Here is a 55,917-nt window from a genome sequence, read left to right on the forward strand (position 1 = left end):
GCATCGGTCTGGGCAAAGATGTGCTCAAGGAAGTTAAGGTCATTTGCTTTGGTGCTCAGTTGATTGAGCACAGTGTTGCGCAAATCTTTATTGGCCTGCGGTGACAAAGATGGCTCTAATGCGGCCAATGCTTTGAAAGCCTCGTCAAAATGTTGAGACTGGCTAAGGGCAATGATCTGGGTGCGCCTGAGCTTGTTCCCCATTTCTGTGCCGCGCAACTCTTGCGCATAGGCCTCAACCAGCGTTGCCATTTCATACGGCAAGGGCTCATCTTTTGCGAGCTTGCTTTTGACCAACTCGACCAAGGCCTCCGGTGATTGTTCGGTATTCGTCTCTATCACTTCTTCTAGAAGGCGGGATGCGGATTCCCCAGCATCCATTGCGATTTCTGCCTGCGCCATGATCGCTTCTGGTGTGGGTGGCTCAGGAATACGTTCGACACTACGCATGGCGCTGGCGGCTGCATCGGCATCACCGTAAGTAAGCAGCTTGGCACTGAGCGCAGGTGCAACAATCTGACGTAAGTGTTTTGGCAGATTGTTCACAGCACGCAGGGCCGCGTCTGTGTCAATCAGGGTTCCGGTGGGGATGTCTTGCAGGCTTAGCGTTGCCCAAAGCGCTACATCAGAATCGCAGTCCGTATAAGGGGCAAGGGGATTGAAACTTGGTGCTTTGCCATATTCTAGAATGTGCCCGACGGTGAGGAGCTCTGGATGAGCAGAGGCCACTTCTGGATCAAGCTGTAGAGAACTGAGCGCTTCGGCACCAAAACCGAAATAGAGATAGAGTTTCGCCAAATCCTCTGCCGCTCCCGAGTTTAGGTGATCCCTCGAATCCATCAAGGCATCCCGTTTCGGGCCCAATTGTGCGGAAAAGCTTTGGTCATCTCCCCAGTCCTCGAGGGCTAGAAAACCGTCGGCTGGACAGGAGACCCCGCGAGCGGTGATCTCTCCTACTGAATCTCCGAAACGGATTGGCAAATCCATGCTGCTGGTGATGCGCATGTTCAATGAGGGCGATTTGATCGCTTCGGGGAGTTCGCGTGGCTCCAGTGTGTTACGACGGGTATTGTTTTCTTGTGAGACTGGCGAAACTTCGGGTACCTGCATGCTGCTTTCAAGCAATCCCGAACTTGCAGCTGTTGCGACTCTTTCGGTTAAGTCTTCGCGGACTTGATTCAGGATGGCTGTTCTGTCTGAAGGCGTGTCTTCTCTATCTGAATTTACATTGGTTCTTTCCGTGGAAGGGCTTTCCACAAGGTCAATGAAGGGTGAGGTTCGGCCGATCCAAGGTAAAGAACTCTCGGTGCGAAAGGTTTTTTTGGCTGTAGTTCTGTCCGGGGGCGCAGGCGTACCCGTGCCCTCGGCAATTACTTGGCCGGCCAAAGGTGTGCCGCGTTCTGCAATGTCGATCACGAGCAATCCACTATTGCGAAAAGCGGCGGCATCACAGTCGCAGGCAATCTGCAATTTTAATACGCCGCCATCACCTGCAACAGTTGCAATGCGAGATTGGGAAATCCGACTAAATACACTGGACGTGTCAAAGCCTTCAGAAGCCTGAGGTAGTATTATGCGGATCTCGCGCTCTGTTCGTTCTGCACGCCAATTCTGACCGGTTTCCAATGGCATGGTCAGACGCGTGAATCTGGGGTGGTCCCCGGACCGAACTGGAACTTGTTGCGCTTGTGCACCCCCTGAAATGAGGGCGAAAAGCACTGCGGCAGAGTAGAAATACTTCATGCGGCGTTCTGTTTGAGCGCCTTGAGCGCTTCTTCCAGGTCGCCATAGCTTGGCCGACAATGTGAGGGTGTGTTCTGGCGGCCGACCTCAATACAAATATTGGTGGCATGATTGTGGAGGTTGGCGACCAGTACTTCGCGAATAAGCAGGTAGAAATTCGCTTCATCCTTGATGACTTCGCCAACTTTGGCCGCAAACGGGCCAACAAATCCATAGGCAAGGAAGACACCTAGAAAGGTACCTACGAGGGCACCGCCGATCAACTTCCCCAAAACTTCTGGTGGCTGGTCGATGGAGGCCATCGTCTTGATCACGCCCAACACCGCAGCGACGATTCCCAAAGCGGGTAGACCGTCGGCGATGACCTGAAGCGCATGGCTGGAATGCAATGCATGCTCGCGGTTGGCATCCATACGTTTGTCTAGAATTTCCTCGACCTGATGAGGATCGTCATAGTTCATGGAAGCAGAGCGCATAGTATCGCAAATCAATGCAATTGCTTCCTTGTCTTTGAGAATGCGAGGATATCTGCTGAAGATATCGGAATCTTCAGGTGCTTCGATATGCTCCTCGACCGCGACAGGGTTTTGGCGTGCGAGGCGGATCAACTCAAACAGCAAACATAATAGATCCTGATAGTCGGAGTGCTTCCATTTTGGTCCTTTAAAAACCTTACCGACATCCTGAAGGGTGTGTTTGACCGAAGGTCCGTCATTGGCAATAAAGAACGCACCCAATGCAGCCCCGCAAATCATCATCATTTCAAATGGCAGTGCCTTGATGATAATTCCGAATTTGCCGCCGGCCAAAAAATAGCCACCAAAAACCATGACGAGGATCGTAATAATACCGAGTAAGCCGAACATGTAAGTCCCCAATTAGCTGTGAGTCTCAGTGTCGCAGGAGATGGTTAAAGAAGCCTCATCATGAGTTATGTTTTCGGGACATTAGCATTGCGGCCCGCAAGAATAACGCTGATGGAATAAGCAGCCTCGGGTGACAGCCCTGCCATGACGTTCGCAGCCGCATCAGGTCGCATTCGACCTAGGAAACCTGCAGCAAAGGCAGGTTCCATTTGCTCGAACAAAGCCGCGGCGTCTTTTGGTTTCATGCTTTCATAGACGGTAGTGAGGCGCAGGATGTCTTTCTCAGAGGCTTGGTCTGCCAAAGATAGAGTTTCCCGCAACGCGCGCTCGGTTTCTGCAAGGGATGCCATGCGCTTCTCGATCTCTTCGTCCGCGACAGACAAGGCACGCATGCGCATTTCAAGCTTTTTTTCCCGTTTCGCAACCTGAGCTTCCCGTTCTGTCAAAGCAGTGATGAGGCCGGATATTTCTCCTCGATCAATCGGCGTATTGGAATCGGGTGCTTGAAGAACTGGATCTACAGCGAGTTGGGAATCACTCTTTGTGAGAGTGCCGCTTTCGACGTTGCCCGTCGGTGCGGGTTCTGTCGGCAGTTGCCCGCTCTGGGCCAGTGCTGCACTGGTGCTCATAGCCAAACGGATAGTGGCAGAGCCAAGAAGCAGCCCTGCGATAACAAGAATTGATCCGTGACCTGTTGGTGCGACGATTTTTTTTATCCAAGCGAATTTCATGCCGTTTCTCCTGCATTAGCTGGTTGAACGCGCCGCGCAAACATGGGCGCTGTTGGTTTGGCAGGCGTCTGTACACTGGGTGGTGCCGGAGCTGGAGGCGGGGGTGCCGCAGAGGCAGCAGTTTCCGGCGCTTCCGGGATGTCGTGCAATGACGCCATCTGAAGCTCTAGCCGGCGCGACATATCTTCCGCGCGTTTAGTCAAATTCGTCAAAGTTTCGGCCGATGCTGATGCTGTTTGTTGCGCAGCCGCTAGCGTGCGGTTCAGGTCATCCACTTGGGCAGAGAGAACTGCCACTGCTCCACCAACGCCTTTTTCAAGATCGTTGAACCTGTTCAGCCGCCGACCAAGGACAAAGCAATAGACTCCTGCGCCAATCGCGCCTGCAGCCAAAAATATATCTGCGATAAATTCCATCACATACTCCTTTAAGTCAGTACAAATTCCATGATGAGAAGGTCGTTAACGAGGTCCTGACCCGTGACGACCTTCACCCGGCGCAACATCTGGGCCCTCAGGCGGGTGAGGGCGGCCTGATCCTCCAGATCGGCCACTTCCAGAGCGCGCAGATAGCTGTTGAGAACGTCAACGACCCTGGGCAGGACAAGGGTTACGTCAGCCTCGTAGCTTTTTGGCACCTCAAGCTGAGCGCGAAAGCGCAGCAGCCGTGATTCTGGCACGGCATCGATCGAGATCACCATGGGCTCAACTGCCACAAAGGCGATATCGCCGAATGGATCCTTGACCTCCTCTTTTTGGATTTCGGCTTTTTCTTTGTCTCCACTGCCGAGAATCATCCCCGACCATGTGGCATAAAAGCCGCCGCCGCCGCCTGCCAAAGCAAGTACTAAGCCAAGGATCAAAGGCATCTTTGACTTTTTGGGCGGGTCTTCTTCCTGCGTGGTTTCTTCTGTCGCCATGATGTGTCCGTCCTTTGTTCTGCTATCTGGTATAGACGCGATTGCACTAACGGGTTGTTAAGCCCAATCGGTCATTTCTGTTTAGGAAGCCGGGCAGAACGTCCGGCGCGACGGAGGCGATTGTGCAGCAGTATCTGAATGTCTGGATGAAGCTTGGGCTCAAGCGGCAACTCATTGTAATCGCGGCAACTGGCGCGATGTTTTTTGCGATACTGGCAATGGCCCGTATGACAACTGCGCCCAGTATGACGCTGCTATATGCCGGTCTGGAGAGCAGCGCGGCGGGGGATGTGGTCCGCTCGCTTGAGCAGCGTGGTGTCGCCTTTGATGTGCGCGGAGGGTCGATTTTTGTTGATAGCAAAGAGCGTGACCAACTTCGTTTGACCTTGGCCAGCGAGGGGCTGCCAGCGAATGGTAACCGAGGCTACGAGCTTCTTGACCAGCTGACAGGATTCGGCACGACCAGCCAGATGTTCGACGCAGCTTACTGGCGCGCCAAAGAAGGAGAGCTGGCTCGAACAATCGTCGCGAATCCCGCGATTGCGCTGGCCCGTGTTCACATCGCGAGTACAGGATCGAATCCGTTCCAGCGTGGCGTGACCCCAAAAGCCTCTGTGTCGCTTACGCCCAATGGGGGCGGGATTTCTCCTGCGCAGGCAAAAGCAGTGCGGTACCTTGTGGCCTCGGCTGTTGCAGGCCTCGCTCCGGAAGATGTTGCGGTCATAGATGCAAATGGATCGCTTATCGGTGCGACCGAAGAAACGGCACCAACTGTTGGTGGTGACGATAAGGCCAAAGTACTGCGCGATAGGGTCCAGCGACTGCTTGAAGCACGGGTGGGATTCGGGAATGCAGTGGTAGAGGTGAGCGTGGATACCGTGACCGAAAGGGAACAAATCCGCGAGCGGAGCTTTGACCCCGATGGCCGTGTGGCCATCAGCAGCGACACAGAAGAGCGCACCAATACAGCCAAGGGGACGGGTGGAGGCGACGTCACGGTTGCCAGCAATTTGCCGGACCAGGATGGCGCGGGCGGAGGCGATTCGTCCTCTTCTCAAAACAGCGAAACCCGTGAGCGGGTCAATTACGAAGTTTCCGAGACAGAAAGGGAGATCATCCGCGCGCCCGGTGCGATCAAGCGGCTTTCGGTTGCCGTGTTGGTGAATGAAACAACCGAAGTCAACGATGCCGGAGAGACCATTTCGCAGGCTCGCGATCCTCTTGAGATGGAGGCACTGCGCGAACTGGTGTCTTCTGCCGTTGGCTTTGACGAAGATCGTGGCGATATCATCACGATCAAATCAATGGCGTTGCAAAGCGTGGCACCCTCGGGGACCATCGCGAACGGGTCTTTGATGGACCAGTTTGACGTCGATTTTTTGTCAGCAATCCAGATGCTTGTCCTCGCTGTTGTGACCTTGGTCCTTGGGCTGTTTGTGATTCGCCCCGTCCTGACCCGACAGATCCCGGCAGAGGTTCCTGCACTTGATGCACCTTCACCTGCACCCGGTGCCCCCGCGGCTCTCTCGGGTGAAGTGACGCAGCAGGACGGTACCACATTGCCTGCGTTGATGGATGCCGAAGATATGGGCACCAATGGCGCGCGTGATGTCCTGCCTGCGACAGATGAAGCGTCAGCACTCTCCGCTGATCCGGTTGACCGTTTGCGTAACATGATCGGTGAACGTCAGGAGGAGACTGTGGAAATTTTGCGAGGCTGGCTTGAGGACAAAGAGGAAAAAGTATGACCTCAATTTCCCACCGATACGCAGATTTCAGTCTCTATGATCCCGAAGGCCCACCAGCCGAGCCTGTATCACGTGAACGGGCAGAGGATCAAAAATTGCGGGCCTTTGAGGAGGGCTATCAGGCGGGCTGGACGGATGCTGAAACAAATTTTGCTTCCGAGAACAGGAATATCGGGGAGGAGATGCTGCACTCCCTGCGGGATTTATCTTTTACCTATCAAGAGGCTCTATCGCGTCTCAATCGCGGGCTAAAGCCGATGTTCAATCACTTGATGGATACGCTTCTTCCCCAGACAGCAAGCGCGGCATTGCGGGCGCATGTGATCGAGCAACTCGTTGAACTTGCCGCTACCCAGACCAGCGCCGAGATCACGCTGCGGGTGTCCGAAGCCAGTTTGCCTATGTTCGAAGATCTCCTCGAAGGGGTTGAGCTTAAGCTGCCCGTGGTGCTGACCGGCGACACAAGCCTTACGGCCAATCAGCTTTTTATATCGCTCGAAACAGTCGAGCGGGAGGTGAACCTTGATGCGGTTTGCCAAGAGATAAAGACCGCGATGGCAGCATTTAATTTCCATAACCAAACGGAGCGCCCAGATGCCTGATCAAACGACTCTCGCCAAAGATACGTCTAACCCTTTCACTTCGGTTCCGATCGAAGTCACCGTTTGCGTTGGCAAAGCACGTCCTTTGGTGCGTGATCTGGTGATGTTGGGCGAGAATGCCGTTCTTACCCTCGATCGCCGTGTCGATGACCCTGTTGAGCTCTACGTTGGGGATAGGCTTATTGCGCGCGGTATGCTGGAGGAGGCCGAAGAGGATAACTCGGGCCAGCTTTTGGTGCGGCTTACCGAGGTCGTTGATATGCAGCAGGGGATCTGATGCAGCGGCTGTACTGGATCGGTTTTTGGGTCTTTGCCCTGTGGTTTTGGCCTCAAGGGGCGATGGCGCAGGATGTCACAGTCTCGTTAGGTGATGACGGCTCGATTTCTGCCCGCACAATTCAGCTTTTTGCGGTGGTCACTGTGTTGAGCCTGGCCCCCGGCCTTGCCATTATGGTGACCTGTTTTCCGTTCCTCGTTACGGTCCTGTCGATCCTTCGGCAGGCGATCGGGTTGCAGCAATCACCGCCAAGTATGCTCATCGTCAGCCTTGCACTTTTCCTCACCTATTTCATCATGGAGCCGGTTTTTACGGCGGCGTGGACCAATGGGATTGGCCCGCTCACCCGTGAGGAAATAGACATAGAACAGGCCTTTTCCCTCACATTAGAGCCGTTCCGCGGATTTATGGCGGGGCGTCTGGACCCGCAAACATTTTTCGCCCTCGCAGAGCTACGGCCCGATACAATCACTGCTGCACCGACGGCTGACGCGCCACTATCGGTGTTGGTTCCAAGCTTTATGCTGTCCGAGATTTCCCGCGCGTTTCAGATCGGCTTTCTGGTCTATCTGCCCTTTTTGATTATTGATCTGGTTGTCGCGGCCATTCTCATGTCGATGGGGATGATGATGGTGCCACCTGCAGTTGTCTCTATGCCATTCAAACTGGCCTTTTTTGTCGTGGCCGACGGTTGGTCTTTGATCGCGGGTAGTTTGGTGCGCAGCTACTTTTAACGAAATATATCTCTAACAAGAGATTAATGCGCTCTATTAAGTTGGGGCGCATTAATCCTTTTCGCCGTTTCATTCGCTATGACTGTTCTGGATGTCAGGGGTGGCAGCGGGAACGGGATCGGGAATATGGACGGCAAATTCAGACAATTTATTCATGTGCACACAGGTGGATTCGGTGCAGGCCTTCGCTTTTCCTCCCGCTTTGTGGATGTGTTGGTGGCACCTTTCATACTCGAGCTGGCGGTGTTCTACGCCTACCTTGCCGCACGGGTGGTCACGCTGTTTATGCCACTTGCCTTGGAGCTCGTTGGACGTAAGGCCGCTCCCCAATTAGCAAGCTTAGCCCGGATGGATGGGCAAACCCCGTTTCAGGCCGCAGCCGCACGGATCAATTTGGGCTATCTTATGATCTGCGGTGGGGGCGGGGTTGTCTTATTGGCATTGGCTCCGTTCGCGAACATTGTTTTCAACGGTCTTGATCCGGCATTTAACGATATTCTGTTGTGGTTGGTCATTGGCCAATCGGCTCCGGTATTGTTCGGAGCAACAGGTCTTCTGATGCATGCGGTTGACAGAGCCGCTTTTTACGATGTGCTGCAGGGCATGACAGCACTTTTATTTGTCGGGTCCATTGTCTGGTTGGATGTGAACAAGGGAGGCCAAGTGGCGCAAACATTTGCGGCGGCCCAATTAACCCAGGCCGCGCTGTGTGCGTTGTTGTTGACCCAATGTGGTGTCTGGCCAGGGCTGACAGCCTTGTTCAAAAAGCAGATTAAGCTCTTTTAAACGTTAAGGGTTAGCGCACAACGAATTCGGCATGAAGTGCGCCGGCGGCTTTGATACTTTTCAGGATGTCGATCATATCACGGGGGGAAACGCCCAGCGCATTAAGTCCGGCAATAAGCTCTGACAAAGATGCACCTGCGGGAATTTCTGCAAGGCCAATACCTGGCTCTTCTTCAACGGCCGCGCGGGTGCGAGGTACAACAACTGTCTGGCCCTCGGCAAAAGGATTTGGCTGTATGACAAGTGGCTCTTCCTGAATTCGTAGGGTCAAATTACCTTGACTGACCGCAACGCGAGAGATGCGCACATCTTCACCCATCACAATGGTGCCAGAGCGTTGATCGACCACTACCCGGGCTTTGCGTTCGGGTTCAACTTCGATGTTTTCAATTCGGCCAAGTGCATGCGCGACTGATTGCATACGCGTGGCATCAATATCCAAAACGACCGTCCCACTGTCCAGCATTAGGGCAACGCCACGGCCAAAGTCGCGATTGATTGCCTGCTCGATCCGACCTGCGGTTGTGAAATCGGCTTCCCGTAGTGCAAGGCGGAGATCTGAAAGAGAGCTAAGTTGAAATTCGATTTCGCGTTCTATTCGCGCACCAGAGGGGATGGTGCCGGAGGTAGGAACCCCTTGGGTCACTTGTGCCCCATCCCCTTCGGCAGTTGCTCCACCAGCGATAATTGTGCCTTGGGCGACCGCATAAATCTCGCCGTCGGCGGCGTTCAGCGGGGTCATGATCAATGTGCCGCCTAAAAGGCTACTCGCGTCTCCGATTGCAGATACTGTGACGTCAATCTGTCCGCCTGCTCGCGCGAAGGGCGGTAACGTGGCAGTAACCAAAACCGCCGCCACGTTTTTCGGTCGAAATTGCTCGCCTGTGACGTTGACCCCCAAACGCTCGAGAATATTGGTCATGATGTCTTCGGTGAAAGGTGCGTTGCGCAACCCGTCACCGGAACCATCAAGGCCAACGACAAGCCCGTAACCAACCAGATCGTTTCCACGAACCCCGTCAAAATCGACAAGATCCTTGATCCGGACAGGGGTTGCCTGAGCTGGCGCGGCCAAAGCTGAAATGAGAGCCAAACAAAGGCAAAGATGCGCAAGGAGTCTCACAGGTAGTTCACCAGCGAGAGTTGCGACATGCGAGATGTAATGGCGTAAAGGCTTTCCAATTGAAATTGCACTTGCTCCAATTCTGTGGCGGATTGATATGTGTCTACCGAGAGTAAATTATTACGAGCGATCTCAAGGGCTGTTCGTTCGGCACCATTTCGAACCGATAGTGTTTCGATCCTCGCTTGGGCCGAACCGACGGTGGCCTGAAGATCAACAATCGCTCCAGAAGTACTCACAACATTGGTAGTAACACGGTCCAGAAGTTCATCTTGTTGGGGGGCTGTCAGGCCAAGGGCCGGGTCGTCGGCCAATGCGGCGAGAGCAAGATCTCGTAGCGTGTCTCTAAAGGCAGGGTCATCGCCGCGCAATGGTAGCTCAATATTTTCCGTCTCTGAGAGCGGCATCGGGGCCAAGGCTGTATCCGACCCGAGATAACCTGTAGTGCCAAAGCCCGCCGGATCATCAAACCATGCTTGGGCTGCATTGATCATGTCATCAACGCTTCCCGCACCGGCCATCACAGTGCTGAGGTCGGAAAGGATGCTTTGCGCTGATGCGAGGGGGGCGGTATCAGTCGCCATACCGGAGAAAAGACTACGACCGCCCAAGCTTGTATTCAGAGCGCCGATAACGCTCTCCAAGGTGTTATGTGCTTCGGATACCGTGGAGGCCGTCCCCAGTGAGCTTGTGCTGCTGTTCAACATTGTATCACGAAAATTCGTACTGAGTTCGTTGATATAGCTGAGCGTATTTTGCATCCCTTCGGCAAATTGCCCGGTCTCGCGTGTGGCCTGGTCATACCCGTCAAGTTTGGTCAAGCTTCGTTCAAGATCGCTGGTGTAGCTTGCATTTTTCCCAACGACCTCGCGCATGTTTGCCGTCTGGCCGGTAGAAAGCTCAAGCGTAAGTCGCTCAATATCCTGTTTGATGGTTGCATTGCGGGATTGCATTGCGAATGAACGCGACAAATCTCCAAGAGAATTATAATTCATTTCTACAACCTCGTCAGTGTATCTAGCATTTCTTCAGCCGCCTGAATGACCCGCGCATTGGCCGCGTAGGCCTGTTCAAGAATGAGCAGGTTTTGCAACTCTTGGTCCGTGTCTACGCCGTCAGAGAGTTGAAGCTGTGTCAGCTCGTTAAGGCGGGCAGCCGCAAAGGAAAGGTTCTGCTCGTTGGTGCTGCGGGTCGCAGCGATGCTGCCATTAAAGGCACCCATCAGGTCAGCCATCGAACCTTGGTTAGAGCCTAGCGAACTCGAGCTGGGCACACGTGCACTTTCAAGCGCACCAAGCATGTCGCCCAATAGGGTTCCATCACCGGACGGACCGGATGTCACAGCCCCAACGCCGTCTCGTAGACGCCAGACTTCGCCGCCGGCATCAGGGTCCACTGCTGTATTTAACGTCAGCCGCCTACTCAGGCCGACTTCGTCGGTGGGATCGAATGCGGCACCCGCATCTGTGAATAGGCCCGCATCACCAGTCGCACGGGTCGCATCAATGGACGGATCTTCAAAGCGTTCAACCAGATCGCGGGCGATGGTATCAAGCTGGCTCTGTGCTTCGACGCCATAAGTATCACGCACGGCAAAATGGGCTTCAAGGCTCCCGCCGCCCAGCGCGCTGGTGCGGAGTTCTTGCCCGTTCAGTGTTAATCCGGAGAGCGTGCCAGCATCGAGCGTTTGGAACTCTGTTACTATGTTCTGACGTTCAAACCCGATGGTCACAGCCGTGTCATCAAGCAGAATAGCGCCGCCTTCAGAGTATATTGTGATAGCACCATTGTCGCGTGCTAACACGTTGATGGGAACAATCGCTCCAATGGTATCAAGCACAACCTGCCTTTGATCCAGTAAAGCAGGGCTGCTTCTGTTGGTTGCTGTCGCAGATGCGATTTGCTCATTGAGGTCTTCAATCTGCTGCAATGCTGTGTTGAGTGTGGACACGTCGTCAGCGATGCTTGCATCGGCGTCCGTACGCAGATCCTGAATCTCGCGGGCAGCCGAATTTAGTCCCTCAACCAGTCGGTTCGCGTCACTCACTGCAATGCTCAACCGTTCTGTTGCGTCGGGTCTGCTCGCGGCGCTAATCAGGCTTTGTTCAAAAGCTGCCAGGCGTCCGCCGATACTATCCTCATCCCCCGCAATTCCGATGGCATCTTCAATTTTTGTGAAGAAATCGACGACCGTTTGACTGTTTTGTTGGGCAGAGTCTGCGGCACGCCGGTCGGCGACGACCCCTTCGTTCATATGGCGGGTAATGCCGTTCACCTGCACGCCGCCTGTCGCGCCATAGCTTAACGAAGACAGGCTGATTTCCCGCCGCCCGTAAGATGGTGTCAGGGCGTTGGAGATGTTGTTCGACACAAGCTCTGATCCGAGTGCTGTTGCGCGCAGCCCCGATATTGCTGCGCTCATGGCTCCGGTGATCGACATGGTGTTCCCCTTCGGTCAATGCGGAAGGCGCACCGCTGCGCCTTCCGGTTTCAATGGATCAACGTTTGATGTTTGTCGTTTCCTGCAACATTTCGTCGACGGTCTGGATGACTTTGGCGTTTGACGAATAGGCGCGCTGGGTTTGGATCATCGAGGTCAGCTCGTTGGCAACATCGGTGGTCGATTCTTCGCGGGCATAGGAGACGATATCACCTGTCGGCCCGTCACCGGCATCCCACAAAAAGAACGATCCGCTATCAACAGAGGGCTGGAAGGTTTGGGAATCCAGTGACACCATACCATTCGGATTGGGCAGTACGACCAGTGGCACCTGATAGATCGTACGCGTTACGCCAGTATCGAATGTTGCGTGGACAAGGCCGTTGCCGTCCACATCAACGCTGGTCATATTGCCAACCGAAAAACCGTCTTTGGTAATGGAAACGGGCGCAAAGGTATCGGCCAGCTGGGTCATTGCATCACTTTGACCCACGACGCCAATCTGGATTTCCAGAGGTCCGCCAGCAACATTGACGATAAGGTCACCGGTTGTCGCATCGTATGCCCCACCTGAAACTGTGGTGACACTGGCCAATGTGCCTCCGGACGTCCGGTCGTCCGCAAAGGTTAGCACGTACTCACCAATAGTCACAGAAGGGTCGATTGAATCGGTGATGGTCATCGTCCATTCATTCGACGCCGGATCACCGGCATTAGGAATAGTTGGTGTGAAACTGATCCCGATGCTTTCGGAAATGCCCAGATTGTCAAAATACTCTACTGAAAGTTCTTGAACCTCACCCGAAGCGCCCTCCACGGTGCCGGTTGCAGGTAGGTTTACGCCCAGCGTGACCCGCGTTGTCGGTTCACCAGTGAGCTGGTTCACGTTGATCTGGATCGGCTCAAGTTCGGTGGACATATCGCGGGAATTGCTCGGGATGCTGCCGTCAGGGTTTGCAGGCCAGCCTAACAATACAATGCCGGTCGAGGTTGTCAGATAACCGTCTTCATTTGTGTTAAACGACCCTGTGGATGTCAGCAGCATTTGCGGATCGCCGTTGGCAGTGGCGAGATCCGTCAGCTTTGCAACAGGCAGGAAACCGTTACCGCGCACGGCAAGGTCGGTCGAATTAGATGAGCTGGCCAGCGATCCGGCCAAGTTGATATCACGCTCTGTCGAGGCGCGAACCCCACCCGCAGTGTAGTTTTCACCATTGCCCGAAATAACGACCGATTCAAAATCGGTCTGAACCCTTTTGTACCCGTAGGTTGAAGAGTTTGCGATGTTGTCCGAGATGCTTGCCAGTTTAGTAGCATTGGCCTGAAGCCCTGCCACACCTGCGTTCAAGGAAGATGAGATTGTCATTAGACACGCCTTTCTGCTCTGCCGTTTCCTGATCGTACCCAAGGCATAGCGCGGAACGATTTAATGCCGGACTAACAGATAAAATGCGTCCTATTTCTCGCTCTCTATGAAATCTCTCTCAACAGTACGATTTCGAGTCGGTCATTGCGCAAGGCCATCGGGTCTTTCACAACCAGCTCGCGATCGGCATGACCTGTCACGCGCTGGATCCTCTCGGGCTTGATTCCCTGACCTTCCATCAACAGGCGCATTTGTGTTGCGCGGCGTTGCGACAGGTCCCAAACGGAATTCTCACGGATCACCAGCGGTTGCGCGCGCACATGCGCCCCAATGGCGACCTCGTTCGTGACCGTCTTGCTGATCTGTGAGATTAACACCGCAATGTCCTGCAACAGCGGGGCAGGGGTGCTGCTGTTGCCGATAAAAATTTGCTCATCCTCGCGGGAGTAAACCTCGATCACGAGCCCCTCATCGGTAATCCGTGTGTTAATATGTTCGAGCAAGTTTTCCATCACATCGGATTCGCCGCCGTGCCCTTGCAACTCAGCATTAAGGCTTTCGAATAGGGCATCTTGCGTGGCTCGTTCTTCTGCGGAAGGATCGTCGCCCGATTGGCCGCTCGCCTTATCTTCGGCAGCGGGGCGGTCAGCAGATGCACCGGTGCCGTCCTGCGGCATGGTCATCTCGGAAAAGATACTGTCGCCGGAAAGTGACCCGTTACCGCCACCCGAAACGCGTACAATCGGAATAGTCGGCGAGAAATAATCCGCCAGCCCTTTTCGTTGTTGTTCAGTTGTCGCGTTCAGCAGCCACATCAACATAAAAAAGGCCATCATCGCAGTCACGAAATCCGCATATGCGACTTTCCAGGCACCGCCATGGTGACCGCCGCCTGCGACGACCTTTTTACGTTTAATGATGACTGGCGCGCCGTTTGATTGCGCACTCATATTCACCACCTCAATTTCACCCGACATCAGCAATAGCGTGAAAGCCGTTATGAAATTATGAATGGTTCCTTTGATGGTTAGCGGCAGGTAAAATCAGAACAGCTTGCACGTGAACGCAGCGTGTTACCACTTGCGCCGCTTTGCCAAGGCGATCTGCTTTTGTCGCTCGCGAAAGCGGTTCTTGTCGTCTTCTGTCGTCTCGTCCACGCAGTGATGGCAGCTGACTCCGGCTTCATAGCCTTCACGTTCTTTATCGACGGGCAGAATCGGACGGCGGCACCCGTGACAAAGTAAATGTGGCCCGGGCTTGAGGCCGTGCTCAACGCTCACCCGGTTGTCGAACACAAAGCATGATCCGTTCCACGTGCTTTGCGCGGCGGGCACGTCTTCGAGGTATTTCAAAATCCCACCCTTAAGGTGATAGACGTCTTCGACGCCCTGTCCCAACAGGTAATTGGTCGATTTTTCGCAACGGATGCCGCCGGTGCAAAACATGGCGATTTTCTTGTTGTGAAAGCGGTGCTTGTTCGCTTCCCACCACGCGGGAAACTCGCCAAAGCTGGCGGTTTGGGGGTCAATCGCCCCCTCGAAGGTGCCTATCGCAACCTCGTAATCATTACGCGTGTCGATCACGGCGACATCGTCGCGTGCAATCAGTTCGTTCCATTCCTGCGCCGCTACGTAATGACCGGTGCCGGCCATCGGATCCACATCCGGTTGCCCCATGGTCACGATTTCACGTTTGAGCTTTACCTTCATCCGGCCGAATGGGGGCGTGTCACTGTGTGAAATTTTATGCTCGAGATCCGCACAGCCGGGCAGGGCGCGCAGATGCGACAGCACGGCATCCACTGCCGCTTGCGATGGTCCCGAAATGGTCCCGTTCACCCCTTCACGCGCCAATAGGAGCGTGCCGGTGATCGACTGCGCAAGGCACAGCTCCAGCAAGGCTGGCTTGAGCGCTTCAGGATTGTCGAAGCGTGCGAAGTGGTACAGGGCGGCGATGGTATACATGGGTAGCCAAATAGGCCCGCAAGGGGCTGTTGCGCAAGCCCCGCGTGGGTTAAAATGAGGTCGAACAGGTTTTTCCAATGAATGAGGCCCGCCATGCATGCGCTTTTGGTGATCGACGTACAGAATGATTTTTGCGATGGCGGTGCGCTCGCCGTGCCCGAAGGCAGCAGTATCGTCGCGGGGATCAACGCTATTATGGGGCAGTTTGATGCTGTTATACTGACACAGGACTGGCATCCGGCAGGCCATTCCTCCTTTGCGTCCAGTCACGCGGGTAAATCCCCGTTCGATGTGACCGACATGCCTTATGGCTCACAGGTGCTTTGGCCCGATCACTGCGTCATCGGCACGGACGGGGCCGCGCTTCACCCGCTGCTAGAAAGCGATCGCGCCGATATGATTATCCGCAAAGGGTTCAACCCTGCGATCGACAGCTATTCTGCTTTCTTCGAGAACGACCATAAAACGCCTACAGGGCTGGAAGGGTATTTGCGGACCCGTGGCATCTCCGACCTGACGGTTGTGGGTCTCGCACTGGATTTTTGTGTGAACTACTCTGCCGTGGATGCGGCGCGTCTGGGGTTCAAAGTATCGGTCAAGACCGACCTGTGCCGTTCGATCAACCTTAATGGATCACTGGCCCAAGCGCACAGCGAAATGAGCAGTGCTGGCGTCACTTTGGACTAACGGCTTGCCCCCTTGCGCCGCATAGGCCACAAAACATTGGCCTAACGGAGCTTGCATCATGGTCGATATCGCCACCCGCGTCTGGAACCACAAATGGAAGATCGACCCCATCGTGCGGTCGCTCATTGATACGGATTTCTACAAGCTGTTGATGTGTCAAAGCATCTTTCACAACAAACCGGACACGCAGGTCACATTCAGCCTGATCAACCGCTCCAAGGACGTGCCACTGGCCAAGCTTATCGATGAAGGTGAGCTGCGCGAGCAACTGGATCACATTCGCACCCTCAGCCTCAGCCGCGGCGAAAGCACATGGCTGCGCGGCAATACATTCTACGGCAAGCGCCAGATGTTCCGCTCTGACTTTATGGAGTGGTTCGAGAACCTGCGCCTGCCCCCTTATCACCTCGAGCGTAAGGGCGATCAATACGAGCTGACGTTCGAGGGCAAATGGCACGAGGTTATGCTGTGGGAAATTCCCGCCCTTGCAGTGCTGATGGAGCTGCGCAGCCGCAGCGTGCTCGACAAAATGGAGAAGTTCGAGCTGCAAGTGCTCTATGCCCGTGCGATGACCCGTGTATGGGAAAAAGTCAAAGCGCTGCGCGATATACCGGACCTGTCGATCGCCGATTTCGGCACCCGCCGCCGCCATAGCTTTTTGTGGCAGGATTGGTGTGTGCAAGCCATGAACGAAGGGCTGGGGGCAAAATTCACCGGTACTTCCAATTGTAAGATCGCCATGAAGCGGGAACTGGAAGCAATCGGCACCAATGCCCACGAGCTGCCCATGGTCTATGCCGCGTTGGCCAAGACGGATGAAGAGCTTTTTCAAGCGCCCTACAGCGTGCTGGAGGATTGGCACGCCGAGCATGAGGGCAATCTGCGCATCATTCTGCCCGATACCTACGGCTCTCAAGGGTTTCTGGACAATGCGCCCGACTGGCTTGCCGGTTGGACGGGCATCCGCATCGACAGCGGTGATCCGGCCACCGCAGCGCAACAGGCAATTGACTGGTGGAAGGCGCGCGGCGAAGATCCTCGTAAAAAGCGCCTGATCTTTAGCGATGGCCTCGACGTGGCAAAAATTCAGGAACTGCATGCCCAGTTCGCTGGCAAAACGGCAATCTCATTTGGTTGGGGTACGCTGTTGACTAATGATTTCCGCGAGCTGGTCCCCGAGGATGCGCTGGCCCCCTTCAGCCTTGTTTGCAAAGCGGTCAGCGCGAATGGTAACCCAACTGTCAAACTGTCGGACAATCCCAACAAGGCGATGGGCCCCACAGACGAGATCGAGCGCTACAAGCGGGTCTTCGGTGTGGGTGAACAGACGGTACAGGACGTTATTGTGTGACGGCTAGCCCGCGTTGCTCCGCTTGCGGGTGAGGATATTGGCACGGACAAAGGCCGCGATGAAAATTGCTGTGAGGATCAGAATGATCGTAGGGGCCGGCGCGCTGTCGATGTAGAAGCTCGCATAAACGCCCAGCACACCCGCGAACATTGTCACGGCAACGGCAATGGGAAGCATCCGCTTGAATTGCTGCGTTGCCAGAAACGCAATCGCCCCCGGCGCAATCAATAGTCCGATAGACAAAATGATCCCCACGGCGGATAGGGTCGCCACAATCGTGAGCGAGATCATCGCCAGTAGGCCGTAATGCAGCCAACCCACGCGCAACCCTACTGCCTGCGCCTGCACAGGGTCAAAAGCGTGCAGCATCAGGTCGCGCTGTTTGGCAATCAGAATGATACTTACGAAAAGCGTAACCAGCCCCGCAGTCCAAAGATCGGCCTGCCCGACGCCCAACATGTTCCCGAACAGGATGTGGTCCAAATGCACTGCGGTCGAGACTTTAGTGTACATAACGATCCCGAAACCGAACATGCCGGAAAAGACGATGCCCATAACGGTATCCTGCTTTACCCGGCTGTTATCAGATAAAAACCCGGTCATGAGCGCACAGAACATGCCGGCACAAAATGCGCCGATTATCAACGGAATGCCAAAGATATAGGCACCCACCACGCCGGGCAGTACCGCATGGCTGATAGCATCACCCATCAACGACCACCCTTTGAGCACCATATAACATGACAGTAGGCTGGTCGGTACAGCGATCATCATCATGATGAAAAAGGCATTCTGCATGAATGGGAACTGAAACGGCTGGAGTAAGGTCTCGATCATGGCAGCAAGGCCTCACGTGCTTTGCGCCTTGCGGTCAGATACCCGTGCTTGGGGGCAAAAACAAAAGCCACAAGGAAGATAAGTGTCTGAAGGCTCACGATGATGCCACCGGTCGCACCGTCCAGAAAAAAGCTCAGATAAGCCCCGACAAAGGATGTGAGCGCACCGATGGACACACTCATCACCAATAACCGCGGAAAGCGGTCGGTGATTAGATAGGCTGTAGCGCCGGGTGTCACGACCATGGCAATCACCAAAAACGCCCCGACTGTCTGTAGCGCCGCCACGCAAGAGGCCGACAGCAACATGAAAAATATCACCTTCAACAATTCGGGTTTCAACCCGATGGATCGCGCGTGGCTTTCGTCAAAGAACGTCACCATCAGATCTTTCCACTTGGCCAGCAAAATCGCCAGCGTGACAAAGCCGATGATCGCCAGCTGCAGCGTGTCCGAGGGCGTGATGGCAAGGATATTCCCCATCGTGATCGTCTGGACACTGACCGATGTCGGGGACAGCGACACCATGAACAGACCCAGCCCGAAGAACGAGGTGAAAATCAGCCCGATGATTGTGTCTTCCTTCAGCCCTGACCGCTGGTTGAGAAACAACATCGCCCCTGCAGCAAGCCCGCCTGCGACAAAGGCACCCAAAGCAAACGGCAGCCCCAGCATATAGGCTCCGGCGACGCCGGGCACGATCGAGTGGCTCAGCGCGTCACCAATCAGCGACCAGCCTTTCAGCATCAGATAGGCGGACAAAAAGGCACAGACCCCGCCAACCAGCGCGCTCACCCACATCGCGTTAAACATATACCCGTAAGAAAACGGCAGCAGCAGAGTTTCCATCACGAAATCTCTTCCTTTTTGGCCGCGGCTTTGGTGGTCTCGTCGGCGTAGACAACAAAGGGCCGCTCGTCGTCGGTAATCACGCGTACCGAACGGGCATCATCATCGTCATGCAGGTCAGAGCCGCTAAGGACAAAGTGGCGCAGCACACCACCAAAGGCGATTTCGAGATTGTCGTGGGTAAATGTCTCTTCGGTGGTGCCATAGGCCAGTACGGTTTCTTTTACCAAGACCGTGCGGTCACAAAACTCGGGAACAGAGCCTAGGTTGTGGGTTGAAACCAGCATCACCCGCCCCTCATCGCGCATCTCGCGTAGGAGCGCGATGATCTGGTCTTCGGTCTGGACATCCACGCCGGTGAACGGCTCGTCGAGCAGGATCACCTGCCCCTCCTGAGCAAGCGCACGTGCGAGAAACACCCGCTTGCGCTGCCCGCCCGACAGCTCGCCAATCTGGCGGTGCCGGAAATCGGACATATTCACCCGCGCCAAAGCATCCGCGACCGCCGCATGATCAGCCGCTTTGGGGTGACGGAAGAACCCCATATGGCCGTAACGGCCCATCATCACAACGTCTTCGACCAATACCGGAAAGGACCAATCAACCTCTTCGGACTGCGGGACATAGGCAACGATATTGCGCTTTAGCGCCTCTTTGACGGGCATCCCGAGCACGGAAATCTCACCCTTTGCCGCAGGCACAAAACCCATAATTGCCTTGAATAGGGTCGATTTACCCGCGCCATTCACACCGACCAAAGCGGTAATCGTACCGGCAGGGATCTCGAACGAGGCATCTCGCAATGCGGTATGCCCGTTTCGGTAGGTGACAGTCACATCATGCGCGCGGATGCCTTCACTCATTGGGTGAGACCCTCAACGATGGTTTCCGATGTTACCCGCAGTAGGTCCAGATAGGTCGGCACCGGCCCGTCCGCTTGTGTGATGCTGTCCACATACAATACGCCGCCATAATGGGCGCCGGTCTCCCGCGCGACCTGTTGGGCGGGAGACTGCGAGACAGTGGATTCGCAAAACACTGCTGGGATTTTCTCACTGCGGACCGTGTCGATCACCTTGCGCACTTGCTGGGGCGTTCCCTGCTGGTCGGCGTTGATCGGCCACAGATACAGTTCTTTCATACCGAAATCGCGGATCAGATAGCTGAATGCGCCTTCGCAGGTCGCAAGCCACCGCTGATCTTCGGGCAAGGCGCGCACGGCGTCACGCAATGGTGCAATTGCCGCTGTAATCTCGGCCTTGTACCGCTCGGCATTGGCGGCATAGACCTCGGCGTTGTCGGGGTCGTGCTCTGCAAATGCGTCGCGGATATTATCCACGTAAACCAGCGCATTATCCAACCCCATCCATGCGTGGGGGTTCGGCTTGCCGTCATATTCGCCCTCGGTAATGCTCATCGGTTCAATCCCGTCCGTGAGCGTAGCCGCAGGCACATCGCGCAGGTTCGACAGGAATTGCTCGAACCAAAGCTCAAGGTTCAGGCCGTTCCATAATATCAGATCTGCGTCCTGCGCGCGGATGATATCGCGCGGGGTCGGCGCGTAACCGTGGATCTCGGCCCCGGGCTTGGTGATGCTTTCCACATCTGCCGCGTCACCCGCCACATTGCGCGCCATGTCGGCAATAACGGTGAAGGTCGTGACCGCCTTGAATTTCTCATCTGCAAAGGCAGCACTGCCCACGGTTGTGACAAGGGCTGTAATGGCGAGGGTTTTCAAGGATTTGACAAACATCGGCACGGTGTTCTCCTATAAATTCTGTACTTAAATGCTTATGAGAACCATTCACAACTGTAAATAAGAATGATAACGATTCTCAAAGATAGTAAGTTGATGCGAATATAGGGCGCGAATAATGAGCAGCGAGACCGACAAGACCGAAAAAATGACCGCGGCGCTGCGCAAGGCGGGGATTCGCGTCACCCGCCAACGAATTGCATTGCTGGGCGTGCTTGCCGATGCAGATGACCATCCCGACGCGGTCGAGCTGCACGAGCGCGCGAAACTGGTCGAGCCTTCGGTCTCTTTGGCCACAGTATACCGCACCCTGTCTGTGCTTGAAGAAGGTGGCGTGGTGCACCGCCATGCCTTTGAGGGCGGCGGCGCGCGGTTTGAGACAACCCAGGAAGACCACCATGATCACATTCTGGACGTAGACACCGGAGAGGTGATCGAATTCCAATCCGACAAGATCGAGCAGCTTCAGGATGAAATTGCCCGCGCGCTGGGCTATGATGTCGTGCATCATAAGCTTGAACTTTATTGCCGGAAAATTCCTAAGCCCGATTAATGCCCAAGGGCGCATCGGGCCGCAGAAAGGCACGAGTTGTCTTCATTGCACTATGAAGTGTCGGGAATGGTCCGGTTGTCGGAAGGGATCGGCCCAAAGCGTCTTTTCCTTGTGATTTGTCTTGCGCCGCTTGGGGGAATCCGCATAACTGACCGTGCTTGGTGTCCTTTTGGGGACCGAAAAAGGGAATTCAGTAGGGTTAAATCTGATCTGAAGCCGCCCCCGCGACTGTAAGCGGTGAGCCTTTGTCCACACGCCACTTGCCCCCAAAAGGGCTGGGAAGGCAGGCAAAGGCCACGACCCGCGAGCCAGGAGACCTGCCGGGCGAAGTGGAATCAACATGTCGTCGGGTGTGACGACGAGGAGAAGAATGATGAAGACCGAAGTTAAAGCTGTAGCTGCCAGCCGTACTGCAACGATGCCTGCGCTTTTTGCGCTGGTGCTTGGCGTTGCCATGATCACCATGACCGGCCATTTGCAGGCCAACACGTTGCACGACGCTGCCCACGACATGCGTCACGCGACCGGCTTTCCCTGCCACTAAGCCATGCTTTCTAAATTGTTGACCAGCGCGTTGTTCGCTGGTGCTGCTGCAGGTCTGATTGCCGGCCTGCTGCAGCTTTTGTTTGTTCAGCCTGTATTGCTTCACGCCGAGCTTTACGAGGGCGGGGACCTTGTGCACTTTGGCGCGGCGGCTGTTAGCGCCCACCCCGATCTGCCGGGGTTTGATCCTGTGCGTGACCTGCTGAGCGTTGTCTTCACCATGCTAACCTACACCGGCTATGCCATGATGCTGGTGGCCCTGATGCTGCTCGCCGAAGAGCGGGGGGCAGACGTCAACGCCCGCACCGGGATCATCTGGGGTGTCGCAGGCTTTGTCTCTGCGCATTTTGCACCCGGTTTCACGCTGGCCCCCGAAGTGCCAGGCGTTGCGGCGGCGGACGTAGGTGCGCGCCAGATCTGGTGGTTCGCGACCGTCATATCCGCAGGGATTGCCATGTGGTTGCTGGCCTTCGGGCGCAATTGGATGATGTGGGGTATTTCCATCATTCTGCTGGCCGCACCGCATGTGATCGGCGCCCCTGAGCCGGACGTGCTGGTCGGTCCGGTCCCGCCAGAAATCGCCGCACTCTTTGCTGCGCGTGCTCTTGGTGTTGGTCTGGCTGCTTGGGTTTTGTTGGGATGTGCATCTGCCTACTTCCTCGACAAGGAACAGCGGCGCGCGGATTAGGAGAAATAAGATGCGAACACTTGTCCTTTTCCTAATCGGGTTAACCTTCGGCGGCGCAGGCGGTTTCGTCTACGCCGCCGCGAATGGCATCACGCTGGACGGTCACGATCACGCCAGCCACGGTGCGGTGGATCACGCGGCAATGGGGCATGGCGGCGGCGATCATGCGGCCATGCATGACACGCCACTGGACGTCGCCGCCGCAGATGCGCCAACGCTCGAGATTGCGGTGACCAAAGACCCGATGTCAGGCTATAATCTACACGTCATGCCGACCAATTTTACCTTTGCCCCTCAAGAGGCCAGCAAGGGCCATATTGACGGCGAAGGTCATGCCCATGTTTATGCAAACGGGGTCAAGCTCGGGCGGCTCTACGGGGCATGGATGCACCTTGATCAACTGCCTAAGGGCGCGGTAGAAATCTCTGTCACGCTCAACAGCAATGATCACCGCCCCCTCGCGGTGAACGGTCAGCCGATTTCAGCGAAACAAACGATCACCGTCGATTAACCCCAAGCATTGGAGCGATACGATGAGTACTATTCTTTACGTCTGCACCACCTGCAAATCGGGCGAAGCACATGAAGACGACAGCCAGCGCCCCGGCGCGCGGCTGCACCGTGCATTAGAAACAACAGGTGCCCCTGACGGCGTGCAGATTGTCGGCGTCGAATGCCTGTCTGCCTGTAAAACCGGCGCTGCTGTTGCCCTGTCCGAACCGGGGAAATGGACCTATGTCTACGGCCATATGACCGAAGAAGACGCGCCAGAGATCCTCGCCGGTGCCGCAGCTTACGCCGCCACAGACGACGGCCTTGTTCCATGGCGCGAACGCCCTGTTATCTTCCGCAAGCAATCCGTTGCGCGGATTCCCGCATTTACCCTTCCACTGGAGGCTGCCGAATGAGCGACCTGTCAAAAATCCCCGTCACCGTCATCACCGGCTTTCTCGGTGCCGGTAAAACCACATTGATCCGCCACCTGATGCAGAACGCTGGCGGTCGCCGCCTTGCGGTTCTCGTCAATGAATTCGGCACAGTTGGCGTGGACGGCGATATCCTGCGCTCCTGCGCGATCCCTGATTGCCCCGCCGAGAATATCGTCGAGCTGGCCAATGGTTGCATCTGCTGCACCGTGGCCGATGACTTTATCCCGACCATCGAGGCGCTGATGGCGCTGCCCGAGCGTCCCGACCACATCCTGATCGAGACCTCCGGCCTTGCCCTGCCGAAACCTCTGCTCAAAGCTTTCGACTGGCCCGCGATCCGCTCTAAAATCACCGTTGATGGGGTGATCGCCCTTGCCGATGCCGAAGCGGTTGCCGCAGGTAGATTTGCCTCGGATGTGCATGCCGTGGACGAACAACGCCGCGCCGATGACAGCCTTGATCACGACACACCGCTTGCCGAAGTGTTCGAGGACCAGATCAGCTGCGCCGACATTATCCTGATGTCCAAGGCCGATCTTGCAGGCCCCGAAGGTCTCGCCAAAGCCCGCGCAGTGATCGAAGCGGAAAGCCCTCGCAAAATCCCGATCCTCGAGATGGCCGAAGGCGTGATTGACGCAAATGTGGTGCTGGGTCTTGATGCAAAAGCCGAAGACGACCTTGCCGCGCGCCCTTCGCATCATGACGGCCACCATGATCACGAACATGACGACTTTGAGACAATCGTTGTCCCCATGCCCGAAATCGACGACGCCGCAACACTGGTCGCTGCCATCGAAAAGCTGGCGACCGAGCAGCATATTCTGCGTGTCAAAGGCTATGTCGCCGTGCAAGGCAAACCCATGCGCCTGTTGGTCCAAGCCGTTGGCGCGCGTGTGCGTCACCAATTCGACCGCCCTTGGGGGGGCGAGCCGCGCAATGGCGCGCTGGTGGTGATCGCCGAGCATGACCACGTAGACCCCGCCGCCATCCACGCGGTTCTGGGCGCATAAACCCATGCATGTCGTCTTCCGCGAAAGCCACGGGCTTGAGGATACCGAGACCCCCTATGATCCCGGGCAAACGCCTGCCGATCTGGTGGTGCTCTCGTTCTCCGACAGTGACCTTGGCGCTTTCGCGGCAGGCTGGCACCGCGCAGATGGCGGCCTGCCGACGCTGCGCCTGTGCAACCTCACGGCGCTGCGCCATCCGGCTTCGGTCGACAACTATGTAGAACAGACCCTAACAGGGGTAAAAGGCATCCTGATCCGGCTTATCGGGGGTGAAAACTACTGGCCCTATGGCATCATGCAGGTACAGGATTTCGCCCGCCGCGAAGGCATCGCATTGGCCGTGCTGCCTGCGGATGGCCGCGAAGATCCGGCGCTTGACGCCCACTCAACCCTCCCCACATCGACCCTGCGCCGCCTGCAACATCTGTGTGATGCAGGCGGTGCCGTTGCCGCCCAAGCGGCCTTGGCACAGCTTGCTCTCGCCGCAGGTCTTTACGCAGGGCCGGTGTTGGGCGCAAAATCAGTCCCAGATTGCGGGTTTTACGACCCTGACAAAGGGGTTTTGCCCTTCATTGATACCGCAGGCGATACGATCGCCGTGACCTTCTATCGCAGCTACCTCACCGCTGCCGATACCGCGCCCATAGATGCGCTGATCCGCAACCTGCGCGACCGTGGGCATAACGCCATTGGCCTTTTTGCCCCTTCTCTCAAATCACCAATCGCGCGCGATTTCCTGCCCTCGGCGCTGGCGCAGCTCGCGCCAAAGGCCATTATGAACGCGACCGCTTTTTCAGGTCGTGGCACCGATGGCACCTCTCCGCTGGACGGTGCGGGGTGCCCTGTGTTTCAGGTCGCCCTATCAACCGCCCGCAAGAAAGAATGGGCAGAATCCGAGCGTGGCCTGTCGCCTGCGGATCTTGCCATGCATGTTGTCTTGCCCGAAGTCGACGGGCGCCTCTTTGCCGGTGTGATCAGCTTCAAAGCGCCCGAGAAAAAAGACCCTGATCTGCAATATTCCCGCTTTTCCCACCGCGCACATGCGGACCGGATCGAGGCGGTGGTAAACCGGATTGAAGGTTGGCTGCGGTTGGCAAAAACAGAGCCTAACAAGCGCAAACTGGCGCTTGTTCTTTCTACCTACCCCGGACGCGACGACCAGATCGCCCATGCCGTGGGCCTTGATGCGCTGGCCAGCGCCGAGGATATGTTGCTGACACTGGCGCATAACGACTATGCGGTCACGCCTACGATCGGCTTTGGCAAAACTCTGACGCGCAACCACATCGCTTGGCCCCTTGAAGCCTATGCTGCCGCGTTAGAGGCTATTCCCAAGGCGCTGCGCCGCGATCTAGAGACTGCATGGGGCGGGCCGCAGGATGATCCATTGTTCAAAGATGGCGCATTTCATTTCCCCGCGCAGGTCTGCGGCAATGCGCTTGTGGCGCTCCAGCCGGAACGCGGCGCTATTGCCGCCCGCGATACTGATTATCACGATCTGGCCCGCGTCCCGCGCCACTCCTATGTGGCGTTCTATTTGTGGCTGCGCGCACAGGGGCATCACGCGCTGGTTCACATCGGTGCCCATGGCACGCTGGAATGGCTGCCGGGCAAGGCAGTGGCGCTTTCCGAAGATTGCTGGCCCGAAGTCCTCACCGGCGATCTGCCCGTGATCTACCCCTTCATCGTCAATGATCCGGGAGAGGCGGCCCAAGCCAAACGCCGCATTGGCGCTGTGACCCTCGGCCACATCCCCCCTCCGATGAAAGACAGCGAAACGCCTGATGCCCTGTTGCGATTGGAGCGTCTGCTGGATGAATATTCCACTGCGGACGGGCTTGATCCTGCGCGCCGTGACCGCCTTGTCAGCACGATCCGCGAAGAGGCACAGGCCGCAGGCGTTGAACAGGACCTTGGGCTAAACGCAGACTCCTGCGAGGCCGAAGCAATCACCCGCATCGACGCTTTTGTCTGTGACATTAAAGAAAGCCAATACGGTGATGGGCTGCACGTCTTTGGCGGCGCTGAGGGCGAAAATGACGGGTTGCTTACCGCGCTCGCTGGTCGCCGCGTGTCGTCTGGCCCGTCTGGCTCCCCCTACCGTGGGCGATCTGATGTGCTGCCAACGGGGCGCAACCTTTATTCCGTTGATCCGCGCGCGGTGCCGTCCCGTGCGGCCTATGCGCAGGGCGTCAAACTTGCCGAAGAACTGCTGCGGCGTCACCTGCAGGACAATGGCGATTGGCCCAAAGGGCTGGTGGTCGATCTTTGGGGCTCGGCGACCATGCGCACAGCAGGGGAAGAGGTGGCCATGGCCATGCACCTTGCTGGCCTCGCGCCCAAATGGGATGACGGATCAGAGCGGGTGTCGGGCTTTGAGATCCTGCCGCTGACCCTGTTGGACCGCCCGCGCATTGACGTGACGCTGCGCATTTCGGGGCTCTTCCGCGATATCTTTCCGGGTTTGGCGGGCCTGTTCGAAGCAGGCACTTCCGCATTGTCCGAACGCGAAGAGGCGGAGGACATGAATCCCTATAAACAGAAAACCTCTCGCGTATATGGCCCTAAACCGGGGCTTTACGGCATGAATATGGAAGCGGCCCTTCAAGATTACTCTCCCGAAGGGCGCTCTGCCGCGGGGGAGGCATGGCTGAAAGGGTCCGAATGGGCGCTGGATGCCAAAGGCGATGCGCAGGCTGACCGGGCCGGGCTTGAGGCGCGCCTGCTCGCGGCGGACGGCTTTGCCCATGTTCAGGATTTGACCGAAACGGATGTGCTGCTCTCATCGGATTACGCCAGCCATGAAGGCGGGTTCGCTGCCGCCATGGCGCATCTCGGCGCGCCAGAGCCTGCGCTCTATCATGTGGACAGCACCCGCATAGGCGCGCCGCGCTCCCGCACCATGCCCGAAGAAATCGCCCGAGTGGTGCGCGCCCGCGCGGCCAATCCCGATTGGGCCAATGGTATGATGCGCCACGGCTTTCGCGGCGGTGCGGAAATCGCAGCCACGCTGGACAATCTTGCCGCCTTTGCGCATCTAACGCATAACGTACCCGCGCATCTGTTTGATCTGTACTTTGACGCAACGCTGGGCCGTGACGATCTGGTCGCCTTTCTGGAGGCTGAAAACCCGCAAGCGTTGGCAGAAATGCGCAACCGGTTTGCCGCGCTACGCGATGCAGGGCTGTGGGTCACGCGCCGCAACTCAATCACTGCCGCCATGGAGGCCGTAGAATGACCGCCACACATAAAGTCAAAGGCTGGTGCCCCGGTGCGCTGCGTCCGATGATGTCGGGTGATGGTCTGGTGGTGCGCGTGCGCCCCTTTGGCGGTCGCCTGCGGCGGGCACAAGCGGACGGGATTGCCTCACTTGCAGCAGCCCATGGTAATGGCCTGCTCGATCTATCCAGCCGCGGCAACATCCAGATCAGAGGTGTGCGCGAAGACAGCCACGCACCGCTTATCGAAGGGCTGACGGCCATGGGCCTGATTGACCCCACGCCCGAAATTGAAAGCCGCCGCAATATCCTTGTGACCCCCTTTTGGCGCCCCGGTGAAGACGCCGAAGTCTTGTCTGCGCTCCTGACCGAGCAGCTTGCCTTGGCAAATGCCCCCGATCTGCCGGGGAAATTCGGTTTCGCCATCGACACAGGCGCCGAGCCTGTCCTGCAAAACGCCTCTGCGGATATCCGGTTTGAACGGGATGCAGGCGGCGGGTTGATGTTGGTGGCTGACGGTATGGCCCAAGGCAGGCCGGTCACCGTGGATACAGCGATCGAGGCTGCTCTTTCGCTGGCGCATTGGTTTATAGAAAACGCAGGCGGTGCCACCCGCATGAAACAGGTGATTGCCGATGGCCGCATTCCCGATGGTGCGTTCATCCCGCGGCAGGCAGGCCGTGCCACGCCAAAGCCCGGCTATACACCCCATGGCGCGCTTGTTGGTCTTGCCTTTGGCAAGATGCAGGTCGAAACACTCTCGACGCTCGCCAAACACGGTGGGCTGCGTCTGACGCCTTGGCGTCTGGTACTGGTCGAAAGCGCGCGACAGCTTCCCGATGTCGCAGGCGTGATAACAGACCCTAATAATCCGTTTTTGCGGATAACAGCCTGCACAGGTGCCCCGCGCTGTTCCCAAGGTCTTGGTGACACGCACAAACTTGCGCAACACCTTGCTCCGCATCTTGGAGACCATAAGACGCTGCATATCTCGGGCTGCTCCAAGGGATGCGCGCACCCGCGCCCTGCACCATTGACCATAACCGCACAAACAGACGGCTTTGCCCTTATTAGAGACGGAAAAGCATCTGACCCACCACAGCATAACGGTTTGTCCGCCGATGCATTGAAAGACCATTTGTAACATGCCCCATAGCTATATCACCGACGGTGCCGAGATTTACCGCCAGTCCTTTGCCACCATCCGTGCCGAGGCCGCACTGGACCGCTTCACCCCCGAAGAAGAGATCGTCGCCGTGCGTATGATCCATGCTGCCGGTATGGTCGGGCTCGAAGAATTCATTCACTTCTCGCCCGACATGGCAATCGCTGCGCGTGCCGCCCTCGAAGATGGTGCGCCAATCCTCTGCGACGCTTATATGGTCAGCGAAGGCGTCACCCGCAAACGTCTGCCGCGTGAGAACGAAGTCCTCTGCACCCTGCGGGACGAACGCGTGCCAGACATGGCAAAAGAGATGGGCAACACCCGCTCTGCCGCCGCGCTTGAGCTTTGGCGTCCCCACCTTGAAGGGGCCTTGGTCGCCATCGGCAACGCGCCCACGGCCCTGTTCCATCTCCTCAACATGCTCGAAGATCCAAACTGCCCGCGTCCTGCCGCCATCATCGGCTGCCCTGTCGGCTTTATCGGCGCGGCCGAGAGCAAAGACGCGCTGATGGCTGCCCCACCTGTCCCGTCGATGATCGTCAAAGGACGGCTTGGCGGCTCTGCCATGACGGTGGCCGCGATCAACGCGCTTGCCAGCAGGGTGGAGTAGAACATGGGAAAAGTCATTTGCGCGGGCCTCGGCCCCGGTGATCCAGAACTGATGAGCGTGAAATCCGACCGTGCCATTCGCGGCGCACGCCATGTGGCCTATTTTCGTAAAAAAGGCCGTGCCGGTCAGGCCCGTACCATCGTCAACGGCATGCTGCGCGACGATGTGATCGAATATCCGATGGAATACCCTGTCACGACCGAGCTGCATTTCGGTTCGGAGGGCTACAAGCAGCTGATGGTCGCATTCTACGCCGAATGGGCCGATAAGCTCGAGGCACTCTCTAAGGAGCACGAGGTTGTTGTGCTCTGTGAGGGAGACCCGTTTTTCTACGGCTCCTTTATGCATCTGCACACCCGCCTTCAGGGCCGCGCCGAGGTCGAGGTGCTGCCCGCAATCCCCGGCATGGTCGGCTGTTGGAACAGTCTCGATATGCCGTTCACATGGGGCGATGATGTCCTTAGCGTGCTGATGGCGACCCTGCCTGACGAAGACCTGATCGCCCATATGCAGCGCGCCGATGCGCTGGTGATCATGAAAACAGGGCGCAACATGCCACGTGTTAGAGCCGCATTAAAGGCCACAGGGCGGCTTGATGATGCGTGGCTGGTGGAAAAAGGCACAATGCCCCAAGAACGGATCGCCAAACTGTCCGATGTTGCAGATGACGACTGCCCTTATTTCGCAATCGTACTGGTGCACGGCCACGGCCGCCGCCCCGAGGCAGACGAGGCATGAGCGGCTGGGTCTCGATCGTAGGGCTTGGTCCGGGGCGCGAAACACTGGTGACACCAGAAGTGCGCGAGGTGATTGACCAAGCCACCGATATCATCGGCTATATCCCCTACGTCAAACGCATCGCCCCGCGTGAGGGGCTGACCCTGCACGCCACCGATAATCGCGTCGAGATGGACCGCGCCACCCATGCGCTGAGCATCGCACAGCAAGGTGCGCGCGTGGTTGTTGTCTCCTCCGGTGATCCAGGGGTGTTCGCGATGGCGTCAGCCGTATTCGAAGCGCTCGAGGCACAGCCGCAGTTTGCAGATGTGCCGATCACTGTTCATCCCGGTATTACTGCAATGCTGGCCGCTGCCGCTGCTGCCGGCGCGCCATTGGGCCATGACTTTTGCACGATCAATCTCAGCGACAACCTCAAACCGTGGGAAATGATCGCGCATCGTTTGCGCATGGCGTCCCGCGCCGATTTTGCGATGGCCTTCTATAATCCCCGCTCCAAATCGCGCCCCCATCAGTTCGGCCAAGCATTAGAGATTTTGCGCGAAGAATGCGGGCAGGACCGGTTGATCACATTCGCGCGCAACGTCAGCCACGCGGATCAGACCCTGAATACCGTCACGCTGGGTGAGGCGACCGAGGAAATGGCAGATATGCGTACTGTTGTGCTGGTCGGCAATTCTGCCACGCGCTGCGTCGGCCCCTATGTTTACACACCGCGCTCGGCGTCATGACGCAGCCAATGCAAAACAGTCTCTATATCGGACGCTTTGACGGTATTGGGACGATGCGGGCGGTCGATCATGATGACCGGCAGGCCCAAATCGCGCGCGGCAGTAATTTTGGCCGCAGCCCCACTGCCACCGGCATTTTTGGCAACAAGATATTCAATGCCATGCGTAAGCATCAGCGCCTTGTCAGCGACCACATCAAAAGGCCCGCGTGCGACGATCACGCTGTGATTGGGCAAAGGAATGGGCGCTGTGGGATGGTCCACCAAGCGCAGCACATAGTGGTGCTGCGGCTGCGCGGCGAATTGATCGATATGCATCCGGCCAATAGCCAGAAAAACGCGTGCGGGCGTATCGGGAAGTGCAGCACAAACACTAGCGATATCGGGAACCGAACGCCAATCATCGCCATGTTGCAGCGCCCAAGCAGGGCGTTCCAATCTCATCAAGGGCAGTGTACGCGCGGTGCACGCTTGGTGCACATTGTGTGCCATCGTATTTGCAAAGGGATGCGTGGCGTCGACCACATGGCTGATCCCCTCCGCCACGAGGTATTCCATCAGCCCCGCCACTCCGCCAAAACCGCCCACACGCACCGGCACCGGTTGCGCCACAGGCGCATTGGTCCGGCCTGCATAGGAAAAAACAGTCTCTATTCCGGCGGTATGCAGGGCTTGGGCCAATTGGCTTGCCTCAGTCGTACCGCCCAAAAGAAGGACGCGCATGATGGGTGATCCTTGGCTCAGTATTATCGGTGTAAATGAGGATAGCGCGGAGGGCCTCCCCCCCGCAAGCCGCGCGGCCATTGACGCCGCAGACATCGTCTTTGGCGGCCCCCGCCACCTCGCATTGGCAGGGGTTGGTGATAAGGGGCAGGCGTGGCCGGTACCGTTTTCTACAGCCCCCGTTTTGGCCTGCCGCGGGCAGCGGGTTGCCGTGCTCGCCTCGGGTGATCCGTTCTGGCATGGTGCGGGAGGGAGCCTTGTGCGCGATTTGGAGCGTGGGGAATGGCGCGCTTATCCGGCCCCTTCGACATTTACACTTGCTGCTGCTGCACTTGGCTGGCGAATGGAAGAGATCACTTGCCATGGCTTGCATGCGGCACCTTTGGCGCGTCTGCGTGGCGTGTTGTCGCCCTATGGCCGGATGATATGCTTGATGCGGGATGGCGATGCTCCAGCCGAGCTGGCAGCGTGGCTATGCAGTATGAATGCGGGTGCTGCTGTGCTGAGCGTGATGGAGCGGCTGGGCGGTCCCCATGAACGCATCCGCGACACGAGTGCCGAAGGTTTTGACCTTACCGATATTACCGCCCCCGTCGCCGTTGCGGTGCAGTTGCCAGCAGGGGTTGGCCTGCCGCGCGCGTCCGGCTTGCCCGATGACAATTTTGCGCATGACGGCCAGGTTACCAAACGTCCCATCCGCGCAGTTACGCTCAGCGCGCTTGCCCCGCGTCCGGGTGCGTTGTTGTGGGATATCGGTGCCGGATCAGGCTCTATTTCAGTGGAATGGTGCCTCGCAGGCGGGCGGGCAATCGCATTTGAAAAACACGCCAGCAGGGTTGCCAACATTACCCGCAACATCGAGGATTTCGGCCTGTCACATCTGATGCAGGTGTTAGAAGGCAATAGCGCGGATCACCTCGAGAAGCAGCCCTCACCGGATGCGGTATTTATTGGCGGCGGGGCGAATAGTGCCTTGTTAGAGAAACTTTATGCCCTCCTGCCACCGAAAACACGGCTTGTTGTGAACGGTGTGACCCTTGAGACCGAAGCGCTGTTGCTGCAGGCCCATTCCGACAAAGGGGGAAGCCTGATGCGGTTTGAGGTGTCCGAGGCAAAGCCGCTGGGCCCGATGCGTGGCTGGACGCCTGCGCGACCCATTGTGCAGTGGAGTGTCGAGTTATGAGAATTGTCGGCATCGGGTTTCGCGGCGGCGCGGCCATGTCATCGCTTCAGGATGCGCTGACACGCGCATTGGAAGCATCGGGCGAGGCAACCTTTGATGCCATCGTAACTGAAAGCGCAAAGTCCCGCGCGCCGGTGTTTCGTGAATTGGCGCAGGTATTGTCTGTGCCGGGCCTTGGTGTGCGGACCGAGGACATGGCCGGGATGATAACGCCAACGCAATCGCAACGCATACTGGACCGTTTCGGTACAGGGAGCCTGTGCGAGGCCGCAGCATTAGCGGCGGCAGGCCCCGAGGCTGTACTGATCGTGGCGCGGGTGGTATCGGGCGATGGAATGGCGACGGCGGCAGTGGCCGATGTGCAAAGGGAAAAAGCGTGACAGTACATTTCATAGGGGCAGGGCCGGGTGCGGCAGATTTGATAACACTGCGAGGCCGCGACCTGATCGCGGCCTGTCCTGTGTGTTTATATGCGGGGTCTTTGGTGCCTGAAGGTATCTTGGAGCATTGTCCCGAGGGCGCGCATATCGTGAACACTGCCCGCTTGTCGTTGGACGAGATCATGGATGAAATCTCTGCCGCTCATGCAAAAGGCCTTGATGTTGCACGCATCCATTCCGGTGACCTGTCGATCTGGTCGGCCATGGGCGAACAGCTGCGCCGCCTTCGCGGCCTTGGCATCCCGTATGACGTCACCCCTGGTGTGCCCAGCTTTGCTGCTGCCGCTGCTGCCTTATCCGCAGAGCTGACACTGCCTGGCGTGGTGCAATCGGTGGTCCTGACCCGTACATCTGGCCGTGCCACAGCGATGCCCGAGGGCGAGGCGCTGGCCAATTTCGCAGCAACCGGTGCCACGTTGGCGATACATTTGTCAGTGCATGTGCTGGAGCGTGTGGTTGAGGAGCTGACACCCCATTATGGGCCCGACTGCCCCGTGGCCGTTGTATGGCGGGCCAGCTGGCCGGATGAACGCGTTGTCCGCGCCACGTTGTCGACCTTGCAAACCGCAGTGGGCGAAGAGATGGCGCGCACGGCGTTGATCCTTGTTGGCCATGCGATCGGCGCAGAGGAGTTTGGCGAAAGCAGGCTCTATGCAGGCGATTATGACCGCCGGTTCCGCCCCGTAGGAACCGAGCCACGCTTTCCCGAGGGCCAAGAATGATACCGCCCGGCCTTATGATTTCCGCACCGGCCTCCGGGACAGGCAAGACGACCCTCATGTTAGGGTTGCTCGCTGCGTTCCGCGCACAGGGCGTGGCGGTGCAGCCGTTCAAAAGCGGACCTGACTATATTGATCCTGCCTTTCATTCGGCGGCATCGGGGCGTGCGTCGTTTAACATCGACAGCTGGTCAATGGAGACCGCCCGCATCGAAGGGTTGGTCAGCAACGCACAAGGCGCGGACCTGATCCTTGCGGAAGGGTCTATGGGGTTGTTTGACGGCGTGGCGATTCAGGGCGCGTCCGGTAATGGGGCCAGTGCGGATATCGCAGCGCAAATGGGTTGGCCTGTGGTGTTGGTGCTGGATGTGTCGGGGGCCGCGCAATCGGTCGCGGCCACGGCGCTGGGGTTCAAGATGATGCGCCCCGATGTGACATTAGCGGGGGTTGTGCTGAACCGTGTGGCCTCGCCGCGCCACGAGGCTTTGGTGCGGGTTGGCATGGAACAGGCTGGCATCGCCGTGCTGGGTGTCTTGCCACGCCGCAAAGAAGTCACCCTGCCTGAGCGGCATCTGGGGCTGGTGCAGGCGGGCGAACAAGAAAACCTTGCCGAAGTTCTTGAAGATGCAGGAGCGTTTGTCACTGAGCACGTCGATCTGGACGCCCTGCGCGCCGCGGCCACAGGCAGGCAACAGGCGATAACGGCGCCGGCCAAGATCACACCACCGGGACAGCGGATCGCTTTGGCGCAGGATAATGCGTTTGCCTTTGTTTACCCGCATCTGTTGGCAGGGTGGCGTGCAGCAGGGGCCGAGGTGCTCCCGTTCTCGCCGCTGCGCGATGAAGCACCTGACGATAGCGCTGATATCTGTTGGCTGCCGGGGGGCTACCCTGAGCTACATGCAGGCACACTTGCGGCTGCGGAGATTTTTCGCAACGGTTTGCGAGCCTTTGCCGAAACCCGTGCAGTGCATGGGGAGTGTGGAGGCTATATGGCGCTGGGCGCGGGCTTGGTCGACAAGGAGGGCGTACGGCACCAGATGGCCGGATTGCTGGGTCTCGAGACATCATTTGCCAAGCGCAAATTCCACCTTGGCTATCGGCGCGCGACATTAGAGGCCGCGATTCCGGGGGCCGGTATTGGCGCACAATTGCGCGGGCATGAGTTCCACTATGCCACGATCCTTGAAGAGCCCGATCAACGCTTGGCACGGATCACCGACAGCAATAATCTGGTGGTGTCGGAAACCGGCACCTACCGGCGCTATGATGGCGGCGGGCAGGTGTCGGGCACGTTCTTCCATTTGATTGCCGAGGGAACATGAGCGGTTTTGTATCTTTTGTCTCATCCGGTCCGGGCGATCCCGAGCTGTTGACCGTCAGGGCCGTGAAGCGGTTGGAGCAGGCCGATGTGGTCTTGTTCGATGATCTGTCATCCGGCCCGATCCTAAGCCACGCGCGGGCTGATGCGGACCTGATCGGGGTGGGGAAGCGAGCGGGCCGCCCTTCGCCCAAGCAAGACCATGTGAGCCGTGTTCTGGTGGATTACGCGCAGGCAGGGTTGAAAGTCGTGCGGTTGAAATCCGGCGATAGCGGCATGTTCGGCCGGCTAGAAGAAGAGATCACAGCCCTGCGCGCTGCGGGGCTCGAATTTGAAATCATCCCGGGGGTAACCAGTGCGTCGGCAGCTGCTGCCACAGCGGGGATCCCTTTGACACGGCGTCTGACGGCGCGGCGTGTGCAGTTTATTACAGGCGCGGATGTGACGGGTGATTTGCCACCGGATGTGAATATGGCGGCCCTTGCCGATCCGTTGGCCACAACAGTTGTCTACATGGGCAAACGCACCTTCGCAGGGCTCGCCGCACGGTTGATTGAGCATGGGCTGCCTGCGGATACGCCCGCGCTGCTGGCCGAAGCGGTATCCACACCGGACGAACGGATCGAGCGGTATACGATCGCGACCCTTGCGGCGCATCTTCAGCAGGTCACAACCACCACGCCCGCGTTGATCTTTTACGGTCCATTGGCCGAGCTTGAGACGTGATAATGTACGTCTGCACCACCTGCACAGAGCGCAGCACCGTGTTTCTGGATGCGGCGCGCAAGGCCTTGCCTGATCTGTCGGTCCAACCGGTCGCCTGCATGTCGGGCTGCGCGCGCGCGCAAACCGTAGCGTTCAGAGCAAGCGGCAAGACGGCCTATCTGTTCGGGGACATTACAGAGGCTGATTTTGCCCTGTTAGAGACATTTTCACACCTATACGCAGCTTCGGATGATGGCACATTTGACGATGCGCGCGTGCTGGGCGATTTGCGACACAAGGCCATCGCGCGGATACCGGCATGAGCATTCAATTGACCTTGATCGGGATAGGTACCGGCAACCCTGAACATCTGACGCTCCAAGCCATTCGCAAGATGAATGAGCAGGATTTGATCATGGTTCCACGCAAGGGGGCCGGAAAGGACGATCTGGCCGACCTGCGCCGCGAGATTTGCGCCGAGGTGGTGACCAATGCGCAGACCCGTATCGTCGAATTTGACCTGCCTGTTCGCGACCCGAAAATCCAAGACTACCGCCAGCGTGTAGACGATTGGCACGATGCTATCGCGGCGGTCTGGCGTGATACGATTGCGGCCTGCCCGAATGCCACGCGCGTGGCTCTGCTGGTCTGGGGCGATCCGTCGCTGTATGACAGCACCCTGCGCATTGCAGCGCGGCTAAGCCCTGCGCCGCAGGTGACAGTGATCCCCGGCATCACGTCCTTACAGGCACTAACAGCGGCCCATGCGACTGTCCTCAATGAGATTGGCGCACCGTTTATTGTGACCACGGGCCGCCGTTTACGAGACGAGGGCTGGCCCGTGGGTGTGGATACGGTTGCTGTCATGCTGGATGCGGGTAGCGCGTTCGAGGCGATTGATCCCGCAGGTCTGCACATCTGGTGGGGGGCTTATGTCGGAATGAAAGAGCAAATCATCATCGAAGGCCCCCTAGCCGAGGTCGCAGGGCAGATTACCGAAACCCGTGCGCGCGCGCGTGCCGATCATGGCTGGATCATGGATATCTATTTGTTGCGCAAAGCCTGACGCTCAATCCGGATCAACCTTACCGCGCATCGCTTTTACCTCGCCGCGCACTTTCTTGGCCTTCAGCCGCCGTTTTTTCGAGCCTAACGTGGGTCGTGTCGCGATACGGCGTTTGGGCGGGGTCAATGCCTGCTGGATCAGTTCCTTGAGCCGCTCACGGATCAATTCGCGATTGCGGGCCTGGCTGCGTGTCTCGTCACATTGCAAGACCAAAGCGCCTTCATTCGTCCAACGGCGACCGGCCAACCGTCTGAGGCGGTTCTTGACCGGCAGAGGCAAGGATGGGGAGCTGGCGGCCTCGAACCGCAGCTCAACCGCTGAAGAGACCTTGTTCACGTTTTGCCCGCCAGGGCCCGAGGCGCGCATGAAGCTTTCCGTGAGCTCCCAATCCTGCAAGATGATCGTGTCGGTGATATATAACATGGGGCAAAGCATAGCGCGCGGCGCGTGAAGGTGAAGGGGCGTTATGCGGTAGCAGTGAGTGCGAAAAGGGCCGCCCCATAACAGAGCGGCCCAATCGAATTGTATAGGAGGCGGGATCGGTTAGACCGAGGCCCACATCGGATTTCAGTAAACCAGGGGCTGCCCTAGCAAACGACCTCCAATGCTGTTCCGACACCTCTCTCCAGCACATTTCTTGACACTAGATCACCTCCTTTACATTTGTTGAACTCACCTTGAGCGTCGCATAGCAATGCGAAATCTCAAAGCAAATTCTCAAAATAAATCGGGCCTATCTCCAAGTGCTGTCTGTTTAAGCAGGCCGCAACCGTGTCGTGATCAGGCGGAAAGGAAACAATGCGATCAAAGCAAGCGATAGTTTCACACCCCAATCCGCAACCGCCAGCGACACCCAAAGCGGGGCCACGGGACCAAGGCCAAGCAAAGGCACTGCTTCGGAGGCCCATGATACATCAGTGGAAGGGTGGACAAACGAAAGCGCGCTGGCAAATGCGATGCTGAAGAAAAGGATCGTATCCACCGAGCTGCCTACAAGGGTCGAGACCAGCGGTGCTTTCCACCAGCGGCCATCTTTGAGGGCGGCAAAGATGCTCACATCCAAAAGCTGTGCCACCAGAAAACCGGTGCCCGAGGCAATGGCGACGCGGACGGATACCAGCGGGCCGTATTCGCCCATGATTTGCGTGCCGATCAGTGAGCAGATAATGCCGACAACAAACCCGATCAGCACCACACGGCGTGCAGCAGCAGCACCATAAAAGCGGTTCATCAGGTCGGTGACCAGAAAGGCGAATGGATAGGTGAACGCCCCCCATGTCAGCCAATCTCCGTGCAGGAATTGTACAAGAATATTCGAGGCCACAACGATGGCGGCCATGGCAAGGATGCCTGGTAGGTGGATGCGTGTCATAATCAAAAACCGTTTTTAGCAAGGGTGCGGCGACTTGGCCTGCGGGAATCGCAGACGGATGCTGCTTTAGGTTGCTTTGTTGCGCAGCGCAACCTTATTCCAAGACAAGGTAGTCGACGATCTGTGTGCTTTGGATCGGTAAAAAATTGTCGTCCGAGATCATCGTGATATGCATTTGGCCCTTCGGATCATCCCACGCAGTGATCCCTTCGAGATTGTCATAACGGGCCGGAATCGTATTGAGCAGAGTATATTCCCGCGATGCGTCACCGTCGAAAACAAACAACCGCACACGAGAGCGAAAGCCCAATGGGGTGACCGTACGCTCCAGAAGCCACAACCGCCCGCTGGAATCGAAATCGGCACCTACAGGCAGGAATGGCCCGCGTTGGGGAATGTGCGCGCTGACGTGCCATTGACCATCTTTATAAGCATACAAAGGGAATGGCGCCCCATCAGGTGGCGCGGTTTCGGGCAGGGTGAACAAGGTTCCGTCGGCACTGATGGCCAAGGCTTCAAGACCGCCATTGTTGTTCATGGTTTTCCGAAAGGGCAGTTTGATCAATGCCGAGGTACGGCCGGTCTCGGGGTCGGTGTCCATGATCCGGTGCCGGTGCTCGAACGAGACATGCACACGTCCTGTGTCCTGAATCGCAAGCCCTTCGGAATCCACAGCCAGCTTTTTTAGCGGGCCGCCCTTCGCATCTGAAATCCGGACAGAGTGATCAATGGTCACGCTGCTGAGGCGGCCCTGATCGCGGGTCAGGGTCGCCTGAACAAGTTGCCCCCGATCGCTGAGTGCTGTCATTTTTGTGCCGGATGCGGTGATCTCGATCCCTGACCAGCCACCGAACCAAGGGGCATCAACCTCCCACCGCAGCGCCCCGTTTGCCTTCAACGAAGGCTCTGCCCATGCGCTACCGCACAGGCAGATTACAACAAAGGCGATCCGTATCACTTTGAATCAAGGACAGGTTTGCATTGTGCAGGAAGATCGGCAAGGACCAGTTCACGGCGCGCAGGGCGCGGGGTGGCTGGTTTTGCAGGCTTCGGTGCGGCCTTTGGCGGGTTCAGGATATTTGCCTGCCATTGACGCGCATCAGCGCAGCCGTCACCGGCGGGCGGTGGGGCCTGATTGCGGCAACCCGCAGCGCCTTTGGGGCAAGCCAGCCGCACATGGAAATGATAGTGATGCCCCCACCACGGCCGGATTTTGTTCAGGTAGCTACGATCGCCTTTTTCATCAGCACACATCTGGACCTTTGCCCCGGGGAAAACGAAAATACGTTCAACACGTGGGTCTTTGGCAGCGGCTTTGATGATTTCGTGATGTGAACGTGTCCATGCGTCGTTGACATAGGCCCCGCCAGAGCGACGCGTCGAGATAGACGAGATATTTTCACGCTGTTTGCGGCTTAGGTTCAGCGATGTGGGTGGCAGCATCCAGATATCGGCATCGAGGCCGATCTGGTGGCTGCGGTGACCCGTGAGCATCGGGCCGCCGCGCGGCTGGCTCATGTCACCGATATACAGGCCGTTCCACCCGGGTTGACGGGCGGCAAACTGGCTTAGCTTGGTGACCATATCAATTAATTCGGGGTGGCCCCAGTTGCGGTTGCGCGACAGACGCATCGCTTGCCATGTGGGGCCGGTTTCGGGCAATTGCTCTGCTCCGGCGATACAGCCTTTTGCATAGCTGCCAAAGGCCGCCGGACGCTGGGCAGAGGCGGTGGATTTCGTGCCAAACAGCTTTTTCGCCTGCACATTGGCCAGCGGGCCTGCCAGCTCGCCAATGGTGGGCAATTCGGGTTGTTTTTCCTTTGCGCCGCTGATGTCCCGTGCGCCGCCACAGCTGGCAACCAGAATGCCCAATGCGGCGATGGTAAGTAGCTTTTTCGCCTTCATGATTTGAAATCCCCTCGTGGTTTCACCCAGAGTAGCAGAATTAATCCAATAATAAATAGCGCAACAACGGGGCTGACCCCTAATCGCTGGCTTCCTGTGATCTGGCTGGCCAGAGCAATGAGCGCAGGCGCAAGGAACGAGGTCGCCTTGCCGGAGAGAGCATATAGGCCAAAGGCTTCGGTCATGCGGTCGGGGTTGGCTTGTCTTGTCATCATGTTGCGCGAAGATGCCTGCAATGCGCCGCCTGCAGCGCCGATCACCGCGCCAGCGATGAAAAAGGTCACATTGGGCATGTTAGAGCCATCTTTGATCGGGATGAACAGAACGGACCCAGGCGTGATCGTGATGATCAGTAGAGATACGAAAGTCAGCGCGAGAACGCAAAACACTATGACAGGCAAGGGGCCGAGCCTGCGGTCTACACGTCCTGATATCCACGAAAATGCGGCGCCTGTAATAATGGCAACGATGCCGAAAATGCCCACTTGGGTCACCGTCCAGCCCAACACGCCTGCCGCGTAGATGCCGCCAAATGTATACAGGCCGTTGAGCGCATCGCGGTAAAACATCGAAGAGCCGAGATAGGCCAAAAGCGATGGGTGCGATGGCAGCCTGCGCAGCGTTTGGAGCAGAGCGGAGAGGCTGTCTTTGATGACAAGTGGCGGTGCGCCCGTGATTGCAGTGTCGCGGGTGAATGCGAAGAACGGGATCATAAAGACGGCAAACCAGATTGCGGTCAGGGGCCCTACGATCCGCGTGTCCGCTTTGGTTGAATGATCCAGCCCCAATAGCGGTTTGAGACCGGCCAATGTGGTGCCATTTGCAGTCGCCTGAAACAGCAATAACATGATCACCAACGCCACCAACCCGCCGACATAACCGAACGCCCAACCGGATCCGGATATGCGCCCTAACTCATCGGGGTCTTCATGAAGGTCAGGCAGGTAGGAGTTGGTGAAGATCGTTGCAAACTCCATTCCGATCAGGCCGATGCCAAAGAACATAAGCGTCCACAGCGCCGAAAAGCTATCGGGGGCTGTCCACCAAAGCGCAGCCGACCCAACAAAATACATCGCCGAGAATAACCATATCCAAGGCAGCTTGCGGCCTGAATTATCGGCGATTGCCCCTAACAAGGGAGCTAGAAATGCGATCATTATGCCGGTCACGGCAAGGCCCCAGCCCCACGTCGATTGGGCCTGCGCACGCGCTGCCCCTTCGGTCAAGCCGTCGGCCATCAGATTGCTGGCCAGAGTGTTGGTGAAATAAGGACCAAATATAAAAGTCAAAAGCAGGGTGTTGTAGGGTTGGCTGGCCCAGTCAAAGAAATACCACCCCCAGATACGCTTGCGCTGAGAAATTGTGACCATTTAACCCGTCCCCCGTTTGATCCGACATAGAGCAGGCCGGAACGTCCCATGCAAGAACAGGATCAGTCTTGCATCGGGGGCCAGGGGCGCGCGGCATCGGCACTGGTCCATTGGTTGATCCATTCGGGCATCGGTGGAGAGGCTAAATCGGCTTGCCCCATTGCGGCCAAAACGCGCGAGGGTGCCACGATCCCGTTCTTATCGGTCACGGCGGCGCGCAGTAAAACATGGCTTGCGCATTCGCCATCCTTTTTCCACATGGATTGTTCGAGATAGATGAATTTGTCATCCCAGCATACAGTGCGGTTGCGCATCTCGAACCGCTGCATAACGCGGATGCGGCGGCGAAACCGTGTGTGAGTGCCAGCCATTGTCATGGCCCACCCTTCGCCGCGCAGCACCGAAACCAGCCCTGCACGTACGGCCATTGCGCTGCGGCCAAGGTCATACAGCGTCAGCGCGCGCCCGTTATTGAGCTCAAGAAAGATATCCAGATCATGAGGCCAGCAGATGTGATGGCTCACATGGGTTTGGGTCAGCTCGGTAAACCGGGGTTGGCGGCTGGCCAGAAAGACATCTTTGAACAAGCGGACAAATGGGAACATATCAGCACTCCTTTCCTCGCACTCATGATGTAAAGGTAATCTACGTCAAGCACGAACCTAGGGGCACCCTTGTCCTTTCTGTCTTGCGCGATTAACTGCTATGCAGCCCCGTTGAAAAAGGACCGACTGCCGTGACATCTTTGTTTATGATCCTGATGCTTTTGCTGAATATCTTGTGGTTCTTTATCATCGCACATGTGGTGATGTCGTGGTTGATCAATTTTCAGGTTCTCAACACCCGCCAGCCGCTGGTCGCGCAGGTCTGGTACGGTATCAACCGTCTGCTAGAGCCGATCTACGGCCCTATCCGCCGTGTGCTGCCCAATATGGGCGGTCTTGATCTGGCCCCTCTTGTGGTGTTGATCGGTGTGGCGATGGCGCGGATCATTCTGACCAATAACGCGGCGCTGTTTTACTAACGGCAACGTGGCCGAAAACGCCACCTATTTGCGACCGCGCGCTCTTGCCCCTCATGGTGCGATATGTGAGTCTGGCCAAGCTGCTTTTCTCATATCAGGTGCTCTATGATGTCCGGCGCTGCTCCGCTGTTGAAAGATGTATTCGGCTTTGACGGTTTCCGCCCCGGTCAGGAAGAGATCGTCGAGGCAGTGACCGCCGGTGAGAACGTGCTGGCCATTATGCCGACTGGCGGCGGTAAATCCCTTTGTTTCCAATTGCCTGCTATGATGCGCCAAGGGGTCACAGTTGTGATTTCGCCGCTGATTGCCCTGATGCGCGATCAGGTCCGCGCCCTGCAAGAGGCGGGCGTGGGGGCCGGTGCGCTGACCTCTGGCAATACGCCCGAGGAAACTGACGCCGTTTGGGAGGGGCTTGAGGCGGGTACGCTCAAGTTGTTGTATATGGCGCCGGAACGCTTGGCGGCGGGTTCGGTCATGGGGATGCTCAAACGCGTGGGCGTCACGATGATCGCGGTGGATGAGGCGCACTGTGTGAGCCAATGGGGCCATGATTTCCGCCCCGATTATTTGCGCATCGGAGAGCTTAAGCGCGCGCTGGGTGTGCCACTGGCCGCCTTTACCGCCACAGCAGATGCCGAAACGCAGGCCGAGATTGTTCAAAAGCTGTTTGATGGCACGCCGCCTACTGCCTTTTTGCGCGGGTTTGACCGTCCGAACATCCACTTGATGTTTGCGGCCAAAAATTCGCCGCGCAACCAGATCCTGAACTTTGCTGCCGCACGGCGTGGGCAGTCGGGCATTGTTTATTGCGGTACACGGGCCAAAACCGAAGGCATCGCGCGGGCGCTGAACGAGGCGGGGCAGACCGCCATCCATTACCACGGCGGCATGGAAGCCGAAGATCGCCGCATTGCCGAACGGCGCTTTCAACAAGAAGACGGGCTGATCGTTGCTGCAACCGTGGCCTTTGGCATGGGGATCGACAAGCCGGATATCCGCTGGGTGGCCCATGCTGACCTGCCCAAAAGCATTGAGAGCTATTATCAGGAAATTGGCCGCGCGGGTCGTGACGGCGCTCCGGCCGAGACATTGACCCTTTTTGGTCCCGAAGATATCCGCCTGCGCCGCACCCAAATTGACGAGGGCATGGCCCCGCCGGAGCGGCGCAGTGCAGACCACGCGCGGCTGAACGCGCTGCTGGGGCTGGCTGAGGCGCTGGAATGCCGCCGCAAGACGCTGCTTGGCTATTTTGACGAAAGCGAGGTCACCTGCGGGCGTTGTGATCTATGTGATAACCCTGTTGAGACCTTCGATGGCACCACTGCTGTGCGCAAGGCGCTATCGGCCATGCTGCGCACCGAAGAATGGTTCGGCGCAGGACATCTGATTGATATTCTGCTGGGCAATGAAACCGATAAGGTCAAGCAACGCGGGCACCAGTCGTTGCCGACCTATGGTGTGGGTACAGAATACTCCAAACCCGAATGGCAGGCGATCTTTCGGCAGATGATGGGGCGTGATCTGGTGCGGCCGGATCCGACGCGTCACGGCGCATTGCGGATGACCGATGCGGCTTTGCCTATTTTGCGCGATGAGGCGAAAATCACCCTGCGCCGCGACAGCATCAAGGCGGCAGGCAGCGGTACACGCCGCCCCGCAGTCAAAGCGATGGTTTCTGACGAAGACGCGCCGTTGTTGAGCGCGCTCAAGGCAAAGCGGCGCGGGCTGGCCGAAGCGGCCAAAGTTCCTGCCTATATCATCTTTACCGATCGCACCTTGATTGAGATGGCCGAAACCCGCCCTGCAAACCTGGACCAGATGGCAGGGATCAGCGGCATTGGTGCGAAAAAACTCGACAGTTACGGTGCTGCATTTCTCGAGGTGATCAACGGCGAAGCTGAACTGATGCACCCGCAACGGCGCAAGCTGGCGGGGCGCGACGCGGGTAGCATTTATGACCAACTCCTCGAGGCGCAAGCCGAATTGTCGCGCGGGGCGCTGGGCACGGATAAGCCGCTGAGCTGTTCTGCTTCGCTGTTGGCCAAAGTGGCGCAGATGCGAAATGCGGATGCAGGCGGGATCGAGCGGCTTTTGGGAGAACGGCGCGCCGAGCGGTTCGGTGCTGCGTTTTTGAATGTTTTGCGAACGGCTGAATAATACCTGTTGCCAGCGGTCTCTTTCGATTTAGATAGGATCAAAAGACCACAGTATAGACAGTTTAGACGGAGGCACGACGTGCTCATTTTGGTATCGCCAGCAAAGAACGTGAATGAAACAAGAGCGGCTGGCCATGCCACAACAGCGCCCCGTTTTGTAGATGAAGCCCAGCAGATCGTGACAGTCGCACGCGATTGGTCGCAAGACCAGATCAGCGATATCATGAAAGTTTCAGCAAATATTGCCAAACTGAATGTCGAGCGGTTTGCACATTGGACGCCCGAAGGCGACTGTGCGGCGGCGCTTTTGTTTGATGGCGATGTGTACCGCGAGCTTGATTATGGCACGCTTGATGAAGCGGGCAAAAGCGCGGGATCGCAACGGTTGCGGATTTTGTCGGGGCTTTATGGATTGTTGCGGCCAACGGATGCTGTGCGCGCATACCGTATGGAAATGGGTCGCAAAATTCCGGGGCATGAGGCCGGAACACTGTATAAATTCTGGGGCACTAAAATCGCCAAGGCGATCGCCAGTGACGCATCTGAGATAGACACTGATATCGTGCTGAACCTTGCTTCGGTCGAATATAGCAAAGCCGTTGATCAGGCTGCTTTGGGCGGGCTTCAGTTCATCAGCCCGCGTTTTGAGGAAGAAAAGGAAGGTAAGCGCCGGGTGATCGGCACGGCGGCCAAACGCGCGCGGGGGGCAATGGCCCGTTGGGTGCTGGAAAGCGGGGCCACCACCCGCAAGCAGATCGAAGATTTCGACACAGGCGGTTATGCCTATGACCCTGAAGCTTCTGATGCGGCAAATCCGGTGTTTGTGCGCACACAGGTGATGGCGCCGGCGCGCAAACCGGCCGCCTGACCTGTTCGGGTTTTATCTCAGAGCATCGCATGGAGGGTGTTGCGCGGCAAAGCCGATCCCGTCTGGTCAGTCTTGATCATAAAAGGGTCCGGTCCGAGCGATAGCCGATCTTTACCTCAGTGTGATCGCCTGAAAACCGCAGGGGGTGTTTGCATATCGTCCTCGCTTTCCCTGATAGGCATGGTGCCTTTGGGTTGGGCAAGCAAAACATGTTCTTCGATTGCGGCGCGGCGTAGCGGTTTTGTGAGGTAGTGGTCCAAGCCTGCCTTAAGGATCGATTTATCATCATCGGGTAACGCATGTGCCGTCATGGCGACGATTGGCACATGCCTGCCTGTATGTGCTTCGATCTTGCGGATTTCTTGTGTGGCTTGCTTGCCATCCATACGTGGCATCGAAATATCCATAAGCACCAGATCAGGCACAAAGCTTTGGTAAAGCGCGACGGCTTCTTCGCCGTTGCCTGCGAACTTCAAATCAATATTGAGCGATTTCAACATTTTGCTGAGCACCAGTTGGTTCGTCCGGTTATCTTCTGCTGCAAGGACCCGCATCTGGCGCGCCTGTGCTGCGTTCTGACCGAGAAGGTTTGCCTGTACCGCAGTCGATGGCTCAACAGGTGATTTTTCGGTAGTTAAAGCGGCGATGCGGCCCAGTTCGGTGAAAAGAGCACGACGAGAGAACGGGCGCTGTTGCATGCCCGCAAATTTTTCCGAGAGGGGGGACTGTTTTACCTCCGCCAAATTCGAGCTTAGCAATAGAACGGGGATATCCATGCCCCGTGCATCCAGTGTCGCAAGTAGTTTGATAGCATCCAGTTTGGGGAGGTTATGATCGGTTATGATCATATCAATACTGTCATCGAGGTGATCCAATGCTTCCTGGCTGCTGGATGCGCCGATGGTTTGTAGTCTGAGCTGGGCAAGCTGCCCTTCCAGTATCTCGCGGTTGGCTTGCATGTGATCTATGACCATCACTCGGCGAATGCGTGCGGCTAGTGAAGGATAGGTCATATCAATCGGGCCATTGGCAGCCATCTCGACGCGGAAGCCAAAGCACGATCCGACCCCTTCTTCGGACGTCACCCAAACGTCGCCGCCCATCAGGTTAACCAGCCGTTTGGTGATCGACAAACCAAGGCCGGTGCCATCAAACTGGCGGTTGCGCTCGTTCTCGACCTGATTGAATTCCCCGAAGATATGCGCGGTCATATCGGATGGGATGCCGATTCCAGTGTCCTCGACCGCGACGTGTACTGCCACGGTGCCTGTGCTGGCATCTGCTACACCGGTAACGCGGACTTTGACATGCCCTTCGGTGGTGAACTTGATCGCGTTGCCGATAAGGTTGGTGAGCACTTGGCGGATGCGCCCGGCATCACCCATCAGGTCGGTCGGCAAGAACAAGTCGTAGTCGAGCACCAGTTCAAGGCATTTGTCACGGGCCATGGGCTGCAACAGCATGATGACTTCATGACACGCCCGCTCTAGGTCAAAGGGGGTGTTATTCAGTTCAAGACGGTCTGCCTCGATTTTGGAGTAGTCCAGAACGTCGTTGATGATAACCAACAAGGCTTCGCCAGAGTTCTTGATGGTTTGCACGAACAATCGCTGTTCTTCGTCGAGAACGGTATCATCAAGCAATTCTGCCATGCCCACGACGCCGTTCATTGGCGTACGAATTTCATGACTCATATTCGCAAGGAAGGCTGATTTGGCGCGGTTGGCCGCTTCGGCCTCTTCGCGCGCGGCGTTCAGCTCCCGCTCATAAACCACCGTAGCGGTGATATCGAGACCAAGAGACACAACATCGCCTGTTGGTCCGCGTTGATCAATCATCTTGATATAGCTGCCATTCCAAAGCTGGATCACGACAGGTTCGGGATGGCGGGATTGGAACCGTGAAAGCATGTGCTGTCGCCACAAGGTCGGTTCAACCCCGCCCAGATCCACGATGCCTTCGTCGGTCAGCGCTTGCAGGATCGTGACGTAATTCACACCAGGTTCCATGATCTCTAACCCGTCAAAAACCGATAGATACGACTGGTTGGCCATGATCAGGTGGTTGTCACCGTCGAAAAAGGCAAAGCCGTCTTTGATGGTTTCAATTGAATGCCACAGCCGCCGCTCAACCACAGCAATTTTTTCATGCGCTGCGTGTAGGTCGGATTTTACTTTGCGGTTTTCTGCCCCCATGCTTTCAACCAGCGCACGGGTATCGACAATTTCATCACTTAACTGCCGCGCATGGCGGCCCAGCTTGCGATTGGCCGCAAATAGTTCGGCTTTTTTAAGCTCCAACATCCGTTCAGCCGCCAAACGGCCGCGCCGTTCTTCGGTGAGTTTTTGTTGTAAGCTCATGCAGGCCTCTAATATCGCGATCCGTGAAGCATCATTTGCGCCAAAGAGAGTAAATATGCGCTTAAAGACTGCCTGTCGTAGCGAATTAACCGCAAAGCCTATTCCTAAATTTCGGGCATTTTTCTATGGTTTTATCAGAGAGTTGCGAGAGCCTTACAAAGCTGGTCCAAAAATATGGCATTGGGGCAGCTCAGTCGTGGAGCAATACGCGGAATAAAGCGGTCAGATTGTGTCAGCGGCGGCCTTCGCGCAACCATGCTGCCGTGATGAAAAACGCGCTCAGCAAGAGGACAAGCCAGCCTGGCAAAATCGCGGTTTGGCGCACATCGCGGGTTTCATAGGCGTCGCGCGGGGTGAGACCGATCCAGCCGCGGCCAGCTGCGGGGCGTCCAATGCGCACATCGCGGATACGAGGCAGGCCGTCTTCCAGCCGGTTCACCCCACCGCGCAGGGCCGTCACCGCAGGCTCTAACACGGATGCATCGGCAATCGTCTCGACAAATTCGCGTGGGGCAGCAGGGCCAAGACCGATAACCGTGACCTGATCGCCATTCTCAAGCCGGTACAGCCCGATTTCAGGTCCCGTAAAGAGCGTATCGAACCGGCCGGGTGCGGAAGGGCTTAGGGGGAGCTCCGTCACTGTGCCATCTGGGCCGGTTATGATCAGCGGAGGCACTTCGCCGGCCAGCGTGCGCCGCTCGATCCTCATGTTCTGGCCCTCGGCGGTGGCGGTCAGCGCCTCTTCTTCCAGCTCCGGTTCGCCCATCATCCAATGGGCCAGACGGCGCAACAGCTCTAGCTGGGGACCACCGCCCTCATAGCCGCGGCTCCACAACCACGCCTGATCAGAGGCTAGCAAGGCCACGCGCCCCTCTTCCACGCGATCCAGAATCAACAGCGGACGGTCATCCACACCGGTCATGACCATATCACCCGAGGTTTGCGCGACATCAATTTGGCGCAACCAGCGGCCCCATTCGCCATTTTGCGGTAGGCCGGTGGTCACCGGATGGCGACTTCCAAGATCAGAGACAACGGGCGCATAAGGCTCTTCAATGACCCGCGCAGTGGGAGTCGCGGGTAAAACCGCACCAAGCGGGGTGCGGAACAGGCTGTCTGCGCTGGCAAAATCCGGACCGGCAGACACCAGAACGGCACCACCGCTGCGGACATAATTGGCGATATTTTCAAGATAGAGAGAAGGCAGAATGCCGCGCCGTTTATAGCGGTCAAAGATGATCAGATCAAAATCGTCGATCTTTTCCATGAATAGTTCACGGGTAGGAAAGGCGATCAAGGACAGCTCGGACACGGGCACACCATCTTGTTTTTCCGGTGGGCGCAGAATGGTGAAATGGACCAGATCAACGGAACTGTCGGATTTGAGAAGATTACGCCATGTGCGCCCACCGGCATGGGGTTCACCGCTGACCAGTAACACGCGCAGCCGGTCGCGTACTCCGTTCATCTGGATGACTGCGGCGTTGTTCCGGTCAGTGAGTTCTCCTTCGGCCTCGGGCACCGCAAAACGGATCACATTGCGCCCACCCGTAGGCAAGGTGATGGGCAGCTCAAGGTCTTGGCCAATTGGCACGGTAAAGCGCTGAGGCTCATTGCCGCCGATCGAGATATCAAGGTCGGCGAATTCTTCGGCCTGCGGCGCGGCGCCCAGATCATCGACCCGTAGGGTCAGCACAACAGGTTCCCCGATGATCGCAAAAGCAGGCGCGCCCACCACGCTCAGCCGTCGGTCCCAATCGGTTTGCTCGCCGCTTAGCACGACGTGGAAAGGTGCGGGCAGGTCCACGGGCAGATTGGCGTCATGCACGCGGCCGTCGGTCAGAGCAATAATGCCTGCAACGCGGGCCCGCGGTTCCTCTGCCAAGGCGTCTGAGAGGGCTGACATCAACTCGGTGCCCGCGTCGCCCTGGCCGTCGGCGACAGTGATGCGGCGTACTTCGGTGTTGGGGCGCGCCGCGATATTGGCGGCCAATGTGTCTGCGGCGTCAGTGGTTTTTGTTTCGCGTGTGCCAAGGCGCTGGCTGGCGCTTTGGTCTTCTAGCAGGACCACAATATCGCTAAGGGGCGCGCGGTCTTCTTGCTGGAATGAGGGGCCTGCAAGAGCGGCAAGCACGATCAGCCCTGCCAGCCCGCGCAAGGGCCAGCCGCGCAGCCCACGTATGAGGGCCAGCAGGATGCCAAGCACGGCGATAACAGCGACCATGACCAGCAAAGGCCAGGGTACAAGCGGGTCAAATACAATGCTTGAGGTCATTGGCCCAACCGATCCAACAGAGCAGGCACATGCACCTGATCCGATTTATAATTGCCAGTCAGTACATGCATGACCAGATTGACGCCAAAGCGGTAAGCGATTTCGCGCTGTTGTTCACCGCTAAACCCACGCCCTACCGGTAGCAATGGCGCGCCGTTTTGGGTCACGGCCCATGCCGCCGCCCAGTCATTGCCGCCGATCAAAACAGGTGTGACGCCGTCATTCAGGTTACGAAACGGGATACCCTCGACCTGTTCGGCATTGGGGTCTGCTGCTTCGACCCAGATGTCGCGGCTGTTGTAGCGCCCCGGGAAATCCTGAAGCAGATAGAAGGTGCGCGTAACGACATGGTCAGATGGAAGCGGCTCTAACGCGGGGATATCCAGCGGGGCCGCCAGCTCTTGTAGCTTGCGACCATTGGGGCTGGAGGCGCCAAAGCTTGCGGTGTCTGAATCGCGTGTATCAAATACGATCATCCCACCCGAGCGCAGATAGGTGTTGAGTTTTGCATAAGCCTCGGCCGAGGGGGTCGGCTGGCGCGGTGTGACGGGCCAGTAAAGGATCGGGAAAAAGGCCAGCTCATCCGTTTCGAGATTGACGCTCATGGGGGTCGAGGGCTCGACCGAGGTGCGGAAGAACAGGGTATCACTCAGCCCGACCAGACCGGCGAGGGCAATCTCGTCCACCTCTGTATCGCCGGTGATGACATGCGCCAAGGCAAGCTCGGAAGCGGCGGCGAGGGCGAATTCATCTGTCGCGGTCTGCGCGTCAGCGGCCGGGGCCACCAACACCAGCAGTGCCCCCAAAAGGGCAGCGGTTGTTGCATTGTTGCGGCCAAGCAACCGGCCCGACAGCGCAAGCGAGGCGACAACATCCGCCAGCAACAACAAAATCGACAGACTCAGCAACCAGCCGGCAACGGGTTGCTCCGGCGCGACGGAAAGTCCGCGCACGGGAACATCGGCTGGCCATGTGGCAGGCGTAAGTGTGGCGTCGGTGGTCAACACATTGCGGGCCAAGGCGCGGTCCCCCGATGTGTAAAGACCGGGCGGCAATGCGGGCCCTGTCGCTTCGGTAACAAGTACGGGCCCATCTACGCCCGGCAGGGTGCCCGCATCCGATAAGGCCCCGAAGCCGTCCAATACCCGCTGCGGGGTCCATGTGGTGCCTTCTAAAGCTTCGGTTGTTGCGCTGGCCGCAGAGGAGGACACAGCCAACCGTTCGAGCATTTCAACAAACAGACCCGAAAGCGGGAGGGTAGACCATTCCGCTGTTGCTGTGACGTGGAACAAGACGATTTGCCCCTGTCCTACTTTCTTGCGTGTCACCAGCGGCGTGCCATCGCTGAGCGAGGCGATGACGCGTTCGGCTAATGTAGGGTCGGGCTGTGCCATGACTTGCGCACTTACCGTGACGTCGGGTGGGATGTTGAGGCCAAAGAAGGGGGAGCCGTTCGAGAAAGCGGACAACGCTTTCGGTTCACCCCAGCTCATCGCGCCGCCCACGGTGCGGCCACCGGCGCGCAGGCGCACAGGCATCAGCGGATCTTCGTCTATGCGCGAGATGTCCGAAGCGGCAATGCGTGGTCCGGCAAAACGCACCAGCAGACCGCCGTTTTCGATCCATTCGGTTAGGGGCGCGGCCTCGGCTTCGGTCAATGTGGCCACATCGGCCAGCACAATGACATCAGGATTGGCAGGGAGGACATCATTCAGAGCGCCATCAATCAGGTCCGCCGTGGGCGCGAGGGCTTGTTCGATGTAATGGAGCGGCGACAGCAGTTCGAGCCCTTCGCGGTTCTCGCGGGCTGAAATCAGCGCCACCTCGCGCCGCCGTAACCCATCATCACTTAGCGTGGTTGCACCGGCCGACCGCTGACCTGCGATGTCAAAGCGTGTGATACGGGCGCGTAATTCGGCAGGCAGCACAAGCGCTGTCTCGACCTCGGTCGCGCCGGCCTCGAATGTAGCAGTGGCAGATGCCAGAATGCGGCCATTGCCGGCAGGGTCGCGCCCTTGCGCTTGCACGACAACCTCGCGGGCGGCACCGGGAAGGGCGCGCCGAATGCGCAATTGCACAGCGCCGTCTTCGTAGGTTGCAGGGAGGATCGCCAGAACATTCGCGGCGGTTTGATAGACCTCGACCGTGCCGCGTGTTTGCAGAACGTCTAAAAGATCATCGCGCCCTTCATAGTCAAGGCTATCGCTGAACCAGAGGGTGTCAAAGTCGTCTAGACCGGCAAGCGCTTGTTCGGTTTGCTCCAGCATGGCGGGGTCGGGCTGCCATGGCGCGGGTGCTAACCCTGCCAAGCGGCTGCGCCAGACATCTGCGGATTGGAACACGGGAGGCTCGGGCTGCGTGAGGGACATAAAGCCAACAGTGCGGCCAAGGCGGCTGGCGCGGGTCAGCTGCGCCTCGATCGCTTCTTGTTGCTGGGGCCAGCGGGTGGCACCGGCCCATGAGCCGTCTAGCACAAACAGCAGCGGCCCGTTGCCGTCTGCCTGCTCGGCCTCGGGATTGAGCACGGGACCGGCAAGGCCGATAATGATTGCCGCAACCGCCAGCATACGCAGCAAAAGCAACCACCACGGGGTGCGATCCGATACGCTTTCAGCGTCTTTGAGACCCAACAGCAAGGCCACACCGGGAAAACGCCGTTTGATCGGGGCGGGTGGCACAGCGCGGAGCAGCAGCCACAGGATCGGCAATGCAGCGAGTGCCAGCAAAAGCCACGGCGTGGTAAATCCGATGCCACCCAATACTGTCATGCTGCGACCGCCTTTGCATCCAATGCCGCGTAGAGCCACAAAAGCCCCGCCTGCGCTGATTTGTCCGTGTGATGCACGCCGTATTGCCAGCCGGTCAGGGCGCAAAGCGACTGCAGCTCATCCTTACGCTCGGCCAGTCGCGCCAGATAGCGGTCGCGCAGGTCGTTGGCCTTGAGAGTCTCATGGCTGAGCGTGCCGCCCATGCTTTGAAATATCGTGCGACCGGAGAAGGGAAATGCTTCCTCGGAAGGATCAAGCACATGGCACAGCACACCGCGCACACCGCGATCGGCGGCTTTTGTCAGCGCTGTGCGCACGCCGTCAATGTCGCCCATGAAATCCGAGATGAACACAGCGCGGGCATGGGGGATCATGGCGCGGTGTTCGGGCGGGGCATAATCAGCCTCATCGTCTTGGCAAAAAAGTTCGGCCAGCGACAGGATCTGGGCACGCCCTGCGCGCGGGGGCAAGGAGGTGCCGGTCAGGCCCACGCGTTCCCCTCCGCGATTGAGCAAGACAGCCAAGGCCAGCGCAAGAATACGGGCGCGGTCAATCTTTTGTGGTAAGGCATCCGAAGAGGCAAAGCGCATCGACGCCCCCTGATCGAGCCAAAGCATCACCGATTGCGCAATCTGCCATTCGCGCTCTCGCACAAATTCGGTGTCACCCATGGCAGAGCGCCGGTGGTCCACAGCGCGGCGGCTGTCGCCGATCTGTGCGGGGCGGTATTGCCAGAAATCATCCCCAGACCCTGCACGCCGCCGACCATGCGCGCCCAATAGGACGGCACCGGCCAGATGCTCTGCCCGTGCAAGCAGCGCGGGGAAGGCGGCGGCCTCTTGCTCGGCGCTTGTGCGCAGGGTGTGGGGTGTGTTCACGCGACGGCGGCCTTAGGCGTGGCCAAAGAAGCGGCGGTTTCGCTGATCAGGTCGGACAGGCTATCGCCCCGCGCGCGCGCCGCAAAATTGAGCGCCATGCGGTGGATGAGCACGGGATGGGCCATGTCGATCACATCCTCTGCGGATGGGGCCAGCCGCCCTTGCAACAAGGCGCGGGCGCGCACGGCCAGCATCAAAGCTTGGGCTGCGCGGGGACCGGGGCCCCATGCCACGGTCTCTTTTACACGGGCGCTTGCGTCGGCTTCGTCGGGGCGGAAGGCGCGGACCAGATCAAGGATCATCTCGACGACACTGTCGCCCACGGGCATCCGGCGCAGCAGGCGCTGGGCCTCAAGCAGCTCACCGGCGGTGAAGACGGCAATCGAATCCGCTTCGGCCTCGCCTGTGGTGGCGATCAGGATATCGCGTTCGGTTGCGCGGTCAGGATAGCCGATGTCGATCTGCACCAGAAAACGGTCAAGCTGCGCTTCGGGCAGCGGATAGGTGCCTTCCTGCTCGATCGGGTTTTGCGTGGCCAGCACGTGGAACGGGGTACCAAGGCTGCGGTTTTCGCCTGCAACGGCCACGGATTTTTCCTGCATCGCCTGCAATAGCGCGGATTGGGTGCGCGGAGAGGCGCGGTTGATCTCATCCGCCATCAAAAGCTGGCAAAAAATTGGACCCTCAATGAAACGAAAGCTGCGCGTGCCTTTCGCGTCGGTCTCAAGCACTTCGGAACCAAGGATATCCGCAGGCATCAGGTCAGGTGTGAATTGCACACGTTTGCCGTCCATGCCCATCACGGTGCTTAGGGTTTCGACCAGGCGGGTTTTGCCCAAACCGGGCAGACCAACCAGCAAACCGTGGCCACCAGACAGCAGCGCCGTCAGGGTCAGTTCGACCACACGGTCCTGACCAATAAACCGCGCGTTGATGGATTTGCGCGCCTCACCCAGCTTTTCGCCAAGGGCTTCAATCTGTTCGACCAGGTTTTCGCTGGTCTGTATCTCAGCTTGGGTCATGAATTCTCCGCTGTGCAGGTTATATCGCTATGATGTAAGTGTATCTTGATTAGAGGAAATGGCAAAAGCAATGAACGGACAAAAAACTGTGACACCGTCGGCGAGTAGCCTTGCCGAGTCTATAAAAGCGACAAAAACACGCGGATTGCCGCCGGTCGAGAAATGGAATCCGCCGTTTTGTGGTGATATCGACATGGAAATCCGCCGTGATGGTACGTGGTTTTATGAGGGAACCCCCATTGGACGGCCGGGATTGGTCAAGCTTTTTGCTTCGATTCTGATCCGTGAGGAGGGTAGTTATTTTCTGGTCACGCCGGTAGAAAAGGTCGGTATCCGCGTCGAGGATGCCCCTTTTGTGGCTGTGGATTTCGCGGTTTCAGGTGATGGCGACGCGCAGTGTCTGACGTTTGCCACAAACCTTGATGACACCACAGTGGTCGGGCCGGATATACCGCTGCGTTTTGTGCGCGATGAGGTAACCGGAGAGCCATCGCCCTATGTGCGCGTGCGCCGTAATCTGGAAGCGTTGATCGACCGCAAAAGTTTTTACCGGCTTGTTGATCTGGGTGTGCACCATGAGGGGTGGTTTGGTGTCTGGTCCGGTGGCGCATTCTTTGGAATCATACCGTCAAAGGATTTGCCACCCGAGGATGACCAATGAAAATTGCCGCAAATCTGAGCCATCTTTGGCCCGAACTGCCTTACCTTGATCGCTTTGATGCGGCGTCAAAGGCGGGTTTTGCAGGTGTAGAAGTTCTGTTTCCCTATGAGGTTCCAGCAAAAGAGACCCAGCGCGCGTTG

57 protein-coding genes and 1 riboswitch (2 of these 58 cut by a window edge) are annotated in these 55,917 nt (G+C 57.7%); of the genes, 30 read left to right on the top strand and 27 right to left on the bottom strand.

Annotated features, from left to right (window positions below):
• The 5 genes from ABJM03_RS16415 to ABJM03_RS16435 all read right to left on the bottom strand — a co-directional run.
• Nucleotides 1–1,742, bottom strand: partial view of a hypothetical protein gene (locus tag ABJM03_RS16415; RefSeq protein WP_348418918.1) — the 5' portion only. It extends 529 nt beyond the left edge of the window; the window shows 1,742 of its 2,271 coding nt (coding positions 1–1,742); it begins with the start codon at nt 1,740–1,742; its stop codon lies off the left edge, out of view.
• Entirely contained in the window at nt 1,739–2,608 is an 870-nt protein-coding gene (gene motA / locus ABJM03_RS16420) for a flagellar motor stator protein MotA (protein ID WP_348419159.1), read from the bottom strand. Before motA ends, ABJM03_RS16415 begins: the two co-directional genes overlap by 4 nt.
• 65 nt (nt 2,609–2,673) lie before the next feature.
• Nucleotides 2,674–3,339, bottom strand: coding sequence for a hypothetical protein (locus ABJM03_RS16425; RefSeq protein WP_348418919.1), 666 nt, complete (start codon nt 3,337–3,339; stop codon nt 2,674–2,676).
• The gene (locus tag ABJM03_RS16430; protein ID WP_348418920.1) at nt 3,336–3,755 is read right to left on the bottom strand and encodes a hypothetical protein; all 420 of its coding nucleotides are present in this window, start codon (nt 3,753–3,755) and stop codon (nt 3,336–3,338) included. The genes ABJM03_RS16425 and ABJM03_RS16430 overlap by 4 nt, the downstream gene beginning before the upstream one ends.
• A gap of 11 nt (nt 3,756–3,766) precedes the next feature.
• The gene (locus tag ABJM03_RS16435; RefSeq protein ID WP_348418921.1) at nt 3,767–4,258 is read right to left on the bottom strand and encodes a flagellar basal body-associated FliL family protein; all 492 of its coding nucleotides are present in this window, start codon (nt 4,256–4,258) and stop codon (nt 3,767–3,769) included.
• 122 nt (nt 4,259–4,380) lie between these two features.
• On the opposite strand from ABJM03_RS16435, the gene fliF reads away from it, so the two are divergent.
• From fliF to ABJM03_RS16460, 5 genes are all read left to right on the top strand, one after another.
• The gene (gene fliF, locus ABJM03_RS16440) at nt 4,381–6,006 is read left to right on the top strand and encodes a flagellar basal-body MS-ring/collar protein FliF (protein ID WP_348418922.1); all 1,626 of its coding nucleotides are present in this window, start codon (nt 4,381–4,383) and stop codon (nt 6,004–6,006) included.
• Complete coding sequence (locus ABJM03_RS16445) at nt 6,003–6,608, top strand: hypothetical protein (RefSeq protein WP_348418923.1); 606 nt, start codon at nt 6,003–6,005, stop codon at nt 6,606–6,608. Before fliF ends, ABJM03_RS16445 begins: the two co-directional genes overlap by 4 nt.
• Complete coding sequence (locus tag ABJM03_RS16450) at nt 6,601–6,885, top strand: FliM/FliN family flagellar motor switch protein (protein WP_348418924.1); 285 nt, start codon at nt 6,601–6,603, stop codon at nt 6,883–6,885. The genes ABJM03_RS16445 and ABJM03_RS16450 overlap by 8 nt, the downstream gene beginning before the upstream one ends.
• A gap of 62 nt (nt 6,886–6,947) precedes the next feature.
• Complete coding sequence (fliP, locus tag ABJM03_RS16455; RefSeq protein WP_348419160.1) at nt 6,948–7,619, top strand: flagellar type III secretion system pore protein FliP; 672 nt, start codon at nt 6,948–6,950, stop codon at nt 7,617–7,619.
• A 126-nt stretch (nt 7,620–7,745) separates the two neighbouring features.
• Nucleotides 7,746–8,405 carry a hypothetical protein gene (locus ABJM03_RS16460; protein ID WP_348418925.1) on the top strand — a complete coding sequence of 220 codons (660 nt, stop codon included), beginning with the start codon at nt 7,746–7,748 and terminating at the stop codon, nt 8,403–8,405.
• A gap of 10 nt (nt 8,406–8,415) precedes the next feature.
• On the opposite strand, the gene ABJM03_RS16465 is transcribed toward ABJM03_RS16460, so the two are convergent.
• From ABJM03_RS16465 to ABJM03_RS16490, 6 genes are all read right to left on the bottom strand, one after another.
• Nucleotides 8,416–9,498, bottom strand: coding sequence for a flagellar basal body P-ring protein FlgI (locus ABJM03_RS16465; protein WP_348418926.1), 1,083 nt, complete (start codon nt 9,496–9,498; stop codon nt 8,416–8,418).
• 26 nt (nt 9,499–9,524) lie between these two features.
• Nucleotides 9,525–10,523, bottom strand: coding sequence for a flagellin (locus ABJM03_RS16470; protein ID WP_348418927.1), 999 nt, complete (start codon nt 10,521–10,523; stop codon nt 9,525–9,527).
• 2 nt (nt 10,524–10,525) lie between these two features.
• On the bottom strand, nt 10,526–11,968 hold the full coding sequence (gene flgK / locus ABJM03_RS16475; RefSeq protein WP_348418928.1) for a flagellar hook-associated protein FlgK: 1,443 nt from the start codon (nt 11,966–11,968) through the stop codon (nt 10,526–10,528).
• A gap of 58 nt (nt 11,969–12,026) precedes the next feature.
• Complete coding sequence (locus ABJM03_RS16480; RefSeq protein WP_348418929.1) at nt 12,027–13,334, bottom strand: flagellar hook-basal body complex protein; 1,308 nt, start codon at nt 13,332–13,334, stop codon at nt 12,027–12,029.
• A 104-nt stretch (nt 13,335–13,438) separates the two neighbouring features.
• On the bottom strand, nt 13,439–14,284 hold the full coding sequence (locus ABJM03_RS16485) for a flagellar motor protein MotB (RefSeq protein ID WP_348418930.1): 846 nt from the start codon (nt 14,282–14,284) through the stop codon (nt 13,439–13,441).
• A gap of 123 nt (nt 14,285–14,407) precedes the next feature.
• Nucleotides 14,408–15,298 (bottom strand): rhodanese-related sulfurtransferase, encoded by an 891-nt coding sequence (locus tag ABJM03_RS16490; protein WP_348418931.1) that lies wholly within the window; start codon nt 15,296–15,298, stop codon nt 14,408–14,410.
• A gap of 93 nt (nt 15,299–15,391) precedes the next feature.
• Between ABJM03_RS16490 and pncA the strand changes: the two genes are divergently transcribed.
• Entirely contained in the window at nt 15,392–15,985 is a 594-nt protein-coding gene (gene pncA / locus ABJM03_RS16495) for a bifunctional nicotinamidase/pyrazinamidase (protein WP_348418932.1), read from the top strand.
• Nucleotides 15,986–16,043: 58 nt separating this feature from the next.
• Nucleotides 16,044–17,336, top strand: coding sequence for a nicotinate phosphoribosyltransferase (pncB, locus tag ABJM03_RS16500; protein WP_348418933.1), 1,293 nt, complete (start codon nt 16,044–16,046; stop codon nt 17,334–17,336).
• Nucleotides 17,337–17,339: 3 nt separating this feature from the next.
• Here pncB and ABJM03_RS16505 read toward each other — a convergent pair whose 3' ends face one another.
• Genes ABJM03_RS16505 through ABJM03_RS16520 form a run of 4 tightly spaced genes read right to left on the bottom strand, consistent with a single transcriptional unit; the run spans nt 17,340 to nt 20,774 of the window.
• Nucleotides 17,340–18,173 carry a metal ABC transporter permease gene (locus ABJM03_RS16505; protein WP_348418934.1) on the bottom strand — a complete coding sequence of 278 codons (834 nt, stop codon included), beginning with the start codon at nt 18,171–18,173 and terminating at the stop codon, nt 17,340–17,342.
• The gene (locus ABJM03_RS16510; RefSeq protein ID WP_348418935.1) at nt 18,170–19,021 is read right to left on the bottom strand and encodes a metal ABC transporter permease; all 852 of its coding nucleotides are present in this window, start codon (nt 19,019–19,021) and stop codon (nt 18,170–18,172) included. The genes ABJM03_RS16505 and ABJM03_RS16510 overlap by 4 nt, the downstream gene beginning before the upstream one ends.
• Complete coding sequence (locus ABJM03_RS16515) at nt 19,021–19,884, bottom strand: manganese/iron ABC transporter ATP-binding protein (RefSeq protein WP_348418936.1); 864 nt, start codon at nt 19,882–19,884, stop codon at nt 19,021–19,023. The genes ABJM03_RS16510 and ABJM03_RS16515 overlap by 1 nt, the downstream gene beginning before the upstream one ends.
• On the bottom strand, nt 19,881–20,774 hold the full coding sequence (locus tag ABJM03_RS16520) for a metal ABC transporter substrate-binding protein (protein ID WP_348419161.1): 894 nt from the start codon (nt 20,772–20,774) through the stop codon (nt 19,881–19,883). The genes ABJM03_RS16515 and ABJM03_RS16520 overlap by 4 nt, the downstream gene beginning before the upstream one ends.
• A gap of 121 nt (nt 20,775–20,895) precedes the next feature.
• Here ABJM03_RS16520 and ABJM03_RS16525 point away from each other — a divergent pair, with 121 nt between their 5' ends.
• The 11 genes from ABJM03_RS16525 (at nt 20,896) to cobJ (ending at nt 30,962) form a co-directional block, all read left to right on the top strand.
• The gene (locus ABJM03_RS16525; RefSeq protein ID WP_348418937.1) at nt 20,896–21,330 is read left to right on the top strand and encodes a Fur family transcriptional regulator; all 435 of its coding nucleotides are present in this window, start codon (nt 20,896–20,898) and stop codon (nt 21,328–21,330) included.
• A gap of 142 nt (nt 21,331–21,472) precedes the next feature.
• Nucleotides 21,473–21,670, top strand: a riboswitch (cobalamin riboswitch).
• A 33-nt stretch (nt 21,671–21,703) separates the two neighbouring features.
• Nucleotides 21,704–21,874, top strand: coding sequence for a CbtB domain-containing protein (locus ABJM03_RS16530; RefSeq protein ID WP_348418938.1), 171 nt, complete (start codon nt 21,704–21,706; stop codon nt 21,872–21,874).
• A 3-nt stretch (nt 21,875–21,877) separates the two neighbouring features.
• Nucleotides 21,878–22,561, top strand: coding sequence for a CbtA family protein (locus ABJM03_RS16535; RefSeq protein WP_348418939.1), 684 nt, complete (start codon nt 21,878–21,880; stop codon nt 22,559–22,561).
• Between the two features lie 10 nt (nt 22,562–22,571).
• Nucleotides 22,572–23,072, top strand: a complete 501-nt coding sequence (locus ABJM03_RS16540) for a hypothetical protein (RefSeq protein ID WP_348418940.1) — start codon at nt 22,572–22,574, stop codon at nt 23,070–23,072.
• A 22-nt stretch (nt 23,073–23,094) separates the two neighbouring features.
• Entirely contained in the window at nt 23,095–23,469 is a 375-nt protein-coding gene (locus tag ABJM03_RS16545; RefSeq protein WP_348418941.1) for a DUF1636 domain-containing protein, read from the top strand.
• The gene (gene cobW / locus ABJM03_RS16550) at nt 23,466–24,500 is read left to right on the top strand and encodes a cobalamin biosynthesis protein CobW (RefSeq protein ID WP_348418942.1); all 1,035 of its coding nucleotides are present in this window, start codon (nt 23,466–23,468) and stop codon (nt 24,498–24,500) included. Before ABJM03_RS16545 ends, cobW begins: the two co-directional genes overlap by 4 nt.
• A 4-nt stretch (nt 24,501–24,504) precedes the next feature.
• On the top strand, nt 24,505–27,738 hold the full coding sequence (gene cobN / locus ABJM03_RS16555; protein ID WP_348418943.1) for a cobaltochelatase subunit CobN: 3,234 nt from the start codon (nt 24,505–24,507) through the stop codon (nt 27,736–27,738).
• Nucleotides 27,735–28,862 carry a precorrin-3B synthase gene (cobG, locus tag ABJM03_RS16560; protein ID WP_348418944.1) on the top strand — a complete coding sequence of 376 codons (1,128 nt, stop codon included), beginning with the start codon at nt 27,735–27,737 and terminating at the stop codon, nt 28,860–28,862. The genes cobN and cobG overlap by 4 nt, the downstream gene beginning before the upstream one ends.
• A gap of 1 nt (nt 28,863) precedes the next feature.
• Nucleotides 28,864–29,493 (top strand): precorrin-8X methylmutase, encoded by a 630-nt coding sequence (locus ABJM03_RS16565; protein WP_348418945.1) that lies wholly within the window; start codon nt 28,864–28,866, stop codon nt 29,491–29,493.
• Nucleotides 29,494–29,496: 3 nt separating this feature from the next.
• The gene (gene cobI, locus ABJM03_RS16570) at nt 29,497–30,231 is read left to right on the top strand and encodes a precorrin-2 C(20)-methyltransferase (RefSeq protein ID WP_348418946.1); all 735 of its coding nucleotides are present in this window, start codon (nt 29,497–29,499) and stop codon (nt 30,229–30,231) included.
• Nucleotides 30,228–30,962, top strand: a complete 735-nt coding sequence (cobJ, locus tag ABJM03_RS16575; protein WP_348418947.1) for a precorrin-3B C(17)-methyltransferase — start codon at nt 30,228–30,230, stop codon at nt 30,960–30,962. The genes cobI and cobJ overlap by 4 nt, the downstream gene beginning before the upstream one ends.
• On the opposite strand, the gene ABJM03_RS16580 is transcribed toward cobJ, so the two are convergent.
• Nucleotides 30,938–31,684: a cobalt-precorrin-6A reductase gene (locus ABJM03_RS16580; RefSeq protein ID WP_348418948.1), complete on the bottom strand. Its 747-nt coding sequence runs from the start codon at nt 31,682–31,684 to the stop codon at nt 30,938–30,940. The two genes, cobJ and ABJM03_RS16580, sit on opposite strands and share 25 nt — an antisense overlap.
• 1 nt (nt 31,685) lies before the next feature.
• On the opposite strand from ABJM03_RS16580, the gene cbiE reads away from it, so the two are divergent.
• From cbiE to cobF, 7 genes are read left to right on the top strand one after another with little or no spacing between them, the layout of a single operon-like run.
• Nucleotides 31,686–32,867: a precorrin-6y C5,15-methyltransferase (decarboxylating) subunit CbiE gene (cbiE, locus tag ABJM03_RS16585; RefSeq protein ID WP_348418949.1), complete on the top strand. Its 1,182-nt coding sequence runs from the start codon at nt 31,686–31,688 to the stop codon at nt 32,865–32,867.
• Entirely contained in the window at nt 32,864–33,247 is a 384-nt protein-coding gene (locus ABJM03_RS16590; protein ID WP_348418950.1) for a cobalamin biosynthesis protein, read from the top strand. The genes cbiE and ABJM03_RS16590 overlap by 4 nt, the downstream gene beginning before the upstream one ends.
• Complete coding sequence (cobM, locus tag ABJM03_RS16595; RefSeq protein ID WP_348418951.1) at nt 33,244–34,029, top strand: precorrin-4 C(11)-methyltransferase; 786 nt, start codon at nt 33,244–33,246, stop codon at nt 34,027–34,029. Before ABJM03_RS16590 ends, cobM begins: the two co-directional genes overlap by 4 nt.
• Nucleotides 34,026–35,351 carry a cobyrinate a,c-diamide synthase gene (locus ABJM03_RS16600; protein ID WP_348418952.1) on the top strand — a complete coding sequence of 442 codons (1,326 nt, stop codon included), beginning with the start codon at nt 34,026–34,028 and terminating at the stop codon, nt 35,349–35,351. The genes cobM and ABJM03_RS16600 overlap by 4 nt, the downstream gene beginning before the upstream one ends.
• Nucleotides 35,348–36,073: a uroporphyrinogen-III C-methyltransferase gene (gene cobA / locus ABJM03_RS16605; protein WP_348418953.1), complete on the top strand. Its 726-nt coding sequence runs from the start codon at nt 35,348–35,350 to the stop codon at nt 36,071–36,073. The genes ABJM03_RS16600 and cobA overlap by 4 nt, the downstream gene beginning before the upstream one ends.
• A 2-nt stretch (nt 36,074–36,075) precedes the next feature.
• The gene (locus ABJM03_RS16610; protein ID WP_348418954.1) at nt 36,076–36,375 is read left to right on the top strand and encodes a DUF1636 family protein; all 300 of its coding nucleotides are present in this window, start codon (nt 36,076–36,078) and stop codon (nt 36,373–36,375) included.
• On the top strand, nt 36,372–37,118 hold the full coding sequence (gene cobF, locus ABJM03_RS16615; protein ID WP_348418955.1) for a precorrin-6A synthase (deacetylating): 747 nt from the start codon (nt 36,372–36,374) through the stop codon (nt 37,116–37,118). Before ABJM03_RS16610 ends, cobF begins: the two co-directional genes overlap by 4 nt.
• Before the next feature lie 3 nt (nt 37,119–37,121).
• Here the strand turns inward: cobF and arfB are convergent, their stop codons facing one another.
• From arfB to ABJM03_RS16645, 6 genes are all read right to left on the bottom strand, one after another.
• Nucleotides 37,122–37,541, bottom strand: coding sequence for an alternative ribosome rescue aminoacyl-tRNA hydrolase ArfB (gene arfB / locus ABJM03_RS16620; protein WP_348418956.1), 420 nt, complete (start codon nt 37,539–37,541; stop codon nt 37,122–37,124).
• Nucleotides 37,542–37,872: 331 nt separating this feature from the next.
• Entirely contained in the window at nt 37,873–38,490 is a 618-nt protein-coding gene (locus tag ABJM03_RS16625) for a queuosine precursor transporter (RefSeq protein WP_348418957.1), read from the bottom strand.
• A gap of 94 nt (nt 38,491–38,584) precedes the next feature.
• Nucleotides 38,585–39,448, bottom strand: a complete 864-nt coding sequence (locus ABJM03_RS16630) for an esterase-like activity of phytase family protein (RefSeq protein WP_348418958.1) — start codon at nt 39,446–39,448, stop codon at nt 38,585–38,587.
• The gene (gene mepA, locus ABJM03_RS16635; RefSeq protein WP_348418959.1) at nt 39,445–40,395 is read right to left on the bottom strand and encodes a penicillin-insensitive murein endopeptidase; all 951 of its coding nucleotides are present in this window, start codon (nt 40,393–40,395) and stop codon (nt 39,445–39,447) included. Before mepA ends, ABJM03_RS16630 begins: the two co-directional genes overlap by 4 nt.
• Entirely contained in the window at nt 40,392–41,765 is a 1,374-nt protein-coding gene (locus ABJM03_RS16640) for an MFS transporter (RefSeq protein WP_348418960.1), read from the bottom strand. The genes mepA and ABJM03_RS16640 overlap by 4 nt, the downstream gene beginning before the upstream one ends.
• 62 nt (nt 41,766–41,827) lie before the next feature.
• On the bottom strand, nt 41,828–42,370 hold the full coding sequence (locus ABJM03_RS16645) for an acyl-CoA thioesterase (protein WP_348418961.1): 543 nt from the start codon (nt 42,368–42,370) through the stop codon (nt 41,828–41,830).
• Nucleotides 42,371–42,501: 131 nt separating this feature from the next.
• Here ABJM03_RS16645 and ABJM03_RS16650 point away from each other — a divergent pair, with 131 nt between their 5' ends.
• The 3 genes from ABJM03_RS16650 (at nt 42,502) to ABJM03_RS16660 (ending at nt 45,813) form a co-directional block, all read left to right on the top strand.
• Complete coding sequence (locus ABJM03_RS16650) at nt 42,502–42,789, top strand: YggT family protein (RefSeq protein ID WP_348418962.1); 288 nt, start codon at nt 42,502–42,504, stop codon at nt 42,787–42,789.
• 108 nt (nt 42,790–42,897) lie between these two features.
• Nucleotides 42,898–44,946 (top strand): DNA helicase RecQ, encoded by a 2,049-nt coding sequence (gene recQ, locus ABJM03_RS16655; protein WP_348418963.1) that lies wholly within the window; start codon nt 42,898–42,900, stop codon nt 44,944–44,946.
• 78 nt (nt 44,947–45,024) lie between these two features.
• Nucleotides 45,025–45,813 (top strand): peroxide stress protein YaaA, encoded by a 789-nt coding sequence (locus ABJM03_RS16660; protein ID WP_348418964.1) that lies wholly within the window; start codon nt 45,025–45,027, stop codon nt 45,811–45,813.
• Between the two features lie 116 nt (nt 45,814–45,929).
• Here the strand turns inward: ABJM03_RS16660 and ABJM03_RS16665 are convergent, their stop codons facing one another.
• From ABJM03_RS16665 to ABJM03_RS16685, 5 genes are all read right to left on the bottom strand, one after another.
• Entirely contained in the window at nt 45,930–48,173 is a 2,244-nt protein-coding gene (locus tag ABJM03_RS16665) for a response regulator (protein ID WP_348418965.1), read from the bottom strand.
• A 232-nt stretch (nt 48,174–48,405) separates the two neighbouring features.
• Nucleotides 48,406–50,448 (bottom strand): glutamine amidotransferase, encoded by a 2,043-nt coding sequence (locus ABJM03_RS16670; protein ID WP_348418966.1) that lies wholly within the window; start codon nt 50,446–50,448, stop codon nt 48,406–48,408.
• Complete coding sequence (locus ABJM03_RS16675) at nt 50,445–53,216, bottom strand: DUF4159 domain-containing protein (protein ID WP_348418967.1); 2,772 nt, start codon at nt 53,214–53,216, stop codon at nt 50,445–50,447. The genes ABJM03_RS16670 and ABJM03_RS16675 overlap by 4 nt, the downstream gene beginning before the upstream one ends.
• Entirely contained in the window at nt 53,213–54,094 is an 882-nt protein-coding gene (locus ABJM03_RS16680; protein ID WP_348418968.1) for a DUF58 domain-containing protein, read from the bottom strand. The genes ABJM03_RS16675 and ABJM03_RS16680 overlap by 4 nt, the downstream gene beginning before the upstream one ends.
• A complete protein-coding gene (locus ABJM03_RS16685; protein WP_348418969.1) occupies nt 54,091–55,116 on the bottom strand; it encodes a MoxR family ATPase in 1,026 nt (341 codons plus the stop codon). The genes ABJM03_RS16680 and ABJM03_RS16685 overlap by 4 nt, the downstream gene beginning before the upstream one ends.
• Nucleotides 55,117–55,186: 70 nt before the next feature.
• On the opposite strand from ABJM03_RS16685, the gene ABJM03_RS16690 reads away from it, so the two are divergent.
• The gene (locus tag ABJM03_RS16690; protein WP_348418970.1) at nt 55,187–55,777 is read left to right on the top strand and encodes a DUF1285 domain-containing protein; all 591 of its coding nucleotides are present in this window, start codon (nt 55,187–55,189) and stop codon (nt 55,775–55,777) included.
• On the top strand, nt 55,774–55,917 hold the 5' end (the start) of the coding sequence (locus ABJM03_RS16695) for a TIM barrel protein (protein WP_348418971.1). Its footprint extends 612 nt past the window's final position; 144 of the gene's 756 nt are visible here — the first part of the coding sequence; the start codon lies at nt 55,774–55,776; its stop codon lies beyond the right edge, outside the window. The genes ABJM03_RS16690 and ABJM03_RS16695 overlap by 4 nt, the downstream gene beginning before the upstream one ends.

The organism is Sulfitobacter sp. (assembly GCF_039977885.1).
Classification (GTDB): Bacteria; Pseudomonadota; Alphaproteobacteria; order Rhodobacterales; family Rhodobacteraceae; genus Sulfitobacter.

What these genes read in the sequence shown, in the direction of transcription:
- ABJM03_RS16600 (WP_348418952.1), top strand. Translation starts at nt 34,026, where the DNA reads ATGATACCGCCCGGCCTTATGATTTCCGCACCGGCCTCCGGGACAGGC.
- arfB (WP_348418956.1), bottom strand. Translation starts at nt 37,541, where the DNA reads ATGTTATATATCACCGACACGATCATCTTGCAGGATTGGGAGCTCACG.
- ABJM03_RS16430 (WP_348418920.1), bottom strand. Translation starts at nt 3,755, where the DNA reads ATGGAATTTATCGCAGATATATTTTTGGCTGCAGGCGCGATTGGCGCA.
- mepA (WP_348418959.1), bottom strand. Translation starts at nt 40,395, where the DNA reads ATGAAGGCGAAAAAGCTACTTACCATCGCCGCATTGGGCATTCTGGTT.
- recQ (WP_348418963.1), top strand. Translation starts at nt 42,898, where the DNA reads ATGTCCGGCGCTGCTCCGCTGTTGAAAGATGTATTCGGCTTTGACGGT.
- cobJ (WP_348418947.1), top strand. Translation starts at nt 30,228, where the DNA reads ATGAGCGGCTGGGTCTCGATCGTAGGGCTTGGTCCGGGGCGCGAAACA.
- ABJM03_RS16530 (WP_348418938.1), top strand. Translation starts at nt 21,704, where the DNA reads ATGAAGACCGAAGTTAAAGCTGTAGCTGCCAGCCGTACTGCAACGATG.
- ABJM03_RS16610 (WP_348418954.1), top strand. Translation starts at nt 36,076, where the DNA reads ATGTACGTCTGCACCACCTGCACAGAGCGCAGCACCGTGTTTCTGGAT.
- ABJM03_RS16640 (WP_348418960.1), bottom strand. Translation starts at nt 41,765, where the DNA reads ATGGTCACAATTTCTCAGCGCAAGCGTATCTGGGGGTGGTATTTCTTT.
- ABJM03_RS16425 (WP_348418919.1), bottom strand. Translation starts at nt 3,339, where the DNA reads ATGAAATTCGCTTGGATAAAAAAAATCGTCGCACCAACAGGTCACGGA.
- ABJM03_RS16675 (WP_348418967.1), bottom strand. Translation starts at nt 53,216, where the DNA reads ATGACAGTATTGGGTGGCATCGGATTTACCACGCCGTGGCTTTTGCTG.
- flgK (WP_348418928.1), bottom strand. Translation starts at nt 11,968, where the DNA reads ATGTCGATCACCGGAGCCATGAGCGCAGCAATATCGGGGCTGCGCGCA.
- ABJM03_RS16535 (WP_348418939.1), top strand. Translation starts at nt 21,878, where the DNA reads ATGCTTTCTAAATTGTTGACCAGCGCGTTGTTCGCTGGTGCTGCTGCA.
- pncA (WP_348418932.1), top strand. Translation starts at nt 15,392, where the DNA reads ATGCATGCGCTTTTGGTGATCGACGTACAGAATGATTTTTGCGATGGC.
- motA (WP_348419159.1), bottom strand. Translation starts at nt 2,608, where the DNA reads ATGTTCGGCTTACTCGGTATTATTACGATCCTCGTCATGGTTTTTGGT.
- cobW (WP_348418942.1), top strand. Translation starts at nt 23,466, where the DNA reads ATGAGCGACCTGTCAAAAATCCCCGTCACCGTCATCACCGGCTTTCTC.
- ABJM03_RS16450 (WP_348418924.1), top strand. Translation starts at nt 6,601, where the DNA reads ATGCCTGATCAAACGACTCTCGCCAAAGATACGTCTAACCCTTTCACT.
- cobI (WP_348418946.1), top strand. Translation starts at nt 29,497, where the DNA reads ATGGGAAAAGTCATTTGCGCGGGCCTCGGCCCCGGTGATCCAGAACTG.
- ABJM03_RS16540 (WP_348418940.1), top strand. Translation starts at nt 22,572, where the DNA reads ATGCGAACACTTGTCCTTTTCCTAATCGGGTTAACCTTCGGCGGCGCA.
- ABJM03_RS16685 (WP_348418969.1), bottom strand. Translation starts at nt 55,116, where the DNA reads ATGACCCAAGCTGAGATACAGACCAGCGAAAACCTGGTCGAACAGATT.
- ABJM03_RS16445 (WP_348418923.1), top strand. Translation starts at nt 6,003, where the DNA reads ATGACCTCAATTTCCCACCGATACGCAGATTTCAGTCTCTATGATCCC.
- ABJM03_RS16590 (WP_348418950.1), top strand. Translation starts at nt 32,864, where the DNA reads ATGAGAATTGTCGGCATCGGGTTTCGCGGCGGCGCGGCCATGTCATCG.
- cobG (WP_348418944.1), top strand. Translation starts at nt 27,735, where the DNA reads ATGACCGCCACACATAAAGTCAAAGGCTGGTGCCCCGGTGCGCTGCGT.
- ABJM03_RS16645 (WP_348418961.1), bottom strand. Translation starts at nt 42,370, where the DNA reads ATGTTCCCATTTGTCCGCTTGTTCAAAGATGTCTTTCTGGCCAGCCGC.
- ABJM03_RS16545 (WP_348418941.1), top strand. Translation starts at nt 23,095, where the DNA reads ATGAGTACTATTCTTTACGTCTGCACCACCTGCAAATCGGGCGAAGCA.
- fliP (WP_348419160.1), top strand. Translation starts at nt 6,948, where the DNA reads ATGGCGCAGGATGTCACAGTCTCGTTAGGTGATGACGGCTCGATTTCT.
- ABJM03_RS16670 (WP_348418966.1), bottom strand. Translation starts at nt 50,448, where the DNA reads ATGACCTCAAGCATTGTATTTGACCCGCTTGTACCCTGGCCTTTGCTG.
- ABJM03_RS16480 (WP_348418929.1), bottom strand. Translation starts at nt 13,334, where the DNA reads ATGACAATCTCATCTTCCTTGAACGCAGGTGTGGCAGGGCTTCAGGCC.
- ABJM03_RS16665 (WP_348418965.1), bottom strand. Translation starts at nt 48,173, where the DNA reads ATGAGCTTACAACAAAAACTCACCGAAGAACGGCGCGGCCGTTTGGCG.
- cobA (WP_348418953.1), top strand. Translation starts at nt 35,348, where the DNA reads ATGAGCGGTTTTGTATCTTTTGTCTCATCCGGTCCGGGCGATCCCGAG.
- ABJM03_RS16525 (WP_348418937.1), top strand. Translation starts at nt 20,896, where the DNA reads ATGAGCAGCGAGACCGACAAGACCGAAAAAATGACCGCGGCGCTGCGC.
- pncB (WP_348418933.1), top strand. Translation starts at nt 16,044, where the DNA reads ATGGTCGATATCGCCACCCGCGTCTGGAACCACAAATGGAAGATCGAC.
- ABJM03_RS16625 (WP_348418957.1), bottom strand. Translation starts at nt 38,490, where the DNA reads ATGACACGCATCCACCTACCAGGCATCCTTGCCATGGCCGCCATCGTT.
- ABJM03_RS16690 (WP_348418970.1), top strand. Translation starts at nt 55,187, where the DNA reads ATGAACGGACAAAAAACTGTGACACCGTCGGCGAGTAGCCTTGCCGAG.
- ABJM03_RS16505 (WP_348418934.1), bottom strand. Translation starts at nt 18,173, where the DNA reads ATGATCGAGACCTTACTCCAGCCGTTTCAGTTCCCATTCATGCAGAAT.
- ABJM03_RS16580 (WP_348418948.1), bottom strand. Translation starts at nt 31,684, where the DNA reads ATGCGCGTCCTTCTTTTGGGCGGTACGACTGAGGCAAGCCAATTGGCC.
- ABJM03_RS16485 (WP_348418930.1), bottom strand. Translation starts at nt 14,284, where the DNA reads ATGAGTGCGCAATCAAACGGCGCGCCAGTCATCATTAAACGTAAAAAG.
- ABJM03_RS16565 (WP_348418945.1), top strand. Translation starts at nt 28,864, where the DNA reads ATGCCCCATAGCTATATCACCGACGGTGCCGAGATTTACCGCCAGTCC.
- cbiE (WP_348418949.1), top strand. Translation starts at nt 31,686, where the DNA reads ATGGGTGATCCTTGGCTCAGTATTATCGGTGTAAATGAGGATAGCGCG.
- cobN (WP_348418943.1), top strand. Translation starts at nt 24,505, where the DNA reads ATGCATGTCGTCTTCCGCGAAAGCCACGGGCTTGAGGATACCGAGACC.
- ABJM03_RS16460 (WP_348418925.1), top strand. Translation starts at nt 7,746, where the DNA reads ATGGACGGCAAATTCAGACAATTTATTCATGTGCACACAGGTGGATTC.
- ABJM03_RS16435 (WP_348418921.1), bottom strand. Translation starts at nt 4,258, where the DNA reads ATGGCGACAGAAGAAACCACGCAGGAAGAAGACCCGCCCAAAAAGTCA.
- ABJM03_RS16515 (WP_348418936.1), bottom strand. Translation starts at nt 19,884, where the DNA reads ATGAGTGAAGGCATCCGCGCGCATGATGTGACTGTCACCTACCGAAAC.
- ABJM03_RS16520 (WP_348419161.1), bottom strand. Translation starts at nt 20,774, where the DNA reads ATGTTTGTCAAATCCTTGAAAACCCTCGCCATTACAGCCCTTGTCACA.
- ABJM03_RS16470 (WP_348418927.1), bottom strand. Translation starts at nt 10,523, where the DNA reads ATGAATTATAATTCTCTTGGAGATTTGTCGCGTTCATTCGCAATGCAA.
- ABJM03_RS16510 (WP_348418935.1), bottom strand. Translation starts at nt 19,021, where the DNA reads ATGGAAACTCTGCTGCTGCCGTTTTCTTACGGGTATATGTTTAACGCG.
- cobF (WP_348418955.1), top strand. Translation starts at nt 36,372, where the DNA reads ATGAGCATTCAATTGACCTTGATCGGGATAGGTACCGGCAACCCTGAA.
- ABJM03_RS16490 (WP_348418931.1), bottom strand. Translation starts at nt 15,298, where the DNA reads ATGTATACCATCGCCGCCCTGTACCACTTCGCACGCTTCGACAATCCT.